Origin of the sequence: Massilia sp. Dwa41.01b (genome assembly GCF_014171775.1) — a bacterium.
Lineage (GTDB): Bacteria > Pseudomonadota > Gammaproteobacteria > Burkholderiales > Burkholderiaceae_D > Telluria.
The window spans coordinates 5,182,227-5,239,536 of record NZ_CP050454.1; the positions used below are offsets into that span (position 1 = coordinate 5,182,227).

Here is a 57,310-nt window from a genome sequence, read left to right on the forward strand (position 1 = left end):
TGCCGGTCGTCGGGTTGGCGTTGGCCGCACCACGCGGGTCGATGGTCTGCGCCATCAGGTTGGCGCGCACCGCCGTGCCGAAGCTTTTCTCGAAGCGCGGGGCAGTCGAACAGGCCGCCAACAGCAGCAGCGCCGCGATCCATGCACAAGTCCTGGTTGCCATTGCTGTCTCCTATTTGAGTTCGAAACCGTCGACGCTCTGGGCCGTGCGCGCGACAGGCACTGGGTTCCTGGGCGCGCTCTCGAGCCGTCCTCCCAGCATCAGGGCGGCACGCGAAGGCGCATCGACGCCGTCGGTCGGCAGCGCGAAACCGGTCGCGGTCATGGGCTTGACCAGGCGCGCCGTGATCACGAATACCAGCTCGGTGCGGTCCTGCTGGAAGTCGGTACTGCGAAACAGCGCACCGAGTACGGGCACCTCGCCCAGGACTGGCAAGCCTTTCAGGTTGGTGATCAGATTATTCTTGATCAGGCCACCGATGGCGAAGCTCTGGCCGTCATACAGCTGGACCGTCGTGCTGGCGCGGCGTGTGGTGACGACGGGCAGAATCGACGCGCCGGAAAAACCTTGAGCGTTGATGCCGATGCCCTCGCGCGACAGCTCCGACACCTCGGGCGCGACGCGCAGGTTGATACGCCCGCCACTGAGCACAGTCGGGGTAAAGCGCAGGCCGACGCCGAACTCCTTTTCCTCGAGCGTGATCTTGTTGTTGTCCTGCGCGACCGGGATATAGAATTTGCCGCCAGCGAGGAAGCTGCCTTCCTGGCCGCTGATCGCCATCACGTTCGGCTCGGCCAGCACGCGCACCAATCCATCCTGTTTCTGGGCGTCGACGCCAAAGCCGTTGCCGTTTGGACGTACCGCTCTCAGTCCGCCTTTGGCGCTACCGCTCAGGAAGTTCGACGCCAGGGTGGCGGCCCAGCTGCCCGGGGAAAAGCTCCAGCTGGCGCCCGCCTCCAGTCTTTCCAGCAGCGTCTTCGACACCTCGGCGACTTTCACCTCGAGCTGAACCTGCTGGGGCGCAGCGACGCTCAGCAGATTCACCAGACGCACGGCCGGATTACTGGGAACGCCTCCCGCGGCGGCCCCGGTTGGCGCCAGCTCCTTCGGCACCGCGCCGAGCGCGTTCAGTGGCCGGCGCAAATAGGCACCGGCCAGTTCCGCCGCGCGCGCCACCGCGCTGGCATCGGAGACAGTCCCGGTCAGCACCAGCGAGTCGGCGGCGGCCAGCACCTTGATATCCTTCTCCTCGGGCATGACGGTCGCCAGGGTCGCCTGCAGCGCGCTCGGGTCCATAGCCACAGTGATGTCGAGTACGCTGCACAGGCCGCTGCGGCCTTGCACGATCATGTTGGTGGTGCCGACGTCGACCCCGGCGATATACATCGTGTCTGGCGCAACCAGCATCGCCTGGACGACAGCCGGGTTGCCGACACTGCGGTTCTGGACCACTTCGGGCATGCGCATCAGGGTCGACTTGCCCATCTGGAGCGCGACCTGGGCCGGGCGTGCCGCTTCGCCGCTGCAGCGCGGGCCCGCTTCGGCACGTGCACCTGCTGGCGGCGCCGCCTCGGCCTGGGGTCCCGGGCGCGCAGCTTTCGCAGTGCCGGCCAGCGCCAGCGCCATGGCGCCGAGCGCGACGTACAGCGCCGTGGGGCCGGACAGCGCGCGGCAGACTGGGCCGACGGGAAGGCCGGACAATTTCGTGGGGCGTGTATTCATGGTTGCACCTGGCACGGTAAGGGAATCAGAAGCACTCTTGCGAGGAATGCAGGCCGTTGATGACGTTGACACAATTGCGCCGTACGGGCGGCGTGGCGACGCGGTAGACGGCAGGCTTGTCCGGACGGCGCGGTGCGGCGGCCGGTTTCGCCGGTGCCGGCTTGACGACCGCTGGGGCGCCCGGCAGCAGCGTCAGTTTGGTGGCGCCGGTGGTCTGGGCCGACTGCGGGTCGACCTGGTTGCGCAGCGCCAGCGACAGCGTGCCGACACTGCGCGCCAGGTCCAGCGCTTCGGCCTGTTCCGGCGTCACTTCCAGTGTGACGGCATTGACCACACGCGGCTTGGTCTCGTCCCGATTGACTTCCTGCGCCACCGCCAGCACCAGGATCCGCTCGAGCACGATCTTCGAGATATTCTGTTCACGCGCATTCGCTTCCGGCCCGGGATCCTTCTCGGTACTGACGATGATGTCGACGTAGTTACCCGGCAGCGCGAAGCCGGCCACGCCGATGACGTCGTTGACGCGCACAGTGATGGCACGCTTGCCCTCGGTGATCAGGGCAGACAGCCCCCCCAAGGTGCCAACCGGCGCCAGCTTCGCCTCGCTCAGCGGCTCGCCAGCCAGCAGGCTGGTCTTGAGCACCCTGCCCACCAGCTTCTGCGGGTCGGTGAAGGCGCCTTTCGGCATGCTGTCGGCGGGCCACTCGGCCAGTTTCAGCATGTCGGACGTGAGGCGTTGGCCGAGGCTGGTGTCGGCGGCGGCCACTACGATATGTCCGGCACTGGCGGTGGGCTGCAGCAGCAGCCAGCGCGAAGCAAGGACCACGGCCGTCAGGCCGAACAGGATGGCGACTGCCATCACGACAAGGGCGCGCTTGTTTTTCATGGTTCGATTCCTGCGACGTGGCACGAGGCCGGGGCGCTGCCGCTGGGGGAGATGCTGTTCCACGCCTGCTCCAGGGCAGCAATCGTCAGGCGCGGTTCGGTTCCGGCGAAGCCGGCGAAATCGAGCACACGGCCAAGCAGCTCGTGCGGATAGCAGGCCAGCAGCGGCGTGCCGCTGGCGCGATGCAGACGCATGACCAGGTGGTCGAGCACGACCTCGTCGCAGTCGATGCCGCGCAGCCGGCAAGCCCGCCGCAACACGGCGCGGTACGCCGGTTCAGCCAGCGGGCCCAGGCCGATGCGGTAGCCGATGCGGCGCAGGAAGGCGGGATCGAACACGCTGGCCGGCGCCAGGTTGGTGGCAAAGACCAGCATGGCGTCGAACGGCACCGTGTCGCCGCTGCTGCCACCGAAGCCAAGACGCATCGGCGCACCGTCGAGGGCGCTCAGCCAGCCGGCCAGCATCTCGGCCATGGGACGGCGCTGGCGGCCCAGGTCATCGATGACGAAGATGCCGTTGTTGGCTTGCAGCTGTGCCGGCGCATGGCAGGTGCCGCTGTCCGGATCCTGGCGCAGCGCCAGCATGCCGGATCGAGCTCGGCGCCGACATGCACCAGCGGACGCTGGCAGATTGCCCAACGCGCATCGCAGCTGCGCCGTTCTTCCTGCTGGCGCCCGATCGGCAGCGGCGCCGGGTGCAGCAGGGGGTCGTGCATCCGTACGATCTTGCCTTCGACCAGGATGGCGTAAGGCAGCGCAACGGCGCCCGGTAACAGGCGTCCGAGCTTGCGCGCAAGTGTGGTCTTGCCCGAACCGGTAGGACCATGCAGCAGTAAGGGACGCTGCGCATGGAGGGCGGCCCCCAGCAGTTCGCGCTGCGCCGCGTCGAGGCAGTCGTCGGCCAGCACCGCGGCCAGTTCGGCCGGCGTCGCACGGCGCCTGCGGCTGGCGCAGCGACTGACGTTCGACCATGGTGCGATAGGCGCCCAGCGTGACCGGCGTCGGACCGATGTAGCGGCACTCGGCCAAACTGGCAAGGGCGGCACGCTGGCCAATCGCGGTCAACTGGTACTGGACGTCGATGTCCGAGTCGCCCGACCACGCCACCTCGACCTGCTGTTCGTTCCCTAGTCCATTCAGGACTTCGCGCAGGACACTGATCGACAGCCGCAGCTTCCCGGCCAAGAGGGGCAGCGGCGCGCGGCCAGTTGCGTGCAGGGTTTTCAGGACCAGGGCGCACACCAGACGCGGTTCGAGCCCGGTATCGCTGACCGTTTTTGGCTGGCGCGGCAGGATCGCCGTCACTTCCGGGTCAGCCGACGCCATGCCCGATGCCGTACCGGGCACCGGGGAAGCGGCGCCTGGCGCGGTACGGGACGACAGCATGTCGATCATGGCGTTTCTCCTTGTATCCACTGGAGAGCATTCCCCAGGAATATTGAATTCATTCTAGCGACCGGTCCTTGCAGGCCATTGAGCCGCAGCAAGCGTTTACATGTAGACATGATTGCGCTGCGCCAGCAGCCAGAGCGTGGTCAACGCGATTGCGACCCCGTAAGGCATCGAGCCGACGCTGCGGCGCGACTGTGGGCTGTCCGGCATCGGCCCCATGCGTAGCAAGATCGGCAACAGCATGTCGCGCAGGTTCGCGTAAGCCGCCGCCCAGCGCCCCGTAAATACAATGATCAGCAAGGCCATCACGCCGCCCACGCACCAGGTCAGCACGCAGGCCGTGATGGTTTCCGACGGTCCCAGAAACAGGCCGACGGTGGCCATCAGCTTGACGTCGCCCGCAGCCATGCCGCGTACCGCGTACAAGGGCATGAACAAGGCGAAGCCGACGAGTGCCCCGAGCAGGGCATTCGGCAAGCCACCCGCCGCGGTATTCGTCAGGTGCAGGCCAAGCAGCGCAGCCCATCCGGCCATCAGTAATTTGTTCGGAATCTTGCGCACCGCAAGGTCGGTGACGGCGGCAATCACCACCACCGCCAGCAGTACCAGGTCGAGCTGGAGTTGAAGAGTCATGTTCGCCCGCTCCAAAAAAAAAGCCCTCCGGACCAGAATCCGGAGGGCGAACCTACGCTCTTACTTCAACGCAGCAGCCAGCTTGTCTTTCACCGCATTGAAAGTCGCCTCGATCTGAGTGCCCAGGAGCGTTGCCGCACCCGCCATTGCGACACCGATCAGGGCGGCGATCAGGCCATACTCGATGGCGGTCACACCGTCTTCGTCAGCAGCGAAGGCTTGCACAGCAGAAAAGATCGTTTTCATGACAAACTCCATATGGTGGTTTATAAGAACAACCCTGAAGCGGCAGGAGACTTCCCTTGACTCCGCTAACTGCGCTTTGTCGTTTCCGTTTCAGTGAGTTCACTATAAAAGATAATTCTTCAGAGCAAGTTGATTGATAGCAAGCTTTCTTAGTGGAATCAATTCGCACCGTCCGGGCTTGATCCAGATCGGTCCGCACCAGACTAGCGGAGGGCGCCGATTAAAAAATGCTATGTGAATATTGCTTGGGTCCGGAAAAGCGACTATCCTGTTTCGCTTGCTCTTCAGAAATTCGAAGCACACCGAAGCCACCGTAGAGCAGCAAGTTGGCTGATACTCTTTCTCAGAACGACATGGATTCCCTTCTGAAACACATGGTGGACATGACTGGCCACCGCGACCATGCGATGCTCGACATCTCGGTGGTGGCGGCGGTGCAGGAACTGGCCACTGCCGCCCAAACGCGGGTGTTATCCATCTCCATCCTCAATGGCCAGGCCTACCTGCGCTCACGCGCCAGCGTCGGCGCCGATGGCCGTGCCCGTATCGACGAGAACCACGACAGCGCCACGCCGGGCGAGCCCCTCGCCGGCTATCCGGAACTGGTCAACTGCCTGGAGAACCGCGCGGCGAGTGCCGAAGCCTGCGGTCCGGATGGCGGACGCACGCTATGGCTGCCGATCTGGTGCGGCGACAAGGCCGATACCTGCTTCGAGATCGTGCGCGACGCGCCCTTCCCCGCCGCCACCATCCACATGATTACCGGCATCGTCGGGGTGTATCGGAATTTCCAGAACCTGCTCGACTACAGCGAACGCGATTCGCTGACGGGCCTGCTCAATCGCAAGACCTTCGAGGACCAGCTGACGCGCATGCTGCAATCGGCACACGAGCAGCTACCGCCGCAGGCCGGCCGGCCGGAGCGGCGCTGCAACCGGGGCGATGAACAGCAATGGCTGGCGGTGATCGACGTCGACCATTTCAAGATGGTGAACGATACCTTCGGCCACCTGTACGGCGACGAAGTGCTGATCCTCATTGCCAATCAGCTGCAAGGTTCGTTCCGCTCGCAGGACCGGGTATTTCGCTTCGGCGGCGAGGAATTCGTGGTGCTGCTGCGCTCGACGACGCTGGACAACGCGCGCCGTATCATCGACCGCTTCCGCAGCAATGTCGAGGCCTATGAATTCCCGCAGGTCGGCCGGGTGACCGTCAGCGTCGGTTTCGTCAGCATCAACCCTTTCGATTCGCCCGTCGTCACGCTCGGCCACGCCGACCAGGCGCTGTATTACGCCAAGACCCACGGGCGCAACCAGGCTTGCCACTACAACGAGCTGGTCGAGCTCGGCCTGCTGCGCACGGTTACCTCGAACGATACCGCCGAGTTTTTCTAGACCCCTCAGGGCAGCAGCATGAACTTGTCCGCATCCACCCGCCATTTCTCCGGCGACTCGTGGCGCACGATCTTGTCGCCGCCACCGAAACCGAGCGGGCGCGACAGGTCCAGCAGCTCCGGACGAATGTAGGTCTGGCTCTTGGTGTTGAAGAACACATTGACCTTGGGCGTGAGCAGATTCGTCTCGTGCGGCTCGACGACGACGCCCAAGCGGCCCGATTCCAGCATTACCATGGTGCCAACTGGATAAATGCCGACGCAGCGCATGAATTCCTGGGTCAGCGAGGGGCTGAAGTGGAATTTGCTCCACTCATAGATCTTGCGCAATGCATCGGCCGCCGACATGCCCTTGTGGTAGCAACGGTCCGAGGTGATGGCATCGTAGACGTCGACGATCGCCGCCATCTGCGCCAGCTCCGAGGTTTGACCTTCGTTCTGCAGGTCCGGATAACCGCTGCCGTCGCGCCGCTCGTGGTGGTGCAGCGTGATATCGAGCGGAATCTGGCCGATATCGGCCGACTTGAGCAGGATGTCGTAACCATCGCGCGGATGCTTCTTGATGATCGCGAATTCCTCGTCGGTCAGGCGCCCTGCCTTGTTCAGGATATGGTCCGGCACCAGCGCCTTGCCGGTATCGTGCAGCAGGCCACCGATGCCGGCTTGGTAGGTCGTTTCCTCGTCCATGCCGCGCGAACGGCAGAACGCCACCAGCAGCGTGCATACCGAAACAGAATGCAGGAAAGTGTAGTCGTCCTTGTTCTTGATACGCAACAGGCCCAGCAGGGCGCCGGAATTGCGCAGGACCGATTCGGTGATGTTTTGTACGACCGGCGACACATTGTTCAGCTCGACCGCCTTGCCCAGGCGCGCGTCCTGCATCACCGTGCGTACCAGGCTCACGGCCTGGCGCCGGATGCCGACTGCGCGCTGCATCTCGTCGGCCAGCGCCGCGCGCACCGGCTTGACCGGCCTGGCGGCAATCGCCGTGACTTCCGCCTCGGTTGTCGCCTGCGCTTCGGCCAGCGTGGGTGCGGCCACATCGAGCCCTTTGGCGCAGTCGATGATGACGACACGGATGCCGGCATGGATGATCTTGCGGATCTCGTCTTCGCTGCCAAGAACGAAGCGGGAACGGACAAACGGATGCTCCATCCAGCCGCAATCGAGGTCGTGGATGGCCATGCCCACGCGCAGCTGGGAGGAATCGATTTTCTTGAGCATGTTCCGGTCCGGCGATATGGTAATCTCCGCCACCACGGCGGTTATGCAGTATATCAACTCTATTTCCAAGCATAAACTTTTTGCCCCTAATTTGTTGCACCTTGACACAACATAGTTCTACATGGAATTACGTCAACTGCGCTATTTCGTCGCTATCGTCGACCACGGCTCGCTCTCGCGCGCCGCCCTGGTCCTGCACGTGGCGCAGCCGGCGCTGACCCAGCAGCTGCGCCAGCTCGAGGAAGAGCTCGGCGCCCAGCTGCTGCACCGCTCCGCCCACGGCGTGCTCAGCACCGACGCCGGCAAGATTTTTTATGAACATGCCCAGGCGATCCTGAAACAAGTTGCCGATGCCCGCTCGGCCGTGACGCAATCGACGACGCGTCCCTCGGGCAGCGTCTCGCTCGGGCTACCGCACAGCATTTCCGGCGCGCTGGCGCTGCCCTTGCTGACCGCCGCCCGTGCCACCTATCCGGAAATCACGCTGCAATTGACCGAGGAAATCTCCGGCAGCCTGGTCGAGCAGCTGAAATCGGGCCGCCTGAACCTGGCTGTCCTGTTCGACGACGGCCAGCTCGGCGGTTTCGCCTCCTCCGCCCTGGTCGAGGAAGACTTGATGTACATCTGCCGCGCCGGCTCGGCCTCGGTGCCGCCCGGTCCCGCCATTCCCCGGCTGCGGCGCTGGCCACCACCCTGATCCTGCCGGCGCGCCAGCACGGCGTGCGGCCGCTGATCGAACAGGTGGCGGGCGGCGCCGGTCTGGCGCTATCGAACGTGATCGAGATCAATTCGCTGGCCATCCTGAAGTCGGCGCTGCTGGCCGACATGGGCGCGACCCTGCTGCCGCTGGCACCGCTGCGCGCCGAGATCGACAGCGGCGAACTCATCGCCACGCCAGTGCACAGCCCCGCGATCCGCCGCACCGTCACCCTCTGCGCCTCGCGCAATATCCCACTGACGAATGCAGCCGCCGCTATCAGCCGCCTGGTGCGCCAGGTCACCGAGATGCTGTGCACGAATGGGCAGTGGCCAGGTGCTCAGCTTCTTGAATAACTGCTATCAGTTTTTCTTATACCCCCATCCGCAAAGCCTATTTCCCCTATGACGGGGAAGCCCCTACACTCCACGCGGACCGATGAACCGCAGGGTTCATCCGCATAACAAGGCGCCGGCCACCGCCGGCCACTCCCGACCACGACAGCTGCCTACCCGGCAGCTCGGCTGGCCGGAACCACCCAATACCAGCCTGGAGACTTTCATGCCCGATACCGTCGCGCCGCAATCCGCCGCGCAGGATCTGCCTTCCCGCCTCACCACCGTCACCCTCGACGACAAGTACCTTGCCAAGACCGGCAACATCTTCCTGTCGGGTATCCAGGCCCTCGTGCGCCTGCCGATGATGCAGCGCGAGCGCGACGCCGCCGCCGGCCTGGATACGGCGGGCTTCGTCTCCGGTTACCGCGGCTCGCCGCTGGGCGGCCTGGACGAAACCCTGTGGAAGGCAAAAAAACACCTGGAAGCGAACCACGTGCAGTTCGTGCCGGGCGTGAACGAAGACCTGGCCGCCACCGCCGTCTGGGGCACGCAAACCGTCGACCTGATCGGCCCGACCAAATACGACGGCGTATTCGCCATGTGGTATGGCAAGGGCCCGGGCGTGGACCGCTGCGGCGACGTTTTTAAGCACATGAACCACGCGGGGACGAGCAAGAACGGCGGCGTGCTGCTGGTGGCCGGCGACGACCACGGCGCCTACTCGTCGACCCTGCCGCACCAGTCGGACCACATCTTCTCGGCTTGCATGATCCCGGTGCTCTACCCCTGCAACGTGCAGGAATACCTGGACCTGGGCGTACACGGCTGGGCGATGTCGCGCTTCTCCGGCTGCGCCGTCGCTTTTAAAGCGCTGGCCGACACGGTCGAATCGAGCGCCTCGGTCGACGCCAACCCGCACCGCGTGCAGGTGAAACTGCCCCAGGATTTCGCGATGCCCGAAGGCGGCCTGAACACGCGCCTGTCGTCGATGCCGCTGGGCCAGCAGGCGCGCACGCAGGAAGCGCTGATGCAGGACTATAAAATCTACGCGGCGCTGGCCTATGCCCGTGAAAACAAGCTCAATCACACCACGATCGACAGCCCGAACGCCAAGCTCGGCATCATCGCCTCCGGCAAATCCTACCTGGACGTACTGGAAGCGCTGGAAGAACTGGGCATCGACGAAGCCATGGCGGCCAAGGTTGGCCTGCGTCTGTTCAAGGTTGCGATGATCTGGCCGCTGGAACCGGAAGGCGTGCGCGAATTCGCGCAAGGGCTGGAAGAAATCCTGGTCGTCGAAGAAAAGCGGCAGGTCGTCGAATACCAGTTGAAAGAACAGCTCTACAACTGGCGCGACGACGTGCGTCCGCACATCATCGGCAAGTTCGACGACAAGGGCGAATGGGTCGCGCCGCGCGGCGACTGGCTGCTGCCTCCCAAGGCCGACTTCTCGGTGGCGCAGGTGGCGCGCGTGATCGCCGGCCGCATCGCCCGTCTGGTCACCGACGACACCACCCGTGACCTCATCAAGGCACGCCTGGCCTTCCTCGATGCCAAAGACGCCGTGCTGCAAAAGGCGATCACGACCCCGTTCCGCCCGGCCTTCTACTGCTCCGGCTGCCCGCACAACACCTCCACCAAAGTACCGGAGGGCTCCTTCGCGCTGGCCGGCATCGGCTGCCACGTGATGGCAACGTCCATCTACCCGGAGATGAACAAGCTGACCACCCACATGGGCGGAGAGGGCGCGCCATGGATCGGCCAGGCCGCGTTCTCGAAAGTACCGCACGTGTTCCAGAACCTGGGCGACGGCACCTATTTCCACTCGGGCTACCTGGCCGTGCGCGCCGCCGTCTCGGCCAAGGTGAACATCACCTACAAGATTCTCTACAACGATGCGGTCGCGATGACGGGCGGCCAGCCGGTCGACGGCCAGACCTCGGTGCCGATGATCGCCCAGCAGATGGCGGCCGAAGGCGTGAAACGCATCGCGCTCGTCACCGAGGACCTGTCGCGCTATGCCGACCGCTCCTCCCTGCCGGGCATCGTCACCCTGCACGACCGCAAGGAGATGGACGACATCCAGCGCGAACTGCGCGAGCTGCCCGGCGTGTCCGTCATCATCTATGACCAGACCTGCGCCGCCGAGAAGCGCCGCCGCAGGAAAAAAGGCGAATTCCCCGACCTGCCCAAGCGCATGGTCATCAATGAAGCCGTCTGCGAAGGCTGCGGCGATTGCGGCATCCAGTCGAACTGTGTCTCGATCCTGCCGAAAGAGACCGACTTCGGCCGCAAGCGCACCATCGACCAGTCGTCCTGCAACAAGGACTATTCCTGCACCAAGGGCTTCTGCCCGAGTTTCGTCACCGTCGAAGGCGGGACCCTCAAGAAGAGCACGACCGGCGTCTCCAAAGGTGACGACGATGGCTGGGGTCTGCTGCCGGAGCCCGTGCTGCCAAGCGTCGAGCATCCGTACAACATCCTCATCAACGGCATCGGCGGCACCGGCGTGATCACCGTCGGCGCCCTGATGGGCATGGCCGCGCACCTGGAAGCGAAAGGCGCGTCGGTGCTGGACATGACGGGCATGAGCCAGAAGAATGGTTCCGTCACCTCGCACGTGAAAATCGCGGCGACGCCGGAGCGCCTGCGCGCCCAGCGCATCGCCACCGGCGAAGCGGACCTCGTACTCGGCTGCGACATGCTGACCACGGGCGCGGCCGACGCGATCTCGAAGATGCGTCCGGGACGCACGCTGGCCATCGTCAACCTGCACGAGCAGCCAACCGGTACCTTTGCCCAGAACGCCGACTGGCAGTTCCCGGCCGAGGACGTACGCGGCCTGATCGTGGAAGCGGTCGGTGGCGAAGGTGGCGCCGATTTCGTCGATGCCACAAAATTAGCCACCGCCCTGATGGGCGACTCGATCGCGACGAACCTCTTCCTGATGGGTTACGCCTGGCAGAAGGGCCGCATTCCATTGACCGAGGCATCGCTGATGCGCGCGATCGAACTCAATGGCGTTGCCGTCGCCTCGAACAAGAAGAGCTTCCTGTGGGGCCGCCGCGCTGCAGTCGACTTCAAGCGCGTCGAAAAGACGGCGACGCCGACCCAGGCGGTGCTGGTGCAGATGCCGCAAAGCCTGGACACGGTCATCAAGAAGCGCGTCGAGTTCCTCACGAGCTACCAGGATCTCGCCTACGCCGGCAAGTACGCGCTGCTGGTGGAGAAGGTGCGCGCCGCCGAAAGCGCTGCGGGGCTGGGCAACAAGCTGTCGATGGCGGTCGCCAAATACTACTTCAAGCTGATGGCCTACAAGGACGAGTACGAGGTGGCACGCCTGTACACCGACGGCCGCTTCCTCGATCAGGTGAAATCGCAGTTCGAAGGCGATGTCAAATTCAAGTTCAACCTGGCGCCGCCGCTGTTCGCGAAAAAGGATGCCAAGGGTCAGCTGGTGAAGAAGGAATTCGGCAGCTGGATGCTGGGTGCCTTCAAGGTGCTGGCGAAGCTGAAAGGCCTGCGCGGCGGTGCCTTCGACGTGTTCGGCCACACCGCCGAGCGCAAGATGGAGCGCGCCCTGATTGTCGAATACCGTGAGATGATCGAAGGCTTGCTGCCGATGCTGAACGCTGCCTCGTATGCCGATGCCGTCGAGCTGGCCAGCCTGCCGGAACAGATCCGCGGCTTTGGCCATGTGAAGGAAAAGGCGGTTGAAAACTTCCGCCTGCGCAAGGCTGAGCTGCTCAGCGGCAACATCAAGAAACGCGCCGCGTAATGTAGGGTAGGCGGGTTCCCCGCCTACGCGTTCAGCCGGTTTTCGATACTGCGCGAATGCTTTGACATCTGTTGAACGCGTAGGCGGCAGAGCCGCCTACCCTACGAACCTTACGCCCAACTTGACGTTAACGTTAACGTCATATACCGTACAAATCGAACCTGTCCGCTTCCGACTTCCTGAAGGAACCCCATGAACGACATCACCCCCGCCGCCAAGCTCGAGCTGCCTGAGCAGCAAAAGCTGGCCAACAAGGTGCGCTTCGTCACCGCCGCTTCGCTCTTCGACGGCCATGACGCCTCGATCAACATCATGCGCCGCATCCTGCAGTCGAACGGCGTCGAGGTCATCCACCTCGGCCACAACCGCTCGGTCGACGAAGTCGTCACCGCGGCGCTGGCCGAAGACGTGCAAGGCATCGCCATCTCCAGCTACCAGGGCGGCCACGTCGAATACTTCAAATACATGATCGACCTGCTGCGCCAGCGCGGCGGTGCCCACATCAAGGTCTTCGGCGGCGGCGGCGGCGTCATCGTCCCGTCCGAAATCGAGGAACTGCATGCCTACGGTGTCGCGCGCATCTTCAGCCCGGAAGACGGCCAGCGCATGGGCCTCGTCGGCATGATCCGCTCGATGATCGAAGCCTGCGACATCGACCTGTCCGGCTACGCTCCCACCAGCATCGATGCCCTGCAGCTTGGTAACGCGGGCGACATCGCCGCGCGCCACCGTCCGCTGGCCCAGCTGATCACGGCACTCGAAAACGGCAAGGTCGAAGAAAGCCTGCGCACGCAGGTGCTGGAAACGGCCGACACCTTGAAGGTGCCGACGCTGGGCATCACCGGCACCGGCGGCGCCGGTAAATCCTCGCTGACAGATGAACTCATTCGCCGCATCCGCCTCGACCAGGGCGACCGCCTGAACATCGCCGTGATCTCGATCGACCCGTCGCGCCGCAAATCCGGCGGCGCCCTGCTGGGCGACCGTATTCGCATGAACGCGATCAATCCGTGGAACGGCCAGCACCGCGTCTTCATGCGCTCGCTCGCCACCCGCGAAGCCGGCTCGGAAATCTCGGCCGCGCTGCCAAGCGTGATCGCCGCTTGTAAAGTCGCTGGCTTCGACCTGGTGATCGTGGAAACCTCGGGCATCGGCCAGGGCGACGCGGCCATCGTGCCGCACGTCGACGCCTCGATGTACGTGATGACGCCGGAATTCGGCGCCGCCTCGCAGCTTGAGAAAATCGACATGCTCGATTTCGCCGACTTCATCGCCATCAACAAATTCGACCGCAAGGGCGCCCAGGACGCGCTGCGCGACGTGGCAAAGCAGTACCAGCGCAACCGCGAACTGTGGAGCATGAGCCCGGACCAGATGCCGGTATTCGGCACCCAGGCATCGCGCTTCAACGACGATGGCGTCACCGCCCTCTACCACGGCCTTCTGCCGAAGCTGGCCGAACTCGGCCTGCGGGTCGAGCCGTCGCGCCTGGAAGCGCCTGGCCAGAAGCATTCGAGCGGCAAGAATGTCATCGTGCCGCCAGCCCGCGCGCGCTACCTTGCCGAAATCGCCGACACCGTGCGCGGCTACCACCGCAACACGTCGAAACAGGTAAAACTGGCACGCGAGCGTCAGCAACTGAGCGAGACGAAACGCATGCTGGCCGCCGCCAACCGTGAAGTGATCCTGGACGACCTGATCACCGAACGCGAAAACGCGATGGACGGCAGCGCCAAGAAACTGCTGGCCATGTGGCCCGACATGCAGGCGGCCTACGCCGGCGACGATTACGTCGTCAAAATCCGCGACAAGGAAATCCGCACCAAACTGGTGCAAAAAACCCTGTCCGGCACCACGATTCGCAAGGTGGCGCTGCCGAAGTACGAAGACCACGGCGAAATCCTGCGCTTCCTGATGCTGGAAAACGTGCCGGGCTCCTTCCCGTTCACGGCCGGCGTGTTCGCTTTCAAACGCGAAGGCGAAGACCCGACCCGCATGTTCGCCGGCGAAGGCGATGCCTTCCGCACGAATAAACGTTTCAAACTGGTCTCGACCGGCATGGACGCGAAACGCCTGTCCACCGCCTTCGATTCCGTGACCCTGTACGGCGCCGATCCGGCACTGCGCCCGGACATCTACGGTAAAGTGGGCAACTCGGGCGTATCGATCGCGACCCTGGACGACATGAAGGTGCTGTACGACGGTTTTGATCTGTGCAGTCCGTCGACTTCGGTCTCGATGACGATCAACGGCCCGGCGCCGACCATCCTGGCGATGTTCATGAACACCGCCATCGACCAGCAGATCGACAAGTTCGTGGCCGACAACGGCCGCCAGCCGACCGACGACGAAGCGCAGAAGATCCGCGAGTGGGTGCTGGCCAACGTCCGCGGCACCGTGCAGGCCGACATCCTGAAGGAAGACCAGGGGCAAAACACCTGTATTTTCTCGACCGAGTTCTCGCTGAAGGTCATGGGCGACATCCAGGAATACTTTGTCCATCACCAGGTGCGCAATTTCTACTCGGTGTCGATCTCGGGCTACCACATCGCCGAAGCGGGCGCGAACCCGATCTCGCAGCTGGCCTTTACGCTGTCGAACGGCTTTACCTTTGTCGAAGCCTACCTCGCGCGCGGCATGCACATCGACGACTTCGCACCGAACCTGTCGTTCTTCTTCTCGAACGGCATGGACCCGGAATACACGGTGCTGGGCCGCGTGGCGCGCCGCATCTGGGCTGTCGCCATGCGCGACAAGTACGGCGCCAACGACCGCTCGCAGAAGCTGAAATACCACGTGCAGACTTCGGGCCGCTCGCTGCACGCCCAGGAAATCGACTTCAACGACATCCGCACCACGCTGCAGGCGCTGATCGCGATCTACGACAACTGCAATTCGCTGCACACCAACGCGTATGACGAAGCCATCACCACGCCGACCGACGAATCCGTCCGCCGCGCACTGGCGATCCAGCTGATCATCAACCGCGAGTGGGGCCTGGCGAAGAACGAGAACCCGAACCAGGGCGCCTTCATCATCGACGAACTGACGGACCTCGTCGAAGAAGCGGTGCTGCAGGAGTTCGAGCGCATCGCCGAACGCGGCGGCGTGCTCGGTGCCATGGAAACCGGCTACCAGCGCGGCAAGATCCAGGAAGAGTCGATGCTCTACGAGCACAAGAAGCACGACGGCTCGCTGCCGATCATCGGCGTCAACACCTTCCGCAATCCGAAGGGACTGGGCGCCCCGGCCACGATCGAACTGGCGCGTTCGACCGACGACGAAAAGCAGTCGCAATTGACGCGCCTGGAAGCTTTCCACGCCCGCAACGCAGACGCGGCGCCGGCAGCACTGGCGGCACTGCAGCAGGCGGCGATCGACAACCAGAACGTGTTCGAGAAGCTGATGGACGCCGTGCGCGTCTGCTCGCTGGGCCAGATCACCACGGCCCTGTTCGAGGTGGGTGGGCAGTACCGCCGCAACATGTAAGCGACGCAGTCTTTCGCAGCAAGACGGGCGCCCTTGGGTGCCCGTTTTTTTATGCCGCGCGGGTCATCACGCCACCTGCCCTACGGCCTCCCCCGTCCGCTCCACCTGGCGCCGGAAAAAGAACAGCGTCACCAGCACCAGCGAGATCGGCACCAGCGTCAGGTAGAAGGCGAAGTGCCCGCTGAAATTGCCGAACACATAGCCGGTGATGAAGGAACCGGTGGTGCCGCCCAGCGCCGAGAAGATCACCAGCAGGCCCGTCATGCAGGAATGCTGGTTCTTTGGCAGGGAACTGAGCATGACCGAATTGATGCCCGGGTAGATCGGTGCCATGAACAGGCCGATCAGCGGGAACAGGAAGGTCGCCAGCGGTGCCGTCGACCAGCTCACGTCGGCGCCAACGGCCAGGTCGCGCGTGAGCGGCAGCGCCAGCAGCACCATGGCCGCCATGCCGATCACGCAGCCGTTCATGACCGTGTACCAGTGCACCTTGCGCATTACCACGCCCGCGGACAGGCGCCCCAGCGCGAGGCAGGCGGCAAAGATGCTGGCCACCTGCACGCTCATCGCCGCCGGCAGTTTCAGGATCTCGTTGTTGAAGGTCGGCAGCCAGGTGCCGACGCTTTGCTCGATCAGCACGTAAAGGAAGGCGGTCAGCACGAACACGCAGACCAGCGGCTTTGCGAACAGCTTGAACATGGCGCAGAAATCCTCCCAGCGGCTGCGCCCGGCCGGCAGCCGGGCGTCGCGCTCGTCGAAGGGCGTACTTGCCAGCAGCACGAAGGTGAGCGCGCACAGCCCGCCCAGCACCCAGTACACCCCCAGCCAGCTGGGCGATTTCGGGTTCGCGGAATCGATGAACCAGGCGAACACCCAGTAGGCGCTCAGCACGCCCACCATGAACACGCCTTCCAGCGTATTCATGATGCTGGCATGGTGGCGGCGGTCGGTCGCGATCAGGCCAAGGGTCGAATACACCGACACCTTCACCAGGGCGAAAGCGATGCCGACGCAGAGGAACAGCAGCTTGGTCGTCGCAAAGCTGGGCAGCAGCGGCATGGCAACACAGGCGGCGCTGACGATCGCCAGCGCGACCAGCATCGCGTTCTTGTAGCCCAGCCGCGGCAGGAAGGACGCGACCAGGAAGGACACCACGGCGATCGGCAGGTCCTTGAAAGCTTCCAGGATGCTGGCGCCGGATTTGCTGACGTCGTAGTTGTTGATCACCTGCAGGATCACCGTGCCTACGCTGTTGAGCAGGATGGCGAAGACGAAGTAGATCAGGAACAAGGCCAATAGAATGCGCTGGTTTTTCACGCTGTCTCCCGTTTTTTATGATAGTGGGCGTGTCAGTAGTCTGCGAGGCGGAATTCAGTCAGGCTCGGGATCACGCGGTCGGCCTGGGTCAGCACGTCCGGGCTGCCTACGCCGACGGCGAACATACCCGCCGACTTGATCGAAGCCACGCCCGCCACCGCATCCTCCACGCCGAGGCAGTCTTCGGGCGCCACGCCGAGCGCCGCCGCCGCATTCAGGAAGATCTCCGGATGCGGCTTGCTGTTGGCGATCAGGGCCGCGTCGACCACGACATCGAAACGGTCGCGGATACCGAGGCGGTCAAGTACCGTAAAGGCGTTCTTGCTGACCGAGGCGAGGCCGATTTTCAGGCCCGCCGCGCGTACCGCCGCCAGCGCATCGAGGGCCCCCGGCAGCAGGTCGGCCGGGCCCATGGTCGCGATCAGGTCCACGTACTGGCGGTTCTTGCGCTCGGCCAGCGCCAGCTTCTGTTCCATGGAGTAGGTCTTTGGCGAACCGGCCAGGATCAGGTTCAGGGACCCCATGCGGTCCACGCCTTTCAAATTTTCGTTGAACGCGTGATCGAAATGCACGCCTTCGGATTCGGCCAGTGCCTTCCAGGCCAGGTAGTGGTAATGGGCGGTGTCGGTGATAACGCCGTCGAGATCGAAAATGACCGCTTTGAATCGGCTCATGCCTGTGCCTCCATCGAAATGCGGGCCGACGGCGCCGCGCGGGTAAGCGACACCTCCTGGCCGAGGTGGGTAAAGACCAGCGCGTCGCCGGCCAGCAGCGTGTACTGCGCCGCCGCGCCGGTCACGCGCACCTGCAGCTGGGCGCCGCGCAGCTGGACCTTGAACTGGTAGTGCTGCCACTTGCGGGGAAGCGCCGGCGCGAAGCGCAGCGCGCCGTCGGCCACGCGCATGCCGGCAAAGCCGTAGGCCACGCCCATCCAGGTGCCGGCCATCGCCGCCGTGTGGACGCCGTAATGGGTATTGCCGTGGGTGTCGTCAAGGTCCAGGCGCGCCGTCTCCATGAAGTAATCGTAGGCCTTGTCGTGGTAGCCGACTTCCGAGGCAATGATGCTGAAAATGCAGGACGACAGCGAGGAGTCGTGGGTGGTGACGGCCTCGTAGTAGTCGAAGTCGCGCCGTTTGTCCTCCAGCGTGAACTCGTTCGACAGCAGCAGCAGCGCCAGCACCACGTCGGCCTGCTTGCACACCTGGTGGCGGTAGATCACCAGCGGGTGGTAGTTCAGCAGCAGCGGATAGTTTTCGCGCGGGGTGCTGGCGAAATCCCAGGGCTTTTTCGACAGGAAGCTGTCGTCCTGCTCGTGGATGCCCAGCTTGCCGTCGTACGGCAGGTGCATGCAGTCGGCGGCGCGGCGCCATTCGGCGGTTTCCTCGTCCGTCACGCCCGTGGCGGCGGCGATGCGCGCAAAGTCGGCCGGGCGCGCCGCGGCGAGCTGGCCGGCCATGTCGGCGGCAAAGCGCAGGTGCATGCGCGCCATCGCATTGGTGTAGTAGTTGTTGTTGACCAGCGCCGTGTATTCGTCCGGCCCGGTCACCTCGTTGATGCAGAAGCGTCCGGCGCGGTCGTAGACGCCGATGCCGAGCCAGATGCGCGCCGTCTCCAGCACGATTTCCAGGCCGGCCTGCGCCATGTAGTCGATGTCGCCGGTGGCCTCGAAATAGGACTTGATGGAATAAGCGATGTCGGCGTTGATGTGGTATTGCGCGGTCCCGGCCGGGAAATAGGCCGAGCATTCGCTCCCGGCGATCGTGCGCCACGGGTAGAGCGCGCCGCGCGCGTGCGACATCTGGCGCGCCCGCTCGCGCGCCTGTTCCAGCCCGGCGTAGCGGTATTCCAGCAGCTTGCGCGCGATCTCCGGCTTCGAGTACAGGAAGAAGGGGAAGATATAGATCTCGGTGTCCCAGAAATAGTGGCCCTCGTAGCCTTCTCCGGTGACGCCTTTCGCGGCGATGTTGGTACGGCCGTCGCGGCCCACCGATTGGAGCAGGTGGTATTCGTTGAAGCGGATGCCCTGCTGCAGGGCGTCGTCGCCCGCGATCTCGACGTCGGCGCCCGCCCAGAAGTCGGCAAGATAGGCCGCCTGCGCGGCGCACAAGGCCTCGAAACCGGCGGCCTGGGCCTGGGCCAGGGTCTGGCGCGCGCGCGCCAGCAGTTCGCCTTCCGGATAATCGCGCGACGAGTGGTAGCTGCCGTACTTGGTCAGGCGCAGGGGCTGGCCTTCGGCGGCCGCGGGGGCGAACACCTGGCCGGCGCGCTCGCCGTCGCGCCAGGCGCTGCCGGGCGCATCGTCCACCTGCGTTGCAATCGCGCTCACCAGCATGAAGCCGCTGTTGTGGGTGCGCTGCACCAGGGCCGAGAAGGAACCATCCTGCTCGACCGACAGCGTGCGCAGGGCCGGTCCCGATACCGCCGAGCCGACGCGCGGATCGTCGCCCGCTTCCTGGTTCTTCACCGCGCCGTCGATGAAGGACTTCAGGCCGATCGATCCCGAAAAATTCAGCGGCGTGATCTCGACCTCGATCGCGAACAGGTGTTTATTGGCGAACGAGACCACCCGGCGGCTGCGCAGCGCGATGCGCTTGCCGTTGGGCGCCGTCCACTCGAGCGCGCGCACCAGCACGCCGCTGCGCAGGTCCAGCACGCGTTCGTAGCGTCCGAGGGTGCCGGCCAGCGGGTCGAAACGCTCGCCGTCGATCGTGATCTCGACGCCCTTGGCATTCGGGACGTTGAGCATGAACTGGTTGACCTTGGCCAGCGCATGGGCCGACTCCGGATAGACGATCGGCTCTGACTCGTAGAAACCGTTCAGGTAGGTGCCGTCGAGCGACGTGCCGGCCGGGCCGGTATAGCCTTCTTCGCCGGTGCCGCGCAGCCCGATGTAGCCGTTCCCGAGCGCGAACAGGGTCTCGCGCAGGAAATGGGAAGCGGTGTCGAACGCGCTCTCGCGGATGCACCAGGGATCGGTTGGAAGAGGTGAGGTCGGGCGGTCTGCTGTCTGCACGGCGTGTCCTTAAGCGATGTCGTCGTCGAATTTTTGGGCGAGCCAGGCCAGCGGCGGGCGGCGCACGCCTGCCGGTTGCTGTCTCGGGTTGAATCAGGGTGAAATCAGGTCTGGCGCACGATCAGCCTCGTCGGCAGTACTTCGGAGGCAACCGGCTCCTCGTTGAGCAGCGCCAGCATCTTGCGGCCCAACAGCACACCGCCGTCGCGCAGGTCCTGGTGCACGCTGGTAAGCGGCGGGACGAAACTGGCGGCGCCGGGGGTATCGTCGTAGCCGATGACCGACACTTCGTCCGGAACCCGCAAACCGTGTTCGGCCAGGGCGCGGATTGCGCCCATGGCCAGCAAATCGCTGGCGGCGAACACGCCGTCGACGGCGCCGCTGCCCTTCTTCTTCAGCAGGCTCACCATGCTGTCGAATCCGGCTTCGAACGTGAAGGCCTTGGGACGGATGATATGGACGGTGCCGTGGCCCTGCATGGCCTCGATGAAGCCGGCGCAGCGCGCCTGCACTTCGGCGTGGTCGACGTCGCCCAGGAACACCAGCTTGCGGCGGCGCTGCTCGCGAAAGCGCGCGGGCGGCACTGGCGCCACCGGCGTGGTTGTCGCTGCCGACCACCACGTACGAGTCGCTCGCCTCCGGCGCGCCCCACACCACCAGCGGCAAGCCGGCCTTTTGCAGGACTTTGACGGCCTCGCCATGCGAACCCTGGCCGAGCAGGATCATGCCGTCGGCACCGCGCACGGGTGCACTGTCGAGCAGTTGGCGCGAGGTCAGCACGACCGTGTAGCCGGCCGTCGTCAGTTCCTCGGTGATGCCGCCCAGTAGCGCCAGCGGATACGGATCCGACATCGGCCGCCCCTTCACGGGCGTCATCTCCACCACCACCGCTACCGAATTGCTGCGGCCCATGCGCAGGTTGCGCGCACTGATATTCAGGCGGTAGCCCTGCTCTTCGGCAATGCGGCGCACCTTCTCACGGGTCTTGTCGGTGACGAGCGGGCTGTTGCGCAGCGCGCGCGACACCGTGATCGTGGACACGCCCGCCAGGGCGGCCAGGTCTTCCATCGTGGTGCCGGCTTCGCTCTTGCGTGCCGCGGTCGTCGCGCTTGTCTTGTTGGTCGCCATGCGTGCTCAGTGAGAAAAACAGCTCTGCGGCAAATTATGACAGATTTAATCCGTGATGGAAGCCTAAATGACATCGATAACAATTTTATTGACATCGATGTCACTCCTTGATTCAATGACACATATTGTCAGGAGTCCTGCAGCCGACGGGGCCCGCCAATGCCACGCCACACCACTGTGACAATAGCGCGTTCAACGGCCGATCGCTCGGCCCGGATGTCCAGGAGACGGATTTTGAACCATAAAAAAGAGAGCAATCACATGACCCAATCCAAGCAGTTCATGCTGTCCGCCACCGCCCTGGCCGTGCTGGCCCTCGTCGGCCAGGCCCGGGCCCAGACCACTGATCAAACGGCCGCACAGGACGCGCCAAGCGCTGCCGTGACCAGGGAAATCCAGCAAGTGGTCGTCACCGGCACGGCATCGGCCAGCGGCACGCGCAAGATCGACACCGCCTTTTCGATCACCACCGCCAATGAAGAGCAGCTGAAATCGGCTTCGCCGAGCAGCACCGCCGATGTCCTCAAGCTGGTGCCGGGCGTCTACGCCGAGGCGACCGGCGGCCAGTCGGGTGCCAATGTCGAGGTGCGCGGCTTCCCTTCGGGCAGCGATTCGCCCTTCGTCTCCGTCCAGCTGAACGGCAATCCGATTTACCCGGTGCCGGTGCTGTCCTTCTTCGAAGGCACCTCGGCCTTCCGCCTGGACGACACCATCGAGCGCGTCGAAGTGCTGCGCGGCGGCCCGAGCACGATCTATTCCGTCGGCCAGCCGGGCGCGACGATGAACTTCATCCTGAAAAAAGGCGACGACGTTGCCGAGCGCAGCATTCGCCTGACCACCGGCACCGGGCGGCTGCGTCGCGGCGACCTGTTCGTGGGCGGCAAGATCGCCGACGGCTGGTACGGCAGCTTCGGCGGCTTTTATCGCAAGACGCAGGGTGTGCGTGATCCGCAGTTTGCCGCCGACGACGGCGGCCAGCTGACCGGTACCCTCACCCGCAAGCTCGAGGGCGGAGAGTTGACCTTCTACGTGCGCGCCACCGACGACAAGAACGCCTTCTATACCGGCGTGCCGCTCATTTCCAGCAACGAAGGCCGTTCCATCAGCGCCTTCCCGGGCTTCGATCCGCTCACCGGCACCCTGATGAGCAACGAAATGCGCCACTTCACGATCGACGCCGCGCCGGGCAAGACGCTCGAGCGCGACCTGGCCGAGGGCCGTGGCATGAAGGCGGCCGTCTGGGGCGCCAACTACGAACAGCGGATCGCCGGCTGGGACGTGTCGAACAAGGCAAATTATTTCAGCGGCGACCTGAACACGATTTCGATGTTCACCGGTAACAACCCGCTCAGCGCTGGCGCCTACCTGGCTGCCGCCAACGCCACCCATAACCCGGGCGCACCTGCCACTTCCGGCAGCATGACCTATGTCAACGGTGGCGCAGCGGTCGATCCGAACCAGCAAATCGTGCAGGCCGGCCTGTGGTCGGTGGAAAAGAAGCTGAGCTCGTTCACGAACGAACTGCGCGTCAGCCGCGAACTGTTCCCGGGCCATACCGTCACCGCCGGCGGCTACTACGCCAACTACAAGTCGGACGATGAGTGGTACCTGGGCAATAGCCACCTGATGACGGCGACACCAAACGCACGCCTCATCGACGTCAGCCTGAGCAACGGGACGATCGTGTCGCGCGGCGGCAAGGAGGGCAATGTGTTCTACGCGCCGGTTGCTCACTATAAAGGCAACAACCTGGCCCTGTTCCTGGCCGACGAGTGGAAGATCAGCGACCGCCTGCGCGTGGACGCCGGCCTGCGCCGCGAACGCCAGAGCCTGGAAGGATCGGTCTCGAACCTGACGTCCGGCGACACCGACAACAATCCGCTGACCGTCTACAACAACGGCACCTCGATGGCGACCGGCAACTACACCCGGCTGGAGCGCGACGACAGCGTCAATTCCTTCACGGTCGGCGGCCTGTATAAGCTGACCAAGGATGCCAGTGTGTTCGTGCGCGCCAATACCGGCCACACTTTCATCTACTTCGACGACATGCGCAACGCCGGCACCCAGGCCGCGCTGAACGACCGCAACGGCGTGCCGAATCCGAAGGTCACGCAATACGAAGTCGGCTTCAAGACCGCCAATTCGCTCTACAGCGCCTACATCAACGCCTTCTATACCGACTTTACCGGCATCTCGTTCCAGCAGATCACGACCGATGCCGTGCTCAATTCGGTGAGCGGCTCGCGCGGCCACGGTGTCGAGTTCGAACTGGCGCTGCGTCCGGTCAAGAACCTGCAGCTGACCCTGACCGGCGACTACCAGAAATCGACGTACCGCGACAATCCGGCCATCAGCGGCAACGAAGTCCAGCGCCAGCCGAACCTGCAGTTCCGCTTCACGCCGAGCTACCGCATTCCGTTCGGCGAGAACGCCGTCAAGCTGTACGGCACCTACACCCATGTTGGCGACCGCTGGGCCGACCAGGCCAACCTGTCCTACCTGCCCTCCTACCAGACCGTCGACATCGGCGCCCTGGCCACGTTCGGCGACAAGTGGGAACTGCGCCTGTCGGCCACCAACCTCACCAACGAACTGGGCCTCACCGAAGGCAATTCGCGCCTGACCGGCGCCCAGAGCAGCGGCCCGATCAACGCCCGTCCGATCTTCGGCCGCGCAGTGGAAGCCTCGCTGTTGTACCGCTTTTGATTTGTAAGCTGCAGAGCTGTACGTTTGGGAGCGGCTTGCCGCTCCCTTTTTTTGTTCCGTCGCGCCGCACGGCAGCGCGCCGTCCTCTCCCGCGCCTGGCCTACAATGGATCCGACCCATCATGGAGCCCTGCATGCCGATCAAGCCGGAACACCTTGCCGCACTGATGCACGAAGTCGAACAGGAAGACCCGATCGATTTCGCCGACCTGCCCTTTGCCGAGGAGGATATGCGCCAGCTGGTCGCCAGCCACCTGTGCGAGATGGCCGCTTCGATGGAAAACTTCAGCACCGAGGACCGCTTGATGACCCTGCTGGCCGTCTCGGCCAAGCTGGTGCTGGAAAACCTGGTGCTGCACGTGCAGCTGCTGCGCCGCCACGGCTTGCCGGTCGGCGACAACGTCGAAGCCTTGCTGAGCCGCTTGCGCAAGGGTAAGGACGAGTAGTTTCAACGTTCACCATCACGCCTGGCCAGGGCGGCGCCAGGCAGGCTCCACGGGTGAGCACCTGCAGGTTGCCGCACGGTATGAGGGCGCGCGCCGTATCGCTTGCCCGCTGGCCGAAACGGGTCTATCCTCCATCGCAGCTCTTTTGCTCAGGCCGCTTTAACAGCCGCTGGATCCCCATGCGGCCTGGCCGGGCGGGCCCTACGGGGCGTCGTGGCCTGCTCCAGCGTTGTCATTCCGTAAAGAAATAGCACGCCTGCAACAGTGCGCGATTGTGTGAGAACCAACCCATTCCATGAGGTATTATTGTTAGTGAGGAAACTCGTCGACCGGCTACCGGACGGCGTCTGCACTGCGTAAAACCTGAGGAACCCATGTCCCGTATTACCTCCAAGATGAAACTCACCACCGCCGTGGTGTCCGGCGCCCTGCTGCTGTCCGGCTTGGCCGGCTGCAACCGCGACCAGTCGACCGCCAGCCTGCTGGCCGAGGCCAAGCAATACCAACAGAAGGGCGACCGCAAGGCCGCACTGATCCAGCTGAAGAACGCCGTGGCGAAGAGCCCGCAGGATGGCGAGGCGCGCATGGCGCTGGGCACGCTGTATCTGGAAACCGGCGACAGCGTCTCGGCCGACAAGGAGCTGCGCAAGGCGGCCAGCCTCGGCATTCCTGCCGAGCGCACGCTGCCGCTGCTGGCGCAGGCCATGCAGGGACAGGGCAAGTTCAAGGAAATCCTTGCTGAAATCAAACCAGAGATGGCGGCGAAATCGGCGCCCCTGACGGCGCTGCGCGGCGATGCCATGCTCGCCACCAACGATCTCGACGGCGCCAAGGCGGCCTACGAGGCGGCGCTGGCGCTGCAGCCGAACAGCGGCGCCGCCTTCACCGGCCTGGCGCGCCACGCGCTGCTCAAGCGCGACGTGACCGCCGCCGAGCGCTACACCGCCGAGGCGGTGGAAAAAGACCCGAAGAATGCGGACGCCTGGATGTTCCGTGGCGGCATGCTGCGCGGCATGAACAAGCCGGACGAGGCCCTGGCTTCGTTCGACAAGGCGCTGGCACTGCGTCCGTATGACCAGAACGCCAACCTGGAAAAGGCGTATATCCGCATCAACCAAGGCAAGTACGACCTGGCCACGACCGAGATCGAGGCCGCGCGCAAGATCGCGCCGAACGGCCTGCTCGTGACCTATGCCCAGGCCCTCCTCGACTACACGCAGGGCAAGAACGCGGCCGCGCGCGAATCCGTGCAAAAAGTCCTGAAGGTCGCGCCGGAGCACCTGCCGAGCATCCTGCTGGCCGGTGCCATCGAGCTGAACCTGGACTCGGCCCAGCAGGCCCAGTCGCACCTGCGCAAATACCTGGAAGCCGATCCGGGCAACCTGCACGCACGCAAGCTGCTGGCCCAGGCGCTGCTCAAGGGTTCGCAGCCGAACGACGCCGTCGCCACGCTGGCGCCGGCCCTGAACGACAGCAAGGATCCGCAGCTGCTGGCGCTGGCCGGCGAGTCCTACATGCAGGCGCACGACTACAACAAGGCCACCACCTATTTCGAAAAGGCTGCCCAGCTGGCGCCGGAGGCGGCCGTGGTGCGCACCTCGCTCGGCCTGTCGCGCCTGAACCAGGGCGACACCGCCAAGGCCATCGGCGAACTCGAGCGCGCGACCGAACTCGATCCGAAATCGGACCGCGCCCTCACGGCGCTGGTCCAGGCCGAACTCGGCCTGAAGCACTACGACAAGGCCCTGGCCGCGGTCGGCAAGCTGGAAAAAATCAAGCCGGAAGACCCGCAGACCTACAACCTGAAGGCCACCGTCCTGCTGAGCAAGGGCGATGTGCCGGCCGCGCGTGCCGCATTCGAAAAGGCACTGCAGGTGAAACCGATATTCTTCCCGGCGACCGCCAACCTGGCCAAGCTGGACATGATGGAGAAGAAGCCGGAAGCGGCGCGCAAGCGTTTCGAAAGCCTGCTCGAGAAGGACAAGAAGAACTTCGGCGCGATGTCGGCGCTGGCCGAACTGGCTGCGCTGGACAACCGTCCCAACGACGCCACGACCTGGCTCGAGAAGGCCCAGGCCGAGAACCCGGACGCGATCCCGCCGGTGCTGAAGCTCGGTAGCCATTACCTGGCCACCAAGCAGGAAAAGAAGGCGCTGACGCTGGCGCGCAAATTCCAGGCATCGAACCCGGGCAATGCCGAACTGCTCGACCTGCTCGGCAAGGCCCAGCTGGCCACCGACGACGGCCTGGGCGCCCTCGATACCTACAGCAAGCTGGTCAACGTGGTGCCGAAGTCGGCACTGGCGCAGATGCGCCTGGCCGAGGCCCATGAGAAGCTGAAGAACGATGCCGCCGCCGCCGAAGCGCTCAAGCGCGCCGTCGCACTGCAGCCGGACTGGTGCAGGCACGCGTGGCCCAGATCGGCGTGGCCACGCGCCGCGGCCGCACCGACGAGGCGCTGGCAATGACGCGCGAGGTGCAGCAGCAGAATCCGAAGTCGCCCATCGGCTTCCTGCTCGAGGCCGACCTGTATCGCGCACAGAAGAAGCCCGAGCTGGCATTGGCCGCCTACGACAAGGCCCTGGGCGTGACCAAATCGGGCACGATCCTGATCCGCAGCGCCGAACTGCTGCGCCAGATGGGCAAGAACAAGGAAGCGGAGGCGCGCGTACTGCAGTTTGCCAAGGCCAATCCGGACGACGTCCCGGTCCATATGTACCTGGCCGAGTCTTACCTGGCGGCCAAGGAATACAAGCCGGCCGCGAGCGTGCTCGAGGAGATGGTCAAGCGCAACCCGAACAATGGTGCGGCGCTCAACAACCTGGCCTGGGCCTACCAGCAGTTGAAGGATCCACGCGCGCTGGCCACCGCCGAGCAGGCCTACAAGGTCGCGCCGACGAATGCGGCCGTCCTCGATACACTGGGCTGGATGCTGGTCGAACAGGGGAATACGGAGCGTGGTTTGCCGCTGCTGCAAAAAGCATTGGCCGGTGCATCGGCGTCCCCGGAAATCCGCTATCACGTGGCGCTTGGTTTGCATAAATCGGGCGACAAGAAGGGGGCGCGCAAGGAGCTTGAAACCCTGCTCGCCCAGAACCGTCCATTCCCCCAGTTGGAGGAAGCCCGTTCGTTGCTAAAAACCCTGTAACGGTCTACTATTTGACAAACTAGGATGAATCCGGACCGCGCTTTTCCTGTCCCGGGCAAAAGCGCGGCATAGCGTCACAAGGTGCCACCAGTGCAGCGGCGGTGCCGCTAAACCGAGGTGTTCTGCGATGACGAATCCCGACGACGTGCAGGGACGTGAAGACCGTTCCGACGAATTCCTATCGAACGCTCATGTTTCGGAAGATCGCGATAATATAGCGAGCTCAGAATTAGAGGATGTTATCGTGAACCAAGATTCATATGGAATCCGGCTTACCGATACGGCGAAAGGACGTAATTCGGCCAGCATGCTGGTCAATAAAATGTATGCCTGGCGCGGCTATGCCGGCTCGCATCAGTTCAGCGACGATCCCAATCGCATTACCCTGACCGCCACCGACAAGGGCGACGTGGTAGGCACCCTGACGCTCGGTATCGATTCCCCCATCGGCCTGATGGCTGACCAGATCTTCAAGGAAGAACTCGACGCGCACCGTGCGCGCGGTGCCAAGCTGTGTGAATTCACCAAGCTGGCGTTCGACCCCACGGTCCGCTCGAAAACCTCGCTGGCCAACCTGTTTCACCTGGCCGTAATTTACGCGCGCGATATCCACGATTGCACCGATATCGTCATCGAAGTCAATCCCCGCCATCGCCGCTTCTACGAGCATATGCTCGGATTCAAGCGCGAAGGCGATTTGAAAGACAATCCGCGCGTGAATGCGCCGGCCTATCTGCTGCGTATCGAGCTGTCGTATGTCACCGAGCAGATTCAAAAACTCGGAGGCACCTTCAGCGAAGGGATGGCCGAACGTTCGTTTTATCCGTATTTTTTCTCCCCGCGCGAAGAGCAAGGTATCATCAACCGCCTGCGCCGCATCGACGAACAGCAAGTCGCATAAATCCGCCCGACGCCGGCGCCTGGCGTGCCGGCGGCCCTCCTTTTTCACGGCTTCCCCGCTTTTGATCAAATGACCACTCCTTTTCGCTACGAGCAGGCTTTTTCTCGCAATATTGGCTGGGTAACCCGAGACGAGCAGGCGCTGTTGCGAAACAAGCGGGTCGCCATTGCCGGCGGCGGCGGTGTCGGCGGCGTGCACGCGCTCACGCTGGCACGCCTGGGCATCACGAAATTCCGGATCGCCGACTTCGATACCTTCGACGTTCCCAACTTCAACCGCCAGGTCGGCGCCATGGTGTCGACCCTGGACCAGCCGAAGGTCGAGGTCATCCGCCGCATGCTGCTCGACATCAACCCCGAGTGCGAGGTCGAGGTGTTTGCCGAGGGCATCAACGACGGCAACCTGGAAAGCTTCCTGAAGGGCGCCGACATGTACGTCGACGCGCTCGACTTCTTCGCCTTCGACATCCGCCAGAAGACCTTCGCCCTGTGCGCGCGGCTCGGCATCCCGGCCAGCACCGTGGCGCCGCTGGGCATGGGCGCAGCCCTGCTCAACTTCCTGCCAGGGCAGATGACGTTCGAGGAATATTTCCAGTGGGGCGATCTGCCGGAAACGGACAAGGCCGTGCATTTTGTCGTCGGCCTGGCGCCGGCCGGGCTGCACCGCCCGTATCTGGTGGTACCGGAAGCGGTCAATTTTGCCGAGCGGCGCGGCCCGTCGACCATCATGGCTTGCCAGTTGTGCGCCGGCGTGATGGGCACCGAAGCGCTGAAAATCCTGCTGGGCCGCGGCCGCGTGCTGGCCGCGCCCTGGGGCATCCAGTTCGACGCCTACCGTAACAAACTGGTACGCACCTGGCGGCCGGGCGGCAACAGGAATCCCCTGCACCGCCTGATGATCAGGATCGGCAAGAAGCAACTGGCCAAGGACCTGGCCGCGGCACGGGCACAGGCAGGCACACAACCGGGAGCAGCATGATGAGCGGACCGAACATCGCCGAACAGATCCTCGAGCTGGCGCGCTGGGCGCCCAGCGGCGACAACATGCAGACCTGGCGCTTCGAAATCGCCGCGCCCGAGCACATCGTCGTGCATGCCTATGACACGCGCGACCATTGCGTCTACGACCTCGACGGCCATCCGAGCCAGATCGCCTTCGGTACCCTGCTCGAGACGATCGCGGTTGCCGCCAGCGGCCACGGCCTGCGCGCCGATGTCACGCGCCGGCCGGAGGGACGCGACACCCATCCGATCTTCGACGTGCGGCTGGTGACCGACCCGTCCGTCGGGCGCAGCCCGCTGATCGACGCGATCACGCAGCGCACCGTGCAGCGCCGGCCGATGCGCACCACGCCGCTCACGGCCGAACACAAGCGCCTGCTCGAAGCCACCGTCGCACCCGGCTACGCCCTCACCTGGCTGGAAAGCCGCGACCAGAAGTGGCAAGCCGCGCGCCTGATGTTCAACAACGCCAAGCTGCGCCTGACGATGCCGGAGGCTTTCGAGACCCACCGCAGCATCATCGACTGGGAAAACCGCAAGCACAGCCCGGACAAGGTACCGGCCGGCGCGCTCGGGGTCGACGCCATGACCCTGCACCTGATGAAATGGGCGATGGTCAGCTGGCGCCGCATGAATACCGTCAACACCCTGATGGGCACCTGGGCGCCGCGCCTGCAGATGGACCTGGCGCCCGGCATGGCCTGCGCCGCCCACTTCGTGCTCAAGGCAAAGCAGGCACCGAAGTCGATCGACGACTACGTCGCGGCCGGCCGCGCGCTGCAGCGCTTCTGGCTGACCATGACCACCCTCGGCCTCTACATGCAGCCGGAAATGACGCCGCTGATTTTCTCGAAATACGCGCGCGAAGGCACCCGGTTTACGGCTCGCCCCAAGCTGGAGGGCGCGGCGAAAGCCTTGCAGAAACAGACCGAAGCGCTGATCTTCAACGACGCGCTGCACCCGGTGTACATGGGACGCCTGGGCTACGGTCCCGCGCCCGACGCGCGCTCGGTACGGCGCCCGCTGGCGGAGCTGATGAAACGCTGAGCAGGTAGCACGGGCGACCAGGCGCGCACATCAAAAAAGCGGCGGTGACCCGATGGGCACCGCCGCTTTTCATTGTCCCCGCTGCCTGGCGCCATCGGCGCTTGCGACAATGAAAGGACAAAAGAAAAAGAGCGGGCAAGCCCGCTCTTTCTCATGCAGTCATGCAGTCAGAAGACTTAGGCCTTCTTTGCGCGCTTGCGGCTGACGACGCCAGCGCCCAGCATGGCGATGCCGAACAGGGCCAGCGAGCCTGGTTCTGGAACTTCAGCCAGTTTGAACTGACCGTTGTTCGAGACGAAGAAGTACTGGCCAGGAGCGTTGGCGTAAGCCGAGCCGTTGCAGCCGGCGCCGGTGAAGCCAGCGTATTGGCAAGCAACTTCAGCGACCAGGTTTTCGGTGCCGCTGCTGTTCGGGTTGTTCACTGGGTTAGCGTTGGTGAACGCGAACGACATGATCGATTCCATCGACAGGTCGTCGCCGTTGCCGCGGAAGAAGTAGCCTGGAGCCAGGTCGCCGGCGTCAGCCTTGGCGAACACGCTCACTTGACCGTTGGCGATTGGGCTGCCGCTTGCATCGACCTGGCCGCCGCCGCCAGCCAGCACGTCGAACGAAGCGATCAGGTTGCCCAGGTTCGCGCCGTAGAAGCCCTCGGTGCCGCCGTACTGGTTGTTGGTTGGGTTCTGGTACATGCGGATGGTGCCGCCGGTGAACGAGAACGAACCGTTGGTCGAGCCGCTGCCCAGGGTGCCGGTACCGAAGCCTTCGAAGGTTGCGGTGATGTTGCCGCCTGGGAAGTTCACTGGGAACAGTTTACCGTTGCTGTCAGCCTGGACGATGTTGAACACAGCGTGCTCGACGAACGAGAAGCTGTTGCCGCCGGTCGGGGTCAGCTGAATGAACGACTGGCCGTTGATGTCCAGGTATTCGCCGATTTCCTGGCCATTTTCGAAGCCGCCGCCGTTCGGGTTGAAGACCCAATCGTTCAGCACGACTTCTGCGTTAGCGGCACCAGCGAAAGACATTGCAACAGCAGCGGCGCAAGCCATTTTCTTCAGAAATTTCATAATTTTCAATCCTCGATTAAGTTGATCGGTTGGGCAAACACACTCAACATATAGCAAGCGCCGTGCCAGCTCATCAGGACTCTTTAAAATCAACCACTTAGCATAAGCATTTAGAGCAATATCAACAACAATGTAAAAACTTTCGACATAACATTTCTCAATTGAAACGATAATTGGAATTTCAAATTTTCTTAATGCAAGTTATTTCCGGGTGGCACGCCCATTTACTTTTCTTGGTGCAATTTGTTATTCAATTGCCCGATTAACTCGCTCGCTGCGCGTACGATTTGCGGCACGTCGAAGCCGGCACGGGTGAGTTCGCGGTAGAACGAGCGCGCCAGGATCCGGGCCGCCTCTTCGGGATTCCGGTACACGGTGCGCGCCGCACCCTCGGCCTCGGCTTCACGCGCCAGGGCCAGCTGGGCGAAACGCGAGTCGAGCAGGCGCTGCAACTGGGATACCTGGATGGTCTTGCCGATGAACTGGCAGATCACCTCCAGCAGCAGCAGGTCGGCCTGGCGGAAGGACATGCCGGACACATTCACGACGCCGACGATACGGCCATCGATCGGAATCGGTCCCGACATCAGGCTGCGCCCCGGTGCCAGCGGCCGCCGCGCCAGCAGGGCGTAGGGGGAACTGCCGATGTCTTCCACCAGCAGCGCGCGCCCGCTGGCGAGCACCTGGCCGCAAATGCCCTCGCCGCGGCCGATGCTCGATGCGAACACCGCATCCGGAACCGCTTCCGGCGCATCCTTTCCCTGCGCGAGGTTGGCACGCGCATGGACGCGCAGGCGCGGTGCCTCGCCGCTGCCACTACTGAGCAGCATGATCGAGCAGCTGTCGGCACCGAGCATGCGGGCGGTCTGGGTCGCCTGGCCGTCAAGATTGTCTTCGAGGCTGCCGCTGGAAAGAAACTGCTGCAGGTCGTGCAGGCGCACCAAACCCTGGTCGGCTGCTGCTTCGGCCGGGACTGCGGCCGGTGCCGCCGCTGTTTGGTCCTGCGGCCTGGCTGGTGCTTCCCGCTCTGCTTCCCGTTCTGCTTCCATTCGTCACCTCGTCGGTTCGGCACGGGCCTGGCCCGTGCATTACTGAATAGACAGCGCCCGCTTCACGGAGCCGCTTTGCAGGCCCGCATTGCGGACACAGGCAGCCGCTTGCGCTAGCGCACCGGCTCGGCGCGCGGCGCCAGGAATGCTTTATGAAACAGGTGGCGCGACAGCATCCATGGCGGCATGCGCAGCCAGTTACCGCGTATATATAACAGGCCATGGGCGAGCGGATCGAGCACGCCGGCACAGCTCGGATGAAACGGACGCAGCGCACGCGCGAACAGCGCATCCATTAGCGCGCGCAAGGGGCCAGGCCGGACCTGCCGCTGCCAGCGCCGCGAAGGCCTGCGCCGGCACCGGGGTGCCGAGCAGGCGCGCGCAGTAGCGCAGCGCATATAGAACAGCGGCCGCGCCAGCTCGAGTTCGTGCGCACGCGCCGGTAGCGCCGCCCAGAAGCCCGCTTCCTGCGCACCGAAGTGGCACAGCAGGCGGTGCAGGTCGAACAGGTCGCGCAGGCCATGGTGGTATTCGCCTTCGAAGAACAGGTGGGTGGCGCTGTGCAGCACCATGTCGCAGGGGCCAGCACATACAGGCCGTCACTTCCGGCGATGGGCCGCGCCGCCGCGCAGCCGCGCCGGATCGGGGCGTTGCGCCGCCGTCTGCGGCAGGATCGCATGATGTACGTCGATCACGCTGGCACGGCGCATGTGCTGCAAGGGCGGCAGTTCGTGCATCCATTCGCGGTAGTAGCGCTGGTCGTAGGCGTCGTGGTGGGTCCCGGCCCAGCCGTGCAGCATCAGGAGACTCTCGACTTCGTCCGGGCGCTCGCGCGGCACCAGGGGGATGTCGATGTCGGAAAACAGCCGGCCCGCCGCCGCCGGCCGGGCCGGCCGCGACATAGGCGCTCCCCTTCAGGATGATCAGGGGCAAGCGGGTACCGGCCAGCGCTCGCCGCACCTGGCCGAGTTCGAAGCGCACCGCGCGCGCATGGCGTTCCCGGCAGTGCGGTCCCAGCACAGGCGGCGCCAGGCCAGCGGCGGCAGCGCGTCGGCCATGCCATGTTCCTCGGCCAGCAGGCACAAGGTGGCCCCCATGCCGGCGGCGCGCGCCTGGCGCAGCAGCAGCTCCCATCCCGGCCCGTCCAGCGCAGCCATGCGCGCGGGGGTGCGCAGCACCTCGACCAGCAAAGGGAGCGGCCTCATCGGCGCTGCGCCAGCAGGCGTTCGAACACGTCCATGGCGTCGTCGAGCGCGCCATAGCGGAAATCAACAGTGCGGGTGGCCTCGATCAGGCGCGCCACCGTCTCGAAACCGGCCCCGCCGAGCAGGCTGTAGTTGAAGGCGTTCTCGGCCAGACGCAGGTGGGCGCGTGCCTGCGCTACCGGCACCAGTTCGGCCGGGGCATCGCGCTCCCACTTCGGGAACACGATCCAGGCCGGTGCCGCCGGCTCGAGCGCGCGTGCGACGCTCGTGCCTGGCGCACATGTGCGCAACCGTACCCTTCACCGTATCGCGCACGGGCACCGTCAATTCGGCCGCCGGCGCCAGGCACGGATCACGTCGATCGAGCCGTTCTTCAGGCTGACCGGGCGCGGCAAGGGGTCGATGCGGCCGTCGTCCAGGCGGACGAGCGTCAGTTCGTCCGACAGCAGGCGCCAGCCGCGCGCGACCGGGCGGCACACAGCGTGCTCTTGCCGGAACCGGGCGGCGCCGGCAGGATCGCCGCCGCCCCCTCCTTTCGACGACGGCGGCGTGGATGACGAGCCAGGAATGGGCCTGGCTCGAGACGCACCAGTTCATTGCCCATTCGAACATCGGGAAGGCCTGCGCCAGCGGCAGCGGCTGGAAGGGCGCCATGCCCTCGTAATGGAAGTGGACCTGGGGCCGCACCAGGCGCCGCAGGCCCTGCGAGCCGGACAGGCGCACGTCGAAATCGGCAAAGCTGTCGCCGTCGCGCACCGGGTAGTCGGCATACATGCTGGCCAGGGTATCGGCCAGGGAGGGAAGCGCACTGCGCACGCAGGTGACGAAGGGGCCGGTCTGCAGCCGCAGGCCGGGGCCGCGCAGGCGCGCGGCCAGTTCGCGGCGGCCGAGCGTGGCGACGGTGGGCAGGCCGGTGCTCAGCAAGGCAGTGCGTCGATCAGGTAGAGCGCCGCCAGGTCGGCCAGCACCTCTTCCAGCTCCGGAAGGGATGCCGGATCGGCAGCGGCAAGCGCGGCGGCGGACTGCGGCGCGTCGCGCAGCGCCTGCAACAGCGCGAGGGCCGGTTCGGCCAGCAGGTGGGTGTCGCCGGAAAGGTCGTTGAAGAGCACGCATTCGCCGTCGTGGCAGCGGTGCATCAGGCGCTGGCCGGGGGCCAGGCGCCAGGTCGGATCACTTCTCATGCGTACCAGCAACGCGCCACGAGGGCCTAGCGGAAGGTGGTTTCGAGGTAAGCGGCCAGCTGTGCGCCGGTCCATGGGGTGGCGCTGCCGGTCGGACGGTACGAGCCCTTCAGGCTGAATTCGTCCCAGATCGCCACCACTTTGTCTTCTGCCAGCACGCTCGGGATCCCGGACATGGCCGAGGAACGGGCATTGAGCAGCGCCGTGACGATTTGCATGGCCACGTTGTTGCGGTCGATGGCCTTGACCGGGTTCGGTTGCTCGAGGATTTCCAGCAGCGTGAAGTTCTTCAGGCCGGAATAGCTGCCGCGCGCAGCCAGCACGTCGGCGAAGCGCGTGGTCGGGCTGGTGCCGGTACGCGATTTCCACGCGCTGGAATGGGTTTTCCAGTAGCCGTGCGAACGATTATTGCTGCAGGAATTGGCCGGGTTGTGGCTGGCGGTCTTGATCGACATGAAGCCGGACGGCGAAGCGCAGGTGGCCAGGCTACCGGCCGCCATGCCTGGCTGGCTGTGCAGTGTCAGGATGACGCCGCCTGCACCGAGCCCAGCGCGGGTAAAGCGACGGCGCGCCGCCCCTTTTGGATCAAGGGCCGGCAGTTCGCCAACTGCCTGCGGAGCAGGCGACATCTCTGCAGTTTTATGTTGATCTTCCATAATGCGTTCCTGAGTCCTCGAAAGTAGGCCATACCCAAGCGGGCACAGGTCTTTCCACTGCTTAAGCAAACCTCGTACCAGTTAGCCTATATTACTCATCAATTGATCAATTGCAACAAAAAATCAATCACTTAGCCCCGTAGACAGTCTGGTACGCCCAAACGACGACGGCGCCACCCGGCGCCGTTGTAAGAAAACCCGACAGGGTTCTATCAGAAGAAGCTTTCCGGAATCACCAGAATATCACCCGGGCGCATCGGCATGTTCGCCGAAATATCGCCTTCCTTGATCAGGTCGTCAAGGCGTACGTTGAGTTTTTCCTGCTTGCCGCCGACGTTGCGGATGATGCTCGCCTTGTTGCCGGAAGCGAATTCGGTGACGCCGCCGACCGCGATCAGGACATCCATCAGCGACATGTCGCGGCGGTAGGCCAGCGCCTGCGGCTTGGCGGCCTGGCCGATCACGCGGATCTGCTCGCCGTAGTTACCGACGAAACCAGTGACGACGACGGTGACGACCGGTTGCTGGATGAACTTGGCCAGCGCCTTCTCGATGTCGCGTGCCAGCTCGGTCGAGGTCTTGCCGGCGGCAGGCAGGTCTTCGACCAGCGGCGTGGTGATCTTGCCGTCCGGACGCACCGGCACCGACATCGATACCTCGGGATTGCGCCAGACGATGATATTGACGGCATCGCCCGGGCCGATCAGGTAATCGGCAGGCGCGGCGCCCGCCAGGGCTGCGGCCGATGGTGCCGCCGCCGGCTTGTTGAACCACGCGCAGCCCGACAGGGTCAGGGCGCAGGCAGTAGCCAGGGCCAGTTTGGTCAAATTCGTCATGATCTTGCTCACGTCATTCCCCTTCAGACAAGCAGCGAGCGCGCGGCCCAGACTGTTGTTGTTGCAAATGTAAAATTGTGTTTTAGCCATCAAACCGACGTATTGTATCTTAATCATGCATGCCAAAAAGGCGTGCACGATTGAAATATTGTTATTTTTTACTCCGCTGGCAACAGTTCCCCTCCCTGTCATCAACGGGCACCGGCGAGCGAACAACACGGTCGGCCTGCCTGGTGGACAGTGCCCGATCAGCCAAGCCGCAGTAAACAGCAAGCGGCAACGCGCTGGCAGACCCTATCTATCAGAAGCTCGACTGCATCGCCCTCCTTGTACCGCATTGCTTCAGAAGACCTCGGCACTTTCGCAAGTCCGCAAGCCTGCGAGGGGACGAAACACCCCGACGCCGGAGACTGCAACAGGCGCAACGCCAGCAGGCATGCGGGCTCCGGCAGACAGGCGCTAACGGGCGCGTCCGGAGCGCATTCATTATTTCGGATAGGAATCAATCGTGCAGCCCTTTTGTAATTTAGACATTACAATACAAGGGTTTGATGTTGAGCAAAGGCTGCGGCCGGGTCTGGAAGTGGAAGATTGGCCCGCGCATCTGCCTTGACGTAGTGCAACATTTAGGCTCTGCGGTAGTTTGCTTGTTGATAACAATAGTGCTTCAAGTAGATGCCTTGGGGATTTTTATGCATTGCAGCTAGGAACTTGTGTTGTAAGCGGTGCCATTTTGTCGCCTTACTTGCTCAATTTTCTGGCACGCAATTGCAATTGCACAAACAACAAGCGATGATGCGTGTTCTTTGTTGATTGTTACAGTCCGGCTCCTGGCCGGGCCTTCATGGCGAGACTGACGAGATGGCAGAAATAACAGCCCTTATCCTGAATTTCCTTAAGGCCATCGGTAAATACCGTTGGCATGCAGTGACCATCACCTGGCTGGTGGCGCTGATTGGCTGGGCAATCGTGCTCAAGCTGCCGAACCAGTACGAGACCACCGCGCGGGTCTACGTCGATACCCAGAGCATCCTGAAACCGCTGCTGTCGGGGATGACCTCGTTGCCGAACCTCGATCAGCAGGTGCAGTTCATGCGCCAGACCCTGATCAGCCGTCCGAACGTCGAGCGCGTCATGCGCATGACCGATCTCGACGTCAAGGCAAAGGACGCCGACGAGAAGGAAAAGATGATCGACAACCTGATCTCGAAGATCACCATCGCCGGCACCGAACGCGACGACATCTACACGATCAGCTACAAGGCCACCGACCCGAAGCTGGGCAAGGACGTGGTGCAGTCGCTGCTGACGATCTTCGTCGAGGGCAGCTTCGGCGGCAAGAAGCAGGAATCGGACAAGGCTGTCCAGTTCATCGACGACCAGATCCGCAGCTACGAGGAAAAGCTGGCCGCCGCCGAGGACAAGCTGAAGGAATTCAAGATCAAGAACATGGGCCTGCTGCCGCGTGAAGGCGCCGACTTCGGCAGCCGCGTCAACGCTGCCAACGACGCCCTCAGCCAGGCCAAGCTGGAACTGGCCGAAGCCGAGCAGTCGCGCAACGCCATCCGCCGCCGCATGACCGGCGGCAGCACCGCCGGCGGCACCGTCATGGCCGATCCGGAACTGGAAAGCCGCATCGCGACCGCCCAGAAGAACCTCGACACGCTGCGCCTGCAGTACACCGAGTAGCACCCGGACATCATTGCCACCCGCCGCCTGCTCGACCAGCTGCAGGCGCGCAAGCGGGAAGAAGCGAAGAAGGGCCGTCCCGACCCGGGCGCCGCCGCCAGCCCGATGATGCAGCAGCTGAACGTATCGCTGTCGGACGCCGAATCGCGCGTCGCCAGCCTGCGTGCCCGCGTGGCCGAGTACCAGCAGCGCGTCGCCACCCTGCGCACCCAGAGCACCACCGCGCCGGAAGTCGAAGCCCAGCTGGCCCAGCTGAACCGCGATTACGCGATCAACCGCGAGAACTACCAGAAGCTGGTCGAGCGCCGCGAACAGGCCAAGCTGTCGGGCGACCTCTCGTCGGCCACCGACATGCTGACCTTCCGTGTGATCGAGCCGCCAATGGCACCGCTGGTGCCGACCGGTCCGAACCGCCCGGTGCTGTTCAGCGCCGCCTTCATCGTGGCGCTGATCGCCGGCCTGGCCGGTGCATTCCTGATGAGCCAGTTCCGCCCGACCTTCCTCAGCCAGACCGCGCTGCGTGAAGTGACCGGCGTGCCGATCCTGGGCACCATCAACATGCACTGGACCGATGGCCAGAAGGCGCAGCGCAAGAAGCGCCTGTACGGCCTGGCTGCCACCCTGCTGCTGCTGTTCGGCGTGTACGGCGCCGGCTTGGCGACCATGATGGCCCGTCCGGGCCTGTAAGGAAGAACGTTAGGAGCGAATGTGAGCATTATCGAAAAAGCGGCCAGCCGCATTGACCACACCCGCGCACCAGCGCCAGCCCCGGTCGTCGAACACGACGACCAGGCCATCGTCCTGGAACCGCACGCGGCCCCGGCCTCCGCACACGCTGCACCGGCAATCGAAACCTTCGAACCGACGCCGGCCGAAGCGGCCGCCCTCGCCGCTGCCGCCACGGCAGCGCCGGCGCACGCACCAGCCCCTGCACGGGCCGCAGCAGCGCCAGTGCCACCCGTGCAGGCCCGTAGCGGCGGCCATCGCCCTGGCGCAAAACGAGCGCCCGCAAGGTCGACCTCGACCTGGCGCGCATGCGCGACGCCGGCATGGTGACCGCCGCCGGCGGACGCACCAACCTGCTCGAGGACTTCCGCGTGATCAAGCGCCCGCTGCTCAAGCGCGCCTTCAGCGAAGCCTCGGCCCCAGGCCGCCCGAACAACCTGATCATGCTTACCAGCTCGCTGCCGGGCGAAGGCAAGACCTATTGCGCCATCAACCTGGCCATGAGCATTGCGATGGAACTCGACCACACCGTGCTGCTGGTCGACGCCGACGTCGCCCGTCCTTCGGTGCTGCGCACGCTCGGCCTGCCGGCCCAGCGCGGCCTGATGGACATCCTGCTCGACGACAAGCTCGACCTGTCGGACGTGATGCTGCGCACGAACGTCGACACCTTGAGCATCCTCCCGGCCGGCACTAGCACGCCGCGCGCGACCGAACTGCTGGCCAGTTCGACGATGACGAGCCTGGTCACCGAGATCGCGCACCGCTATCCTGACCGCGTCATCATTTTCGATTCGCCGCCGCTGCTGCTGACGAGCGAATCGCGCGTCCTGGCCAGCCACATGGGCCAGATCGTGATGGTCGTCGAAGCCCAGGGCACGACCCAGCACGCCGTCAAGGAATCGCTGCGTCAACTCGAAGGCTGCAGCAACGTGAACCTCATCTACAACAAGGCCCGGGACATCCCCGGCATCGAAGAGACGTATGACTATCACTACGGCTAAGCGTTCGCAGCTGCCGTCGCCGCATTTGCCACCGTACGCGTTGCGCCTGGCGCCGCTGGCGGCGGCGCTGCTGGTGGCGCTGCCGGCCCATGCGACCTGGGACGTCACCCCGACGTTCACCCTGAGCGAAACCTACAGCGACAACGTCAACCTGCGCGCCGACAATGACAAGCGCGCATCCTGGGTGACCGAAGCAATACCGGGCGTTTCCGTGGTGGGCAAGAGCTCGCGCGTGGACTTCGCCGCCAACGCCCGCCTCTACTACTACGCCTACAGCGAAGACGACGTTCCGGGCGTGCGCACCAGCCAGCACGAGTACAACGCCAACGGCCGCGTGAAGGTGGTCGATGAGCTGTTCTATGTCGACGCAGGCGCCAGCAGCAGCGCGCGCAGCATCTCGGCCTTCGGCCCGCTGGCCGAAGATGCCAACGGCAACCGCTACAGCCGCGAAAACCAGACCGACGTCAGCACCTGGCGCATCAGCCCCTACGTGACCCACCGCTTCGGCAACCTGGTCACCGGCACCGCGCGCTATACCCACGACGTGGTGAAATCCGATTCGCGCAGCCTGTTCGGCGACAGCTCGGCCGATGGCGTGGCCATCGACCTCGTCGGCGGCCCGGGCTTTCGCAACGTCGGCTGGAGCCTGCACGCGGCGCATCAGACTGTCGACAACGAGAACTTCGGCGACACCTCGTCGCAAAACATCCTGCTCAATGCGAACTACCGCCTCGGCCCGACGTTCGCGCTGACGGGGTCGGCCGGCTACGACAAGTTCGATTACCAGGCCCTGGGCGGACGCACGGCCGGCGCCAGCTGGACGACCGGCTTCATCTGGGCACCGTCGGCGCGCACCAACCTGCAGATGTCGATCGGCCGCCATTACCTCGGCAACACCGGCATGCTGGCCGCCTCGCATCGCAGCCGCCACAGCGTCTGGAGGCTGAGCTATTCCGACGCCGTCACCACCAGCCGCCAGCAGTTCACGCTGCCGTCGGCGATCGACACCGCGTCCATGCTCGATGCGATGTTCCAGGCCACGATTCCCGATCCGGTGGTGCGGCGCCAGGCGGTGGAAAACTACATGCGCTACGCCAACCTGCCGCCTACGCTGGCCGACAACATCAACTACCTGAGCAACCGCTACATGCGCCAGAAGCTGCTGCAGGCATCGAGCGCGTTCAACTGGCGCCACAGCACCGCCGTGCTGTCGGCCTATGCCAGCGAGCGCGTCGCCCTGTCCTCGTCGGAAGCCGACAGCGGCCTGCTCGGCAGCCAGCTGCGCAGCCTGAACGACAGCGTGCGCCAGGTTGGCGTGAACGCCTCCTACAACTACCGCCTGAGCGCGCGTTCGAGCGCGCAGGCCTCGGCATCGGCATCGCATACGCGCTCGCTCACGACCGACCTCGAAGGCAACCAGCAATCGTTGCGCCTGGGCCTGACCCACCGCTTCGGCCGCTCGGTGCGCGGCAGCCTGGAAGTGCGCCGCCTCGTCGGCGAGAGCGAAATCCGCCACGACTATACCGAAAACGCCGTCTCCGCCACCCTCACGGTCCAGCTCTAACGGAGTAACACGATGTACGAAACCTATTACGGACTCTCGGCCAAGCCCTTCCAGCTGCGCCCCGATCCCCATTTCTTCTTCGGCAGCAAGGGCCACAAGCGTGCCATGGCCTACCTGGAATATGGCCTGTCGCAGGGTGAGGGCTTCATCGTCATCACCGGCGAAATCGGCGCCGGCAAGACCACGCTGGTGCGCAACCTGTTCAGCAAGCTGCCGTCGGACCAGATCGTCGCCGCCCACATCGTCAATACCCACCTGGATCCGGACGACACGCTGCGCATGGTGGTGTCGGCCTTCGGCCTGCCCTATGAAGGCGCCAGCAAGACCGACATGCTGACCCGCCTCGAGCACTTCCTGCGCAGCGTCGACCGCCAGGGCCAGCGCGCCCTGCTCGTCATCGACGAAGCCCAGAACCTGAGCCCGAAGACGGTCGAGGAACTGCGCATGCTGTCGAACTTCCAGACCGACGACAAGTCGCTGCTGCAGACCTTCCTGCTCGGCCAGCCGGAGTTCCGCGCCACCCTGCACAGCCCCAGCATGCAGCAGTTGCGCCAGCGCGTGATCGCCAGCTACCACCTGGGCCCGATGGACGCGCAGGAAACCCGCGCCTACATCGAGCACCGCCTGCACACGGTCGGCTGGCAGGGCGACCCGGCTTTCGATGACGGCGCCCACGCCGCCATCTTCGGCTACACCGGCGGCATCCCGCGCAAGACCAACACCCTGCTCGACCGCGTGCTCCTGATGGGCTACCTGGAAGAACTGCACGAGTTCAACGAGGGGCACATCCAGACCGTCATCAGCGACATCAGCGAGGAATTCCAGGCACCGAACCCGGTCGGCACGCCGGCCGCCGACACGCTGCGCATCGAATCGATCGAGGACGGCCTCGGCCTGCCCGAGCGCCGCGCCAGCGCCGAGGTGCTCGACGAGCGTATGATGCGCCTCGAGAAATCGATCGTGTCGGTGCTGTCGATCCTGAAGAAAATCGTCGCCACCCCGCCGCAGGGGAACCCGGCGCATCACCACGTGGATACCCAGGAATGAAAATGCAAGCTCCCGCAGCCCGGCCGCAGCGCCAGCCGGGTGAGCGTATCCGCAACGCCATGACCTGCGACGTCGAAGACTACTTCCAGGTCTCGGCCTTCGCTCCCTACATCAGCCGCGACAGCTGGCCGGCGCGCGAATGCCGCGTCGAAGCCAATGTCGATCGCATCCTGGCGCTGTTCGAGCGCCACGACGTGAAAGGCACCTTCTTCACGCTGGGCTGGATCGCCGAGCGCTATCCGCAGATGGTGCGCCGCATCGTCGCGGCCGGCCATGAACTGGCCAGCCACGGCTACGGCCACCTGCGCGCGTCCGACCAGAGCCGCGCGGAGTTCGACAACGACATCCGGTCGAGCAAGGCGCTGCTGGAAGACATCGGCGGCCAGCAGATCATCGGCTACCGCGCCCCGAGTTTTTCCATCGGCCATGGCAACCTGTGGGCATTGGAAGCGCTGACGCAAGCCGGCTACCGCTACAGCTCGAGCATCTACCCGATCGCCCACGACCATTACGGCATGCCGGACGCGCCCCGTTTCGCCTTCTATCCGAACGGCCCGGACGGGCTGCTGGAAATCCCGATCACCACGGCCATGCTGGGCGGTCGCAAGCTGCCGGCCGGCGGCGGCGGCTATTTCCGCCTGCTGCCCTACGCGCTCTCGCGCTGGATGGTCAAGCGCGTCAACGAGATCGACAACGAGCCGGCGCTGTTCTACTTCCACCCGTGGGAAGTCGATCCTGGCCAGCCGCGCCCCGAAGGCCTGGGTGCCAAGGCGCGCTTCCGCCACTACATCAACATCGAGCGCATGGAAGGGCGCATTGCCGCCCTCGCCCAGGATTTCGCGTGGGACCGGATGGACCGCATTTTCCTGGAACGGCCATGAATTCGATCATCGAGGGCGTGCTGCAAAAGAAGGCGGCGGCGGTCGCGGAAGCCGCCAAACCCGACCTGCTGCTGCTGGTACACCGCATCCCCTACCCGCCGAACAAGGGCGACAAGATCCGCTCCTACCACCTGCTGAAGCACCTGGCGGGCAAGTATCGCGTGCATCTGGCGACCTTTGTCGACGACGAAGCCGACTGGCAGTACGTGCCCAACGTCGAGGCCCTGTGCGCGAGCAGCCATTTCGCCCGGCTCGACCCGAAAAAGGGCAAGCTGCGCAGTGCCGGCGCGCTCGCCACGGGTAAATCGCTGTCGCTGGCCTACTACCGCGACGCCGGCATGCAGCAGTGGGTGACGCACACCATGCGCGAACACGGCATCGCGCGCGTGATGATGTTCTCGTCGGTGATGGCGCAGTACGCCGAACAATTCCCGGCCGCGCGCCGCGTGATCGATTTCTGCGACGTCGATTCCGACAAGTGGCGCCAGTACGCCGAGAAGAAAAAGTGGCCGATGAGCTGGGTGTACCGCCACGAGGCGAAGAGCCTGCTCGACTACGAGCGCCGCGTCGCCGAGATCTGCGACGCTTCCCTGTTCGTGTCCGAGCCGGAAGCGGAACTGTTCCGCGGCCTGGCGCCGGAAAACCGCGCCAAGATCGGCTTCTTCAACAACGGCGTCGACACCGAGTACTTCAGCCCCGAGCGCAGCTACGACAATCCGTTCGCGGCAGGAGAACAGGCCATGGTCTTCACCGGCGCCATGGACTACTGGCCGAACATCGATGCCGTCAAATGGTTTGCCGCCGAGGTGCTGCCGCGCGTGCGCGCCGCCGTGCCGCAGGCGCGCTTCTACATCGTCGGCTCGCGTCCGGCACCGGAAGTGCAGGCACTGGCGGGCGACGCCATCGCGGTGACCGGCACCGTGCCCGACGTGCGCCCCTACCTGGCCCACTGCAGCGTGGCGGTGGCACCCCTGCGCATCGCGCGCGGCATCCAGAACAAGGTGCTCGAAGCGATGGCGATGGCCCGTCCCGTCGTTGCCTCGCCCCAGGCCTACGGGCATCGACGCCGCCAGCGGGCGCGAACTGCTCGTCGCCGACGCCCCTGAAGCCTACGCCGACGCCGTGATTGCGCTGCTGCGTACCCCGGACGACACCATGGGCCGCGCCGCGCGCGCCAGCGTCGAACGCCGTTACAGCTGGCCGGCCCACCTGTCCCAGATCGAAACGAGGTTCGAATGCTGATGAACGACAACCCGGCAATCGCCGGTGCCGGCGCGGGACGCCTGTCGGTCCCGAACGCGGCCATCATCATCGCCGCCCTGCTCGCGCCCTTCCTGCTGTACTGGAGCACCGCCGCCTCGATCGTCTCGGTCTGGAACAGCTCCGAGACCTTCGCCCACGGCTATGCCATCCTGCCGATCAGCCTGTGGCTGGTGTGGCGCCGGCGCGAAGTGTTCGCGCGCATTCCAGCCGCGCCCGGTGGCCGGCCCTGGGTTTGCTCGCCCTGTGCGGCGCCGGCTGGCTGGTGGCGCGCGCCGGCGAAGTGCAGGTGGTGATGCAGTACGCTTTCGTCGCCATGCTCCCGGTCGTCGCGCTCGCGCTGATGGGCCGGCGCCTGGCCGGCTCGCTGACCTTCCCGCTGCTGTTCCTGCTGTTCGCGGTCCCCTTCGGCGAAGTCTTCGTCCACCCTTTGATCAACTTCACCGCCGACTTCACGGTGGCGATGGTGCGCGCCACCGGCATTCCGGTGCTGCGCAACGGCACCCAGTTCGAACTGCCGACCGGCAGCTGGTCGGTGGTGGAAGCCTGCAGCGGCGTGCGCTACCTGATTTCCTCGATCACGCTGGGCTGCCTGTATGCCTACCTGAGCTACCGCTCGGCCAAGCGCCGCGCCCTGTTCATCGGCCTGTCGGTGATCGTGCCGATCGTCGCCAACGGCCTGCGCGCCTACATGATCGTCATGATCGGCCACATGAGCGGCATGGAACTGGCCACCGGTGTCGACCACCTGATCTACGGCTGGCTGTTCTTCGGCCTGGTCATGTTCATCATGTTCTGGATCGGCAGCTACTGGCGCGAAGACGAGGCCGACACGGCACCGGTCGCCGCCGATGCCGCTGCCGCCGGCGCGCCGAGCGTGCGCCCTGCCCCGACCCGTACGGTGGCCACCGCGGCGATTGCATCGGTGCTGGTGTGCGCCGTGTGGCCGCTGCTGGCCGCGCTGAGCGACAAGGCCGCCCACAACCCGGCGCCGGTAGTGCTGGACGGATCGAACCTGGCGTCGCGCCCTGCCGGCGAGCCGACCTGGAGCCCGGAATACATGGCGGCCGACGCGACCCTGAAGGGCGCCTACACGGCGGCCGGCGCCCCTGTGGACCTGAACGTCCTGTACTACCGCAACCAGGGTCCCGAGAAGCGCCTGATCAGCTCCGTGAACCGGGTCGACCTGCGCAAGCAGGGCTTCCGCCACGTGGCTTCCGAAGGCCGCGTCGAGGAGTTCAACGGCCGGCAGCTGGCGCTGCGCGAAACGCGCGTCAAGGGCCCGCAGGGTAACTACCTGGTCTGGCACTGGCACTGGGTCGATGGCCGCTTCACCGCCAACGACTACCTGGGCAAGCTGTGGCAGGCGAAAGCCAAGCTCATGATGCATGGCGACGATGGCGCCCTCCTCATGATCGCCACCCCGGTCGGCGAGCAGCCGGAAGCGGCACGTGCCGCCCTGCGCGCCTTCCTGCAATCGAACCTGGCGCCGCTGCAGTCGACGCTCGAGGCAACGCGGGAACGGTAATCATGGCTGTAACGAAGAACCGGCCAGCGCAGACGCCGCTGGTCGTGCACCTGATCTACCGGCTCGACTTCGGCGGGCTGGAAACCCTGCTGGTCGACTGCATCAACCACATGCCACCCGAGCGCTACCGGCACGCCGTCGTCTGCCTGACCGGCTACACGGCGTTTGCCGAGAAGATCACGCGTCCCGGCGTCGAACTGTATTCGCTCGACAAGCAACCGGGCCTGGGCCTCGGCATCCACGTCAAACTGTTCAAGCTGCTGCGCCAGCTGCGCCCGGCCGTCCTGCACACCTATAACTTCGCCTGCGCGGAGTATGCGGTGCCGGCCCTGGCTGCCGGCGTGCCGGTGCGCATTCACGCCGAGCATGGCCGCGACGCCAGCGATCCGCAGGGCCTGAACCGCAAGCACAACTTCCTGCGCCGCGCCCTGGTGCCCTTCATCGACCGCTACGTGCCGGTGTCGCACGACCTGGCGCGCTGGCTGACGAACGTCGTCGGTATTCCGGCCGCGAAGTCCGAGCTGATCATGAACGGCGTCGACACGGTGCGCTTCGCGCCGCAGCTGGCCGCGGCCGGCACGCCGTGGCCGGCAGACACTTTCGTCATCGGCACCGTCGGCCGCCTGCAGGACGTGAAGGACCAGGCCACGCTGATCGAGGCCTTTGCCCTGCTGTGCGCGGCACGCCCGGAGGGGCGCTCCAGGCTGCGCCTGGCGGTCGTCGGCGACGGCCCGCTGCGCGAGAAGCTCGCGCAGAAGGCGGCTGACGCCGGCGTGGCGGACCTGGTCTGGTTCCCCGGCGCGCGCAACGACATTCCCGAACTGATGCGCGCTTTCGATGTCTTCGCCCTGTCCTCGATCGCCGAGGGCACGCCGGTGACGCTGCTCGAAGCGATGGCCTGCGGCCTGCCCGTCGTGGCCACAAGCGTCGGCGGCATCCCGGAAGTAGTGCAGGAGGGCGTGAACGGTGCGCTGGTCCCGGCCAGCAACCCGCAGGCGCTGGCCGCCGCGCTGGGCCGCTATGTCGACGAGCGCGCACTCGTGGCCGCGCACGGCGCCGCGGCCCGCCTGAACATCGAACGCCATTACAGCGTTGCCGCGATGGTCGGCGCCTACACGGCGCTGTACGACCGCCTGTGCAACACCAAGACAACCCTCAAAGAGATGACCCAACCATGTGCGGAATCGTAGGCATTTTTGACCCACGGGGCACGCGTGTATTCGACCGCGGCGCACTCGAACGGATGAACCAGACCCAGTTCCATCGCGGCCCTGTCGAAGGCGACGTGTACCTGGAACCGGGCGTGGGCTTCGGCCACCGCCGCCTGTCGATCATCGACCTCGCGGCCGGCCAGCAGCCGCTGTTCAACGAAGACCACACGATCGTCACCGTGTTCAACGGCGAGATCTACAATTTCCGCGAACTGACCGCCGAACTCACAAGCCTCGGCCACACCTTCCGCACCCATTCGGACACCGAGACCATCGTCCACGCATGGGAACAGTGGGGAGAAGACTGCGTCCAGCACCTGCGCGGCATGTTCGCCTTCGCCATCTGGGACCGCAACCAGAAGATCTTCTTCGTCGCGCGCGACCACATCGGCATCAAGCCGCTGCACTACGCCTTCCTGCCGGACGGCACCTTCGTGTTCGGCTCGGAACTCAAATCCCTGCTGTCCTTCCCCGAACTGCCGCGCGTGATCGAACCGCGCGCCGTCGAGGAATACTTCGCCTACGGCTACGTGCCCGAGCCGCGTACCATCTTCAAGGATGCCTTCAAGCTGGCGCCCGGCTACTCGCTGACGCTCAAAGTGGGTGCGAACGCGGCCAATGCGAAACCGCGCCGCTGGTGGGACGTGCCGTTCAAGCCGCATGGCGCGATGACGGAAAAACAGATGGAAGAAGAGCTGGTGGTGCGCCTGCGCGAAGCGGTCGAGAGCCAGATGGAAGCCGAAGTGCCGCTGGGCGCCTTCCTCTCGGGCGGCGTTGACTCCAGCGCCATCGTCGCCATGATGGCCGGCCTGTCGAAGGAGCCGGTGAATACCTGCTCGATCGCCTTCAACGATGCCGCGTTCGACGAGTCGCAGTGGGCGCGCCAGGTGGCCGAACAGTACAAGACGAATCACCAGTGCGAAACCGTCGACAAGGACGATTACGGCCTGGTCGACCTGCTGGCCGGCCTGTACGACGAGCCCTATGCCGACAGCTCGGCCATCCCGACCTACCGCGTCTGCGAGCTGGCTCGCAAACGCGTTACCGTTGCCCTGTCCGGCGATGGCGGCGACGAGAATTTTGCCGGCTACCGCCGCCACCGCATGGCGATGGGCGAGCAGCAGGTGCGTTCGATGCTGCCGCTGGCGCTGCGCAAGCCCGTGTTCGGCTTCCTGGGTAAAGCCTATCCGAAGGCCGACTGGGCGCCGCGCATCTTCCGCGCCAAGACGACTTTCGAGGCGCTGGCGCGCGACCTGACCGAGGGTTACTTCCACGGCGTGTCGATCCTGGTCGACCGCGTGCGCGACCAGCTGTTCTCGGATGGCTTCCGCAGCCAGCTGCAGGGTTACCGCGCGGTCGAGGTGATGCGCGGCCACGCCGCCAAGGCGCCGACCGAGGATCCGCTGTCGATCATCCAGTACATCGACATGAAGACTTACCTGCCGGGCGACATTCTTACCAAGGTCGACCGCGCCAGCATGGCGCACGCGCTGGAAGTGCGCGTGCCGCTGCTGGACCACAAGTTCGTCGAGTGGGTCTCGGGCCTGCCGTCGAATTCGAAACTGCGCAACGGCGAGGGCAAGCACATCTTCAAGAAGGCGCTGCAGCCCTACCTGTCCGACGACATCCTGTACCGCAAAAAAATGGGCTTCTCGATTCCGCTGGCGTCCTGGCTGCGCGGCCCGCTGCGCGAATCGATGAAGGCGGCGGTGCTGAACCCGATGTTGCTGGACACCGGCATCTTCAACCGCAACTACCTGCAGCGGATGGTCGACGAACACCTGGCCGGCACCAAGGACCACAGCACTGCGCTGTGGGCCGTGCTGATGTTCGAAGCTTTCCTGCGCAAGAACGGCGCCGACAGCGCCGGCGCCGCCGTCCAGATGGACAGCCCGCTGATCGCCACCGCCGCATAACGACATACTGAAGTTTGGAGCAAGACCCATGCGTGTCCTTCACGTCCTCGACCATTCGATCCCGCTGCACAGCGGCTATACCTTCCGCACCGCTTCGATCCTGCGCGAACAGCGCGCGCTCGGCTGGGAGACCTTCCACGTCACCGGGTCCAAGCACCAGGGCGGCAACAACCTGCTCGAGGAGACCGCCGACGGCCTGCACTTCTACCGCACCCCGAAGTCGCAGGGCGCAATGGCGAAGCTGCCGATCCTGAACCAGCTGGAAGTCATCCAGGGCCTGGAAAAGCGCCTTGTTGAGATCATCCCGACGATCAAACCCGACGTGCTGCACGCCCACTCGCCCTGCCTGAACGCGATCGCCGCCCTGCGCGCCGGCCGCAGGTTCGGCATTCCCGTGGTCTATGAAGTGCGCGCCTTCTGGGAAGACGCCGCCGTCGACCATGGCACCAGCACCGAGAACGGCCTGCGCTACAAACTCACGCGCGGCCTGGAAACCTATGCCTTGAGGCGCGCCGACGCGGTCACCACGATCTGCGAAGGCCTGCGCGGCGACATCGTTGCGCGCGGCATCCCGGCCTCGAAAGTCACGGTGATCCCGAACGCGGTCGACATCGACAAGTTCGCCGTCGGCGGCGTTGCCGACATGGACCTGAAACGTAAACTCGGCTTCGAGCACAACCGCCTGATCGGCTTCATCGGCTCGTTCTACGCCTACGAGGGCCTGGACATCCTGCTGCGCGCGGTGCCGGCGCTGGCCGCGCGCCACCCGGACCTGCGCGTGCTGCTGGTCGGTGGCGGCCCGCAGGATGGCCGCCTGCGCCAGATGGCGCAGGAATTGAACATCGCCGACAAAGTCGTGTTCACCGGCCGCGTGCCGCACGACCACCAGTGCAGAAATACTACGACCTGCTCGACGTGCTGGTGTACCCGCGCCTGTCGATGCGCCTGACCGACCTGGTCACCCCTTGAAACCGCTGGAAGCGATGGCGCAGGGCCGCATCCTGGCCGCGTCCAGCGTGGGCGGGCACCGCGAGCTGATCGTCGACGGCAAGACCGGCGTGCTGTTCGCCCCGGACGATCCGGCAGCGCTGGCTGAGAAGGTCGGCGACCTGCTGGAAGCACAAGCCAAGTGGCCGGCGCTGCGCGTGGCGGGCCGTGAATACGTCGAGACCGAGCGCAACTGGCCGGTCAGCGTGGCACGCTACAAGAACATCTATGGCCGCTTGACGGGACTGCAGGCCGCATGAAGATCCTGACTTTCAGTACCCTGTTCCCGAACGCCGAAAAACCGGGACACGGCATTTTCGTGGAAACGCGGCTGCGCCACCTGGTCGCCAGCGGCCAGGTCGAGGCGCGCGTGGTCGCGCCGATTCCGTGGTTCCCGTCGACCAATCCGCGCTTCGGCAACTATGCGCGCTTCGCCAAGGCGCCGCGCCACGAAACCCGCCACGGCATATCGGTGGCGCACCCGCGCTTTCCGGTGATCCCGAAAGTCGGCATGAGCATCTCGCCATTGCTGCTGGCGCAGGCCGTGAAACCGGCGATCGGGCGCATGATCGACGAGGGCTACGACTTCGACCTGATCGACGCCCATTATTTTTATCCCGACGGCGTCGCCGCCGCCATGCTGGCGCGTGCCTTCAACAAGCCTCTGGTGATCACCGCGCGCGGCTCCGACATCACGCTGTTCCCGCAGTACGCGCTGCCGCGCCGCCAGATCCTGTGGGCCGCGCAGCGCGCCGACGGCATCATCACGGTGTGTAACGCGCTGCGCGACGAGATCGTCGCGATGGGCATCGACGCCGACCGCGTGGTGTCGCTGCGTAACGGCGTCGACCTGCAGCTGTTCCACGAGCCGGCCGCACGCCGTCCGGATGCCATGTTCACGCTGCTGGCGGTCGGCCACCTGGTGCCGGTCAAGGCGCAGGACCTGATCATCGGCGCGCTGCCATTGCTGCCGGGCGTGCGCCTGGTGCTGGCGGGCGACGGCCCCGACCGCGCCAAGCTGGAAAACCTCGCGCGCGAACTGAAGGTGACGGACCGGGTGACTTTCCCGGGCGCGGTGCCGCAAGCGCAGCTGCCGGCCCATTATGGCGCCGCCGACGCGCTGGTGCTGTCCTCGAGCCGCGAGGGCTGGGCGAATGTCCTGCTCGAGTCGATGGCCTGTGGCACCCCGGTCGTGGCCAGTCGCGTGTACGGCACCCCGGAAGTGGTGGCGGCACCGGAAGCGGGCGTCCTGATGCGCGAACGCAGCTACCGGGGCGTGGCCGACGCGGTCAACGCCCTGCGCGCGAACTACCCCGACCGTGGCGCGACGCGCCGCTACGCCGAACGATTCAGCTGGGACGACACGACCGAAGGCCAGCTGCGCCTGTTCGACGAAGTCCTCGCGCGCCGTGCCGGCGAGCTGGCGCTGGCGCAAACCTGACTTGGATGGACTGAACGATGGAATCTATTCTGTGGGCGCTGGACCTGTGCGTCGTGGTGTATTTCTGCCTGTGGGCTTTGAAGACCGACAAGCGCCTGACAAAAGAGGCGGAGCAGGCGCAGAAAGAGGCTGCCCAGACGGCGGCCGCGGCACCGGAGGAGGGCAAGCATGCGTGACCTGTTCCTGCTGGCGATCCTGCCGATCATGCTGTACGCGATGGTGCAGCGCCCCTTCATCGCCGTCGGCATGTGGGTCTGGACCGCGCTGTTCTTCCCCAACGGCTGGGTCTACGGCATGGCCTCGCACATCCGCTACAACCTGCTGTTTACCGCGGTGGCGATCCTCGGCTACCTCGCCTGGAAACACAAGCCGAGGGTCCAGCTGGGCATGATCGGCAGCTTCGTGCTGCTGTTTTTCCTGTGGACGGTGGGCAGTACCTTCACCTCGCTGTCGCCTCAGGAAGTCTCCATCGAATACCTGATCCGCTTCTTCAAGGTGGTGATGCTGTTCGTGTTCGTCGCGCTCACCATCAAGGACAAGCTGCACGTCGACTTCGTGCTGTGGTGTATCGTCCTCTCGGTGGGCTTCTATGCCGACCTCGAGGCCCTGAAATTCCTGGCCAGCGGCGGCCACCACAACATCGCCGGCATGCCCGGCCACGTGCTGGGCGACCGCAACGAGCTCTCGCTGGCCTTCGTGATGACGCTGCCGGTGTGCTACTACCTGCTGGGCGAATACGGCAAGCAGTCCCGCCTGCTGCGCCTCGGCCTGCTCGGCACGATGGCCTTGCTGGTGATCGGCGTGATCGGCACCATGTCGCGCGGCGGCTTCGTGGCGATGGCCGCACTGGGCGCCTACATGTACATCAAGAGCGACCGCAAGGTGCTGCTCACGGTGCTGATCGTCGTCCTCGTGATCGCCGTCATGCCTTTCATCACGGCCGACTACACGAACCGCATCGACACGATTCAAGCGGCCGACGAGGATGCCTCCTTCATGGGCCGCGTCGTGGCCTGGAAGCTGTCGTTCATCATGGCGACCAAGCACCCGTTCTTCGGCGGCGGTTTCAAGTCGCTGGAATACTTCCCGGTCTGGAGCAGCCTGTCGCGCGAGTTCTTCTCCTTCCCCTGGTTCTATACCGGCAGCGCGCTGCCCAACACCACGGTCGGCCGCGCCGCGCACAGTGTGTATTTCCAGGTGCTGGGCGAACAGGGCTTCGTCGGCCTGGGCCTGTATCTGGGCGGCCTGGCGAGCGCCTTCTTCACGGCCGGCAACGTCGCGCGCCAGGCCAAGCGCGCCGGCGCGCCCCACTGGCTGCGTACCCTGGCGACCATGCTGCAATTGAGCGTCTTCTCCTTTGCCCTCGGCGGCGCCGCGCTCAGCTTCGCCTACGTCGACCTGATCTTCTGCATGTTCGGGCTGGTGCTGGTGGTGCAGAAGCGCCTGTTGCCGGCGACGCTGCGCGAGATGGCTGCCGGCCGGACCGGCGCCGCCGCGCCGGCGATGCCGCCCGCACCTGGCGCCAGCCTGCCCGCCCGGCCGCTGCCGGGTGCGCCTCTGCTTGCGAAGACCACGTTTTCCGCACCTTTTGCCACCGGCGAGCGGCCGCGCCGGGGCTGATACACGAATAACAAACGCGGATTCTTCACCCTTGATGAACGACCACCTGATCCGATCCACCGGCAATGCCATCGCCCGCCTCACGCGCGGCAATGGCCGCGTCGCGATCGTCAATTACCACCGGGTGCTGGCCGCGCCCAGCCCCTACCTGGCGTCCGAGCCCAGCATCGACGTCTTCACCGGCAGATGGAATTGCTGGCGCGCTGCTTCAATGTCCTGCCGCTGCGCGATGCGCTGGCGGCGATCGACGCCGGCACCGTACCGCCGCGCGCGGTCTGCATCACCTTCGACGACGGCTACCGTTCGGTGCACGACCTGGCGCTGCCGGTGCTGCGCCGCCTGAAGCTGCCGGCCACGGTGTTCGTCAGCAGCGGCTACGTCAACGGCCACACGATGTGGAACGACAGCATCGTCGAAGCCGTCGAGACCCTGCCGGAGCAGGAGCTCGACCTGGCCGAATTCGGCCTTGGCGTGTACTCGCTGCGCAGCATGCCCGAGCGCGCGGCCACGCTGGGCCGCCTGACCGAGGCCTCGAAATACCTGCCGCCGCAGGAACGCAGCCGCCTCGTCGGGCGTTTGCAGACCCTGGTGGGCGAGCGCGCTGCCGAGGGACTGATGCTGACCCCGGAAATGGTCGTCAATCTCGACCGCCACGGCATCGAGATCGGCGCCCACACGGTGACCCATCCGATCCTGACCAGCCTCGACGAAGCGGCCGCGCAGCAGGAAATCAGCGACAGCAAGCGCGAGCTCGAAGCGATCGTCGGCAAGGAGGTAGCGCTGTTCGCCTACCCGAACGGCAAGGTCGGCAAGGACTTCGACGCGCGCCATGTGGCGATGGTGCGCGCGGCCGGTTTCCAGGCCGCTTTCACCACGGCAGTCGGCGCCATCACGCGCCGCCACGACCGCTACCAGCTGCCGCGCAGCCGGCCTTGGGACGACACCCCGTTCCGCTTCGCACTGCGCCTCCTGCAATGGCTGGCGCGCGGCTAGCCGATGAAACAACACGTACCCATGAACAAACGCGCATTACTCATTGCTTTCCATTTCCCGCCGCAGGCGGGCAGCAGCGGCATCCAGCGGACGCTGAGCTTTTCGAAACTCCTCGGCCGCCATGGCTGGGAACCGATGGTGCTGTCGGCCCACCCGCGCGCTTATGATGTGCAGAACCCCACGCAGCTGGCCGCGATCTCGCCCGACCTGGTCGTGCGCCGCCCGTTCGCGCTCGATACCAAACGCCACCTTGGCTTCAAGGGGCGCTACCTGCAGGCGATGGCGATGCCCGACCGTTTCGTCTCGTGGTGGTTTGGCGCCATGCCGACCGGGCTGTCGATGATCCGCCGCTACAAGCCGCAGGTGATCTGGTCGACCTTCCCGGTCGCCACCGCGCACCTGATCGCGCTCGGCCTGCACCGCCTGACCGGGCTGCCCTGGATCGCCGACTTCCGCGACCCGATGCTGCAGCCCTCGCACCCGACCTCGAAGCACCAGCGCGCCATCTATGGCTGGATCGAGCGCCAGACCATCATGCGCTGCCGCTTCGCCGTGTTCACCACGCAAAGCGCCCTGCGTTCCTACCGCGAGCGTTTTCCCGACATCGAGCCGGGCAAATTCCTCGTGATCGAGAACGGCTATGACGAGGAGGAGTTCGGACGGCTGCTGGAAGCGGCAGCGGCCACTCCGGCGGTGGCCGCCAGTGGCCCCGCGGCCGCGCCGCGCCCGCATCACCCTGCTGCACAGCGGCGTCCTGTACGATGCCGGCCGCAACCCGGAATCCTTCCTGGCGGCGCTGGCCGCACTGAAGAGCGCGGGGAAGGTCGACGCCGCCGGCTTGCGGGTGATACTGCGCGCACCGGGCAGTGTCGGTGGAACCCAGGCCAAGGTCGACCGCCACGGCGTCGGCGACATCGTCGAGGTGCTGCCGCCGGTGCCCTACCGCGACGCACTCAACGAAATGCTGGCGGCCGATGGCCTGCTGCTGTTCCAGGGCACGCCCTTCAACAGCCAGATTCCGGCCAAGATCTACGAATACTTCCGCACCCGCAAACCGATCCTCGGCCTGGTCGATCCGGCCGGCGAAACCGCGGGGGTGCTGCGCGATGCCGGCTTCACCCTCAGCGCGCAGGTGACCGACGCCGCTGAAATAGCTGCGGCGCTGGAGCGCTTCCTGCCTGGCCTGCGCGACGGCAGCGCCTACATCGCCAGCGACACCGTGATCGCGCAGGCGTCGCGTACCCACAAGGCGGCGCAGCTGGCGCAACTGTTCGACAAGGCCGTGTCATGAGCTTGAAACCCGTTTCCGAGATCGACGCGAAGATCGCCAAGGGCGCGGTCTGGATGGTCGCCTTCAAATTCCTCGACCGCGGCATTGGCCTGATCAGCACCCTGATCCTGGCGCGCATGCTGGTGCCGGCCGACTTCGGCCTGGTGGCGATGTCGATGATCCTGATCGCGGCCATGCAGCTGCTGGTGTCGTTCAGCTTCGATGTGCAGCTGGTGCAGAACCCGAAGGCCGGCCCCGAGCACTTCAACACGGCCTGGACCTTCAACGTCATCTTCGCCACCGTCTGCGGCATCGCGCTGGCGGGGCTCGCCATCCCGGCGGCGCAGTACTACAACGAAGCACGCCTGGAAAACATCCTGTACGTGCTGGCGCTGAGCTTTGCGATCCAGGGCTTTTCGAACATCGGCACCGTCAAGTTCCAGCGCGAGATGCGCTTCGACAAGGAGTTCCGCTTCCTGCTCAGCAAACGCCTGGCGACGCTGGTGGTGACGATTCCGCTGGCCTTCATCATGCGCAATTACTGGGCGCTGGTGCTGGGCCAGCTGGCAGGCACCGTGCTGTCGGTGGTCCAGTCGTATGTGGTGTCGACCTACCGCCCGCGCCTGTCGTTCGCCGCGCGCGCCGAGATGTTCCATGCGTCGAAGTGGCTGGTGGTGAACAATGTGATCCAGTTCGTCAACAACCGCGCGGCCCAGTTCATCATCGCCCACCACACCACGCCGGCCGCACTCGGCACGCACTCGATCGCGACCGAGATCGCGACCTTGCCGACTACCGAACTGGTGGCACCGATCAACCGCGCCGCCTTCCCCGGCTACGCCAAGGCGGCGCACGATCTCGACCTGCTGCGCGACAGCTTCCTGAAGGTGATCTCGTCGATCGCCCTGTTCTCGATTCCCGCGGGGGTCGGCATCTTCGCCGTGGCCGATCTGCTGGTGCCGGCGGCGCTGGGCTGGCAGTGGCTGACGGCGATCCCGCTGATCCAGATCCTGGCGATCCACGGCGTGATCAAGGCGGTGCAGACCAACATCACCTATGTCTACCTGGCCCTGAACCGTCCGCGCCTGATCACCATCGTGTGGGCGGTGCAGGCCGTATTCATGGTGGCGGTGCTGATTCCGGCGGTGGCGAATTATGGCGTGATCGGCGCCTCCTGGTCCTATCTGGCGACTGGCATCGTGATGATCCCGGTGAACCAGGGCATGGTGGCGCGCTGCCTGAACCTGGGCTGGAGCACCTTCTGCCGGCAGCTGGTGCGGCCGTTCATCGCTTCGCTGGTGATGGCGGCCGTGGTGCTGCTGGTGAAGAGCCAGCTGGTGCTGCACCACGGCGCCACCTTCGAGTACGTGCTGGCGCTGCTGCTGTGCGGTGCAATCGGCGCGCTGACCTACGCGGCCACCCTGTACCTGCTGTGGCGCCTGGCGAAGATGCCGCACGGGCTGGAGCGCTACGGTTTCGGCCGCGTCGAAACGGTGCTGGGCAAGGCGGGGATCCGGGTCAAGCTGGTGGGGTAAGGCCTTCGCCACTACCTGAGCTGGGGTCAGGTCTGACATTCGGACACGGCCTCGGCCATACGACTGTCGCCAACATCTTGACGGCTCAGTTCGTGTCCATTTGTCAGACCTGACCCCAGGTGTGCTGGTTAGCATGTCTC

General features: G+C 64.9%; 50 protein-coding genes and 4 pseudogenes (1 of these 54 running past the window's edge). 32 read left to right on the forward strand and 22 right to left on the reverse strand.

Going from position 1 to position 57,310, the window contains the following annotated elements:
- The 6 genes from G4G28_RS23915 to G4G28_RS23940 form a co-directional block, all read right to left on the reverse strand.
- On the reverse strand, positions 1–163 hold the 5' portion of the coding sequence (locus G4G28_RS23915; protein ID WP_182990235.1) for a hypothetical protein. The gene continues 110 nt to the left of window position 1, outside the view; 163 of the gene's 273 nt are visible here — the first part of the coding sequence; its start codon is at positions 161–163; the stop codon falls past the left edge of the window.
- 9 nt (positions 164–172) lie between these two features.
- On the reverse strand, positions 173–1,723 hold the full coding sequence (locus G4G28_RS23920; protein ID WP_229425307.1) for a type II and III secretion system protein family protein: 1,551 nt from the start codon (positions 1,721–1,723) through the stop codon (positions 173–175).
- A gap of 25 nt (positions 1,724–1,748) precedes the next feature.
- Entirely contained in the window at positions 1,749–2,609 is an 861-nt protein-coding gene (gene cpaB, locus G4G28_RS23925; protein WP_182990236.1) for a Flp pilus assembly protein CpaB, read from the reverse strand.
- On the reverse strand, positions 2,606–4,003 hold the full coding sequence (locus G4G28_RS23930) for an ATP-binding protein (RefSeq protein WP_229507796.1): 1,398 nt from the start codon (positions 4,001–4,003) through the stop codon (positions 2,606–2,608). The genes cpaB and G4G28_RS23930 overlap by 4 nt, the downstream gene beginning before the upstream one ends.
- Positions 4,004–4,099: 96 nt before the next feature.
- Positions 4,100–4,633: a prepilin peptidase gene (locus tag G4G28_RS23935; RefSeq protein WP_182990239.1), complete on the reverse strand. Its 534-nt coding sequence runs from the start codon at positions 4,631–4,633 to the stop codon at positions 4,100–4,102.
- A gap of 60 nt (positions 4,634–4,693) precedes the next feature.
- A complete protein-coding gene (locus tag G4G28_RS23940) occupies positions 4,694–4,879 on the reverse strand; it encodes a Flp family type IVb pilin (RefSeq protein ID WP_182990240.1) in 186 nt (61 codons plus the stop codon).
- 353 nt (positions 4,880–5,232) lie between these two features.
- On the opposite strand from G4G28_RS23940, the gene G4G28_RS23945 reads away from it, so the two are divergent.
- Positions 5,233–6,273 carry a GGDEF domain-containing protein gene (locus G4G28_RS23945; RefSeq protein ID WP_182990241.1) on the forward strand — a complete coding sequence of 347 codons (1,041 nt, stop codon included), beginning with the start codon at positions 5,233–5,235 and terminating at the stop codon, positions 6,271–6,273.
- 5 nt (positions 6,274–6,278) lie between these two features.
- Here G4G28_RS23945 and G4G28_RS23950 read toward each other — a convergent pair whose 3' ends face one another.
- A complete protein-coding gene (locus G4G28_RS23950; protein ID WP_182990242.1) occupies positions 6,279–7,496 on the reverse strand; it encodes an HD-GYP domain-containing protein in 1,218 nt (405 codons plus the stop codon).
- Positions 7,497–7,617: 121 nt separating this feature from the next.
- Between G4G28_RS23950 and G4G28_RS28720 the strand changes: the two genes are divergently transcribed.
- The 4 genes from G4G28_RS28720 (at position 7,618) to icmF (ending at position 15,798) form a co-directional block, all read left to right on the forward strand.
- Positions 7,618–8,193, forward strand: a complete 576-nt coding sequence (locus G4G28_RS28720; RefSeq protein ID WP_308601477.1) for a LysR family transcriptional regulator — start codon at positions 7,618–7,620, stop codon at positions 8,191–8,193.
- Positions 8,194–8,195: 2 nt separating this feature from the next.
- A complete protein-coding gene (locus G4G28_RS28725; protein ID WP_308602569.1) occupies positions 8,196–8,549 on the forward strand; it encodes a LysR substrate-binding domain-containing protein in 354 nt (117 codons plus the stop codon).
- Between the two features lie 205 nt (positions 8,550–8,754).
- Positions 8,755–12,309, forward strand: coding sequence for an indolepyruvate ferredoxin oxidoreductase family protein (locus G4G28_RS23960; protein ID WP_182990243.1), 3,555 nt, complete (start codon positions 8,755–8,757; stop codon positions 12,307–12,309).
- Between the two features lie 192 nt (positions 12,310–12,501).
- A complete protein-coding gene (gene icmF, locus G4G28_RS23965; protein ID WP_182990244.1) occupies positions 12,502–15,798 on the forward strand; it encodes a fused isobutyryl-CoA mutase/GTPase IcmF in 3,297 nt (1,098 codons plus the stop codon).
- Between the two features lie 66 nt (positions 15,799–15,864).
- Here icmF and G4G28_RS23970 read toward each other — a convergent pair whose 3' ends face one another.
- From G4G28_RS23970 to G4G28_RS28730, 5 genes and pseudogenes are all read right to left on the reverse strand, one after another.
- Complete coding sequence (locus tag G4G28_RS23970) at positions 15,865–17,115, reverse strand: sugar MFS transporter (RefSeq protein ID WP_182990245.1); 1,251 nt, start codon at positions 17,113–17,115, stop codon at positions 15,865–15,867.
- A 32-nt stretch (positions 17,116–17,147) separates the two neighbouring features.
- Entirely contained in the window at positions 17,148–17,789 is a 642-nt protein-coding gene (gene pgmB / locus G4G28_RS23975; RefSeq protein ID WP_183107893.1) for a beta-phosphoglucomutase, read from the reverse strand.
- Positions 17,786–20,128, reverse strand: coding sequence for a glycoside hydrolase family 65 protein (locus G4G28_RS23980; protein ID WP_182990246.1), 2,343 nt, complete (start codon positions 20,126–20,128; stop codon positions 17,786–17,788). Before G4G28_RS23980 ends, pgmB begins: the two co-directional genes overlap by 4 nt.
- Positions 20,129–20,232: 104 nt before the next feature.
- Positions 20,233–20,721 (reverse strand): substrate-binding domain-containing protein, encoded by a 489-nt coding sequence (locus G4G28_RS27200; protein ID WP_229507797.1) that lies wholly within the window; start codon positions 20,719–20,721, stop codon positions 20,233–20,235.
- Between the two features lie 406 nt (positions 20,722–21,127).
- Positions 21,128–21,256, reverse strand: a pseudogene (locus tag G4G28_RS28730) (LacI family DNA-binding transcriptional regulator); the annotation flags it as partial.
- 261 nt (positions 21,257–21,517) lie between these two features.
- Between G4G28_RS28730 and G4G28_RS23990 the strand changes: the two are divergent.
- The 7 genes from G4G28_RS23990 (at position 21,518) to G4G28_RS24015 (ending at position 30,507) form a co-directional block, all read left to right on the forward strand.
- A complete protein-coding gene (locus G4G28_RS23990) occupies positions 21,518–23,965 on the forward strand; it encodes a TonB-dependent siderophore receptor (RefSeq protein WP_182990248.1) in 2,448 nt (815 codons plus the stop codon).
- A 133-nt stretch (positions 23,966–24,098) separates the two neighbouring features.
- A complete protein-coding gene (locus G4G28_RS23995; protein WP_182990249.1) occupies positions 24,099–24,410 on the forward strand; it encodes a hypothetical protein in 312 nt (103 codons plus the stop codon).
- A 374-nt stretch (positions 24,411–24,784) separates the two neighbouring features.
- The gene (prsT, locus tag G4G28_RS24000) at positions 24,785–26,878 is read left to right on the forward strand and encodes an XrtA/PEP-CTERM system TPR-repeat protein PrsT (RefSeq protein ID WP_229425309.1); all 2,094 of its coding nucleotides are present in this window, start codon (positions 24,785–24,787) and stop codon (positions 26,876–26,878) included.
- Positions 26,821–27,558: a tetratricopeptide repeat protein gene (locus tag G4G28_RS27210; RefSeq protein ID WP_229425310.1), complete on the forward strand. Its 738-nt coding sequence runs from the start codon at positions 26,821–26,823 to the stop codon at positions 27,556–27,558. The genes prsT and G4G28_RS27210 overlap by 58 nt, the downstream gene beginning before the upstream one ends.
- 127 nt (positions 27,559–27,685) lie before the next feature.
- Complete coding sequence (locus tag G4G28_RS24005; protein ID WP_229425311.1) at positions 27,686–28,459, forward strand: N-acetyltransferase; 774 nt, start codon at positions 27,686–27,688, stop codon at positions 28,457–28,459.
- Between the two features lie 69 nt (positions 28,460–28,528).
- Positions 28,529–29,437: a ThiF family adenylyltransferase gene (locus tag G4G28_RS24010; protein WP_182990250.1), complete on the forward strand. Its 909-nt coding sequence runs from the start codon at positions 28,529–28,531 to the stop codon at positions 29,435–29,437.
- The gene (locus tag G4G28_RS24015) at positions 29,437–30,507 is read left to right on the forward strand and encodes a molybdopterin biosynthesis protein MoeY (protein ID WP_229425312.1); all 1,071 of its coding nucleotides are present in this window, start codon (positions 29,437–29,439) and stop codon (positions 30,505–30,507) included. Before G4G28_RS24010 ends, G4G28_RS24015 begins: the two co-directional genes overlap by 1 nt.
- 176 nt (positions 30,508–30,683) lie before the next feature.
- Here G4G28_RS24015 and pepA read toward each other — a convergent pair whose 3' ends face one another.
- From pepA to G4G28_RS27225, 6 genes and pseudogenes are all read right to left on the reverse strand, one after another.
- The gene (pepA, locus tag G4G28_RS24020) at positions 30,684–31,571 is read right to left on the reverse strand and encodes a flocculation-associated PEP-CTERM protein PepA (RefSeq protein ID WP_308602571.1); all 888 of its coding nucleotides are present in this window, start codon (positions 31,569–31,571) and stop codon (positions 30,684–30,686) included.
- 224 nt (positions 31,572–31,795) lie between these two features.
- Positions 31,796–32,620, reverse strand: a complete 825-nt coding sequence (locus G4G28_RS24025; protein ID WP_182990253.1) for a GAF domain-containing protein — start codon at positions 32,618–32,620, stop codon at positions 31,796–31,798.
- Positions 32,621–32,733: 113 nt separating this feature from the next.
- A pseudogene (locus G4G28_RS24030) lies at positions 32,734–33,522 on the reverse strand (nucleotidyltransferase family protein).
- A gap of 21 nt (positions 33,523–33,543) precedes the next feature.
- On the reverse strand, positions 33,544–33,825 hold the full coding sequence (locus tag G4G28_RS27215; protein WP_229507798.1) for a hypothetical protein: 282 nt from the start codon (positions 33,823–33,825) through the stop codon (positions 33,544–33,546).
- Positions 33,822–34,115, reverse strand: a complete 294-nt coding sequence (locus G4G28_RS27220; RefSeq protein WP_229507799.1) for a hypothetical protein — start codon at positions 34,113–34,115, stop codon at positions 33,822–33,824. The genes G4G28_RS27215 and G4G28_RS27220 overlap by 4 nt, the downstream gene beginning before the upstream one ends.
- A gap of 33 nt (positions 34,116–34,148) precedes the next feature.
- Positions 34,149–34,304, reverse strand: a complete 156-nt coding sequence (locus tag G4G28_RS27225) for a hypothetical protein (protein ID WP_229507800.1) — start codon at positions 34,302–34,304, stop codon at positions 34,149–34,151.
- A gap of 184 nt (positions 34,305–34,488) precedes the next feature.
- Between G4G28_RS27225 and G4G28_RS27230 the strand changes: the two genes are divergently transcribed.
- Positions 34,489–34,770, forward strand: coding sequence for a hypothetical protein (locus G4G28_RS27230; protein WP_229507801.1), 282 nt, complete (start codon positions 34,489–34,491; stop codon positions 34,768–34,770).
- Here the strand turns inward: G4G28_RS27230 and G4G28_RS24040 are convergent.
- The 3 genes from G4G28_RS24040 to G4G28_RS24050 all read right to left on the reverse strand — a co-directional run bounded on the left by G4G28_RS24040 (position 34,743) and on the right by G4G28_RS24050 (position 36,498).
- On the reverse strand, positions 34,743–35,006 hold the full coding sequence (locus G4G28_RS24040) for an HPr-rel-A system PqqD family peptide chaperone (RefSeq protein WP_182990254.1): 264 nt from the start codon (positions 35,004–35,006) through the stop codon (positions 34,743–34,745). The genes G4G28_RS27230 and G4G28_RS24040 overlap by 28 nt on opposite strands.
- 26 nt (positions 35,007–35,032) lie before the next feature.
- Entirely contained in the window at positions 35,033–35,662 is a 630-nt protein-coding gene (locus G4G28_RS24045; RefSeq protein WP_183107894.1) for a hypothetical protein, read from the reverse strand.
- Positions 35,663–35,874: 212 nt separating this feature from the next.
- Positions 35,875–36,498, reverse strand: coding sequence for an XrtA/PEP-CTERM system exopolysaccharide export protein (locus tag G4G28_RS24050; protein WP_182991662.1), 624 nt, complete (start codon positions 36,496–36,498; stop codon positions 35,875–35,877).
- Positions 36,499–37,425: 927 nt separating this feature from the next.
- Between G4G28_RS24050 and G4G28_RS27235 the strand changes: the two genes are divergently transcribed.
- The 17 genes and pseudogenes from G4G28_RS27235 (at position 37,426) to G4G28_RS24125 (ending at position 54,365) form a co-directional block, all read left to right on the forward strand.
- On the forward strand, positions 37,426–38,187 hold the full coding sequence (locus tag G4G28_RS27235) for an XrtA system polysaccharide chain length determinant (RefSeq protein ID WP_229507802.1): 762 nt from the start codon (positions 37,426–37,428) through the stop codon (positions 38,185–38,187).
- A 105-nt stretch (positions 38,188–38,292) separates the two neighbouring features.
- Entirely contained in the window at positions 38,293–38,874 is a 582-nt protein-coding gene (locus G4G28_RS27240) for a hypothetical protein (protein ID WP_229507803.1), read from the forward strand.
- A gap of 21 nt (positions 38,875–38,895) precedes the next feature.
- Entirely contained in the window at positions 38,896–39,243 is a 348-nt protein-coding gene (locus G4G28_RS24060; protein ID WP_183107895.1) for a hypothetical protein, read from the forward strand.
- Complete coding sequence (locus G4G28_RS24065; protein ID WP_183107896.1) at positions 39,222–39,917, forward strand: XrtA-associated tyrosine autokinase; 696 nt, start codon at positions 39,222–39,224, stop codon at positions 39,915–39,917. The genes G4G28_RS24060 and G4G28_RS24065 overlap by 22 nt, the downstream gene beginning before the upstream one ends.
- Positions 39,898–41,481, forward strand: coding sequence for a TIGR03016 family PEP-CTERM system-associated outer membrane protein (locus G4G28_RS24070; protein WP_183107897.1), 1,584 nt, complete (start codon positions 39,898–39,900; stop codon positions 41,479–41,481). Before G4G28_RS24065 ends, G4G28_RS24070 begins: the two co-directional genes overlap by 20 nt.
- Before the next feature lie 12 nt (positions 41,482–41,493).
- Positions 41,494–42,528, forward strand: a complete 1,035-nt coding sequence (locus G4G28_RS24075) for an XrtA/PEP-CTERM system-associated ATPase (protein ID WP_182990259.1) — start codon at positions 41,494–41,496, stop codon at positions 42,526–42,528.
- Positions 42,525–43,409, forward strand: a complete 885-nt coding sequence (locus G4G28_RS24080; protein WP_182990260.1) for an XrtA system polysaccharide deacetylase — start codon at positions 42,525–42,527, stop codon at positions 43,407–43,409. Before G4G28_RS24075 ends, G4G28_RS24080 begins: the two co-directional genes overlap by 4 nt.
- Positions 43,406–44,515, forward strand: coding sequence for a TIGR03087 family PEP-CTERM/XrtA system glycosyltransferase (locus G4G28_RS24085; RefSeq protein ID WP_229507804.1), 1,110 nt, complete (start codon positions 43,406–43,408; stop codon positions 44,513–44,515). The genes G4G28_RS24080 and G4G28_RS24085 overlap by 4 nt, the downstream gene beginning before the upstream one ends.
- Before the next feature lie 135 nt (positions 44,516–44,650).
- A pseudogene (xrtA, locus tag G4G28_RS27245) lies at positions 44,651–45,429 on the forward strand (exosortase A); the annotation flags it as partial.
- Between the two features lie 30 nt (positions 45,430–45,459).
- Positions 45,460–46,197 carry an exosortase C-terminal domain/associated protein EpsI gene (locus G4G28_RS27250; protein ID WP_229508123.1) on the forward strand — a complete coding sequence of 246 codons (738 nt, stop codon included), beginning with the start codon at positions 45,460–45,462 and terminating at the stop codon, positions 46,195–46,197.
- A gap of 2 nt (positions 46,198–46,199) precedes the next feature.
- The gene (locus tag G4G28_RS24095) at positions 46,200–47,387 is read left to right on the forward strand and encodes a TIGR03088 family PEP-CTERM/XrtA system glycosyltransferase (RefSeq protein ID WP_183107898.1); all 1,188 of its coding nucleotides are present in this window, start codon (positions 46,200–46,202) and stop codon (positions 47,385–47,387) included.
- Positions 47,372–49,324, forward strand: a complete 1,953-nt coding sequence (locus tag G4G28_RS24100) for an XrtA/PEP-CTERM system amidotransferase (protein WP_182990262.1) — start codon at positions 47,372–47,374, stop codon at positions 49,322–49,324. The genes G4G28_RS24095 and G4G28_RS24100 overlap by 16 nt, the downstream gene beginning before the upstream one ends.
- A gap of 28 nt (positions 49,325–49,352) precedes the next feature.
- A pseudogene (locus tag G4G28_RS24105) lies at positions 49,353–50,571 on the forward strand (TIGR04063 family PEP-CTERM/XrtA system glycosyltransferase).
- The gene (locus G4G28_RS24110; RefSeq protein ID WP_183107899.1) at positions 50,568–51,752 is read left to right on the forward strand and encodes a glycosyltransferase family 4 protein; all 1,185 of its coding nucleotides are present in this window, start codon (positions 50,568–50,570) and stop codon (positions 51,750–51,752) included. Before G4G28_RS24105 ends, G4G28_RS24110 begins: the two are co-directional and overlap by 4 nt.
- A 17-nt stretch (positions 51,753–51,769) precedes the next feature.
- A complete protein-coding gene (locus G4G28_RS24115) occupies positions 51,770–51,928 on the forward strand; it encodes a hypothetical protein (protein ID WP_182990264.1) in 159 nt (52 codons plus the stop codon).
- Positions 51,921–53,372: a putative O-glycosylation ligase, exosortase A system-associated gene (locus G4G28_RS24120; protein ID WP_182990265.1), complete on the forward strand. Its 1,452-nt coding sequence runs from the start codon at positions 51,921–51,923 to the stop codon at positions 53,370–53,372. Before G4G28_RS24115 ends, G4G28_RS24120 begins: the two co-directional genes overlap by 8 nt.
- 186 nt (positions 53,373–53,558) lie before the next feature.
- Positions 53,559–54,365 carry a polysaccharide deacetylase family protein gene (locus G4G28_RS24125; protein ID WP_229507805.1) on the forward strand — a complete coding sequence of 269 codons (807 nt, stop codon included), beginning with the start codon at positions 53,559–53,561 and terminating at the stop codon, positions 54,363–54,365.
- Between the two features lie 36 nt (positions 54,366–54,401).
- Here G4G28_RS24125 and G4G28_RS29550 read toward each other — a convergent pair whose 3' ends face one another.
- On the reverse strand, positions 54,402–55,097 hold the full coding sequence (locus G4G28_RS29550; RefSeq protein ID WP_374039754.1) for a hypothetical protein: 696 nt from the start codon (positions 55,095–55,097) through the stop codon (positions 54,402–54,404).
- Here G4G28_RS29550 and G4G28_RS27260 point away from each other — a divergent pair.
- Together G4G28_RS27260 and G4G28_RS24135 are read left to right on the forward strand one after the other, a co-directional pair.
- Complete coding sequence (locus G4G28_RS27260) at positions 55,069–55,656, forward strand: hypothetical protein (protein ID WP_229508132.1); 588 nt, start codon at positions 55,069–55,071, stop codon at positions 55,654–55,656. The two genes, G4G28_RS29550 and G4G28_RS27260, sit on opposite strands and share 29 nt — an antisense overlap.
- The gene (locus tag G4G28_RS24135; protein WP_182990266.1) at positions 55,653–57,170 is read left to right on the forward strand and encodes a lipopolysaccharide biosynthesis protein; all 1,518 of its coding nucleotides are present in this window, start codon (positions 55,653–55,655) and stop codon (positions 57,168–57,170) included. Before G4G28_RS27260 ends, G4G28_RS24135 begins: the two co-directional genes overlap by 4 nt.
- The last annotated feature ends 140 nt before the right edge of the window (positions 57,171–57,310 follow it).

Bases quoted from the DNA above. Each gene is read 5' to 3' on its own strand.
- G4G28_RS23920 (WP_229425307.1), bottom strand. From the start codon at position 1,723: ATGAATACACGCCCCACGAAATTGTCCGGCCTTCCCGTCGGCCCAGTC.
- cpaB (WP_182990236.1), bottom strand. From the start codon at position 2,609: ATGAAAAACAAGCGCGCCCTTGTCGTGATGGCAGTCGCCATCCTGTTC.
- G4G28_RS23930 (WP_229507796.1), bottom strand. From the start codon at position 4,003: ATGATCGACATGCTGTCGTCCCGTACCGCGCCAGGCGCCGCTTCCCCG.
- G4G28_RS23935 (WP_182990239.1), bottom strand. From the start codon at position 4,633: ATGACTCTTCAACTCCAGCTCGACCTGGTACTGCTGGCGGTGGTGGTG.
- G4G28_RS23940 (WP_182990240.1), bottom strand. From the start codon at position 4,879: ATGAAAACGATCTTTTCTGCTGTGCAAGCCTTCGCTGCTGACGAAGAC.
- G4G28_RS23945 (WP_182990241.1), top strand. From the start codon at position 5,233: ATGGATTCCCTTCTGAAACACATGGTGGACATGACTGGCCACCGCGAC.
- G4G28_RS23950 (WP_182990242.1), bottom strand. From the start codon at position 7,496: ATGCTCAAGAAAATCGATTCCTCCCAGCTGCGCGTGGGCATGGCCATC.
- G4G28_RS28720 (WP_308601477.1), top strand. From the start codon at position 7,618: ATGGAATTACGTCAACTGCGCTATTTCGTCGCTATCGTCGACCACGGC.
- G4G28_RS23960 (WP_182990243.1), top strand. From the start codon at position 8,755: ATGCCCGATACCGTCGCGCCGCAATCCGCCGCGCAGGATCTGCCTTCC.
- icmF (WP_182990244.1), top strand. From the start codon at position 12,502: ATGAACGACATCACCCCCGCCGCCAAGCTCGAGCTGCCTGAGCAGCAA.
- pgmB (WP_183107893.1), bottom strand. From the start codon at position 17,789: ATGAGCCGATTCAAAGCGGTCATTTTCGATCTCGACGGCGTTATCACC.
- G4G28_RS23990 (WP_182990248.1), top strand. From the start codon at position 21,518: ATGACCCAATCCAAGCAGTTCATGCTGTCCGCCACCGCCCTGGCCGTG.
- G4G28_RS23995 (WP_182990249.1), top strand. From the start codon at position 24,099: ATGCCGATCAAGCCGGAACACCTTGCCGCACTGATGCACGAAGTCGAA.
- prsT (WP_229425309.1), top strand. From the start codon at position 24,785: ATGTCCCGTATTACCTCCAAGATGAAACTCACCACCGCCGTGGTGTCC.
- G4G28_RS24005 (WP_229425311.1), top strand. From the start codon at position 27,686: ATGACGAATCCCGACGACGTGCAGGGACGTGAAGACCGTTCCGACGAA.
- G4G28_RS24010 (WP_182990250.1), top strand. From the start codon at position 28,529: ATGACCACTCCTTTTCGCTACGAGCAGGCTTTTTCTCGCAATATTGGC.
- G4G28_RS24015 (WP_229425312.1), top strand. From the start codon at position 29,437: ATGAGCGGACCGAACATCGCCGAACAGATCCTCGAGCTGGCGCGCTGG.
- pepA (WP_308602571.1), bottom strand. From the start codon at position 31,571: ATGAAATTTCTGAAGAAAATGGCTTGCGCCGCTGCTGTTGCAATGTCT.
- G4G28_RS24025 (WP_182990253.1), bottom strand. From the start codon at position 32,620: ATGGAAGCAGAACGGGAAGCAGAGCGGGAAGCACCAGCCAGGCCGCAG.
- G4G28_RS27215 (WP_229507798.1), bottom strand. From the start codon at position 33,825: ATGAGGCCGCTCCCTTTGCTGGTCGAGGTGCTGCGCACCCCCGCGCGC.
- G4G28_RS27230 (WP_229507801.1), top strand. From the start codon at position 34,489: ATGGAAGTGGACCTGGGGCCGCACCAGGCGCCGCAGGCCCTGCGAGCC.
- G4G28_RS24040 (WP_182990254.1), bottom strand. From the start codon at position 35,006: ATGAGAAGTGATCCGACCTGGCGCCTGGCCCCCGGCCAGCGCCTGATG.
- G4G28_RS24045 (WP_183107894.1), bottom strand. From the start codon at position 35,662: ATGGAAGATCAACATAAAACTGCAGAGATGTCGCCTGCTCCGCAGGCA.
- G4G28_RS24050 (WP_182991662.1), bottom strand. From the start codon at position 36,498: ATGACGAATTTGACCAAACTGGCCCTGGCTACTGCCTGCGCCCTGACC.
- G4G28_RS27240 (WP_229507803.1), top strand. From the start codon at position 38,293: ATGATGCAGCAGCTGAACGTATCGCTGTCGGACGCCGAATCGCGCGTC.
- G4G28_RS24065 (WP_183107896.1), top strand. From the start codon at position 39,222: ATGCGCGACGCCGGCATGGTGACCGCCGCCGGCGGACGCACCAACCTG.
- G4G28_RS24070 (WP_183107897.1), top strand. From the start codon at position 39,898: ATGACTATCACTACGGCTAAGCGTTCGCAGCTGCCGTCGCCGCATTTG.
- G4G28_RS24075 (WP_182990259.1), top strand. From the start codon at position 41,494: ATGTACGAAACCTATTACGGACTCTCGGCCAAGCCCTTCCAGCTGCGC.
- G4G28_RS24080 (WP_182990260.1), top strand. From the start codon at position 42,525: ATGAAAATGCAAGCTCCCGCAGCCCGGCCGCAGCGCCAGCCGGGTGAG.
- G4G28_RS24085 (WP_229507804.1), top strand. From the start codon at position 43,406: ATGAATTCGATCATCGAGGGCGTGCTGCAAAAGAAGGCGGCGGCGGTC.
- G4G28_RS27250 (WP_229508123.1), top strand. From the start codon at position 45,460: ATGTTCTGGATCGGCAGCTACTGGCGCGAAGACGAGGCCGACACGGCA.
- G4G28_RS24095 (WP_183107898.1), top strand. From the start codon at position 46,200: ATGGCTGTAACGAAGAACCGGCCAGCGCAGACGCCGCTGGTCGTGCAC.
- G4G28_RS24100 (WP_182990262.1), top strand. From the start codon at position 47,372: ATGTGCGGAATCGTAGGCATTTTTGACCCACGGGGCACGCGTGTATTC.
- G4G28_RS24110 (WP_183107899.1), top strand. From the start codon at position 50,568: ATGAAGATCCTGACTTTCAGTACCCTGTTCCCGAACGCCGAAAAACCG.
- G4G28_RS24115 (WP_182990264.1), top strand. From the start codon at position 51,770: ATGGAATCTATTCTGTGGGCGCTGGACCTGTGCGTCGTGGTGTATTTC.
- G4G28_RS24120 (WP_182990265.1), top strand. From the start codon at position 51,921: ATGCGTGACCTGTTCCTGCTGGCGATCCTGCCGATCATGCTGTACGCG.
- G4G28_RS24125 (WP_229507805.1), top strand. From the start codon at position 53,559: ATGGAATTGCTGGCGCGCTGCTTCAATGTCCTGCCGCTGCGCGATGCG.
- G4G28_RS29550 (WP_374039754.1), bottom strand. From the start codon at position 55,097: ATGCGGGCGCGGCGCGGCCGCGGGGCCACTGGCGGCCACCGCCGGAGT.
- G4G28_RS24135 (WP_182990266.1), top strand. From the start codon at position 55,653: ATGAGCTTGAAACCCGTTTCCGAGATCGACGCGAAGATCGCCAAGGGC.